General features: G+C 63.9%; 49 protein-coding genes and 1 tRNA gene (1 of these 50 running past the window's edge). 21 read left to right on the plus strand and 29 right to left on the minus strand.

Annotated features, from left to right (window positions below):
- Positions 1–34: 34 nt before the first annotated feature.
- The 6 genes from AC0IPL_RS19000 to paaZ all read right to left on the minus strand — a co-directional run bounded on the left by AC0IPL_RS19000 (position 35) and on the right by paaZ (position 7,168).
- A protein-coding gene (locus tag AC0IPL_RS19000) for an IS3 family transposase (protein WP_474275345.1) occupies positions 35–1,161 on the minus strand; the annotation gives its coding sequence in 2 pieces (ribosomal slippage) (positions 35–897 and positions 897–1,161; 1,128 coding nt in all).
- A gap of 51 nt (positions 1,162–1,212) precedes the next feature.
- Positions 1,213–1,983: an RNA polymerase sigma factor sigma-70 region 4 domain-containing protein gene (locus tag AC0IPL_RS19005; protein WP_474276633.1), complete on the minus strand. Its 771-nt coding sequence runs from the start codon at positions 1,981–1,983 to the stop codon at positions 1,213–1,215.
- Positions 1,984–2,049: 66 nt separating this feature from the next.
- A complete protein-coding gene (locus AC0IPL_RS19010; protein WP_474276636.1) occupies positions 2,050–3,945 on the minus strand; it encodes a site-specific integrase in 1,896 nt (631 codons plus the stop codon).
- A gap of 101 nt (positions 3,946–4,046) precedes the next feature.
- A tRNA-Met gene (locus tag AC0IPL_RS19015) sits at positions 4,047–4,123 on the minus strand.
- A gap of 158 nt (positions 4,124–4,281) precedes the next feature.
- Positions 4,282–5,082 (minus strand): PaaX family transcriptional regulator C-terminal domain-containing protein, encoded by an 801-nt coding sequence (locus tag AC0IPL_RS19020; RefSeq protein ID WP_474276638.1) that lies wholly within the window; start codon positions 5,080–5,082, stop codon positions 4,282–4,284.
- 55 nt (positions 5,083–5,137) lie between these two features.
- Positions 5,138–7,168, minus strand: a complete 2,031-nt coding sequence (gene paaZ, locus AC0IPL_RS19025) for a phenylacetic acid degradation bifunctional protein PaaZ (RefSeq protein WP_474276640.1) — start codon at positions 7,166–7,168, stop codon at positions 5,138–5,140.
- A 130-nt stretch (positions 7,169–7,298) separates the two neighbouring features.
- Between paaZ and paaG the strand changes: the two genes are divergently transcribed.
- From paaG to AC0IPL_RS19045, 4 genes are read left to right on the plus strand one after another with little or no spacing between them, the layout of a single operon-like run.
- Positions 7,299–8,084, plus strand: coding sequence for a 2-(1,2-epoxy-1,2-dihydrophenyl)acetyl-CoA isomerase PaaG (paaG, locus tag AC0IPL_RS19030; protein ID WP_474276642.1), 786 nt, complete (start codon positions 7,299–7,301; stop codon positions 8,082–8,084).
- Positions 8,085–8,086: 2 nt separating this feature from the next.
- Positions 8,087–8,512, plus strand: coding sequence for a hydroxyphenylacetyl-CoA thioesterase PaaI (gene paaI, locus AC0IPL_RS19035; RefSeq protein WP_474276644.1), 426 nt, complete (start codon positions 8,087–8,089; stop codon positions 8,510–8,512).
- A gap of 15 nt (positions 8,513–8,527) precedes the next feature.
- Positions 8,528–9,838 (plus strand): phenylacetate--CoA ligase PaaK, encoded by a 1,311-nt coding sequence (paaK, locus tag AC0IPL_RS19040; protein ID WP_474276646.1) that lies wholly within the window; start codon positions 8,528–8,530, stop codon positions 9,836–9,838.
- 18 nt (positions 9,839–9,856) lie between these two features.
- Complete coding sequence (locus AC0IPL_RS19045) at positions 9,857–10,453, plus strand: TetR/AcrR family transcriptional regulator (RefSeq protein WP_474276648.1); 597 nt, start codon at positions 9,857–9,859, stop codon at positions 10,451–10,453.
- A gap of 64 nt (positions 10,454–10,517) precedes the next feature.
- On the opposite strand, the gene AC0IPL_RS19050 is transcribed toward AC0IPL_RS19045, so the two are convergent.
- Both AC0IPL_RS19050 and trpS read right to left on the minus strand, forming a co-directional pair.
- Complete coding sequence (locus AC0IPL_RS19050) at positions 10,518–11,927, minus strand: methyl-accepting chemotaxis protein (protein WP_474276650.1); 1,410 nt, start codon at positions 11,925–11,927, stop codon at positions 10,518–10,520.
- Between the two features lie 291 nt (positions 11,928–12,218).
- Entirely contained in the window at positions 12,219–13,247 is a 1,029-nt protein-coding gene (trpS, locus tag AC0IPL_RS19055; RefSeq protein WP_474276653.1) for a tryptophan--tRNA ligase, read from the minus strand.
- A 92-nt stretch (positions 13,248–13,339) separates the two neighbouring features.
- Here trpS and AC0IPL_RS19060 point away from each other — a divergent pair, with 92 nt between their 5' ends.
- On the plus strand, positions 13,340–14,026 hold the full coding sequence (locus tag AC0IPL_RS19060) for a rhomboid family intramembrane serine protease (protein WP_474276655.1): 687 nt from the start codon (positions 13,340–13,342) through the stop codon (positions 14,024–14,026).
- 251 nt (positions 14,027–14,277) lie between these two features.
- Here AC0IPL_RS19060 and murJ read toward each other — a convergent pair whose 3' ends face one another.
- Genes murJ through AC0IPL_RS19075 form a run of 3 tightly spaced genes read right to left on the minus strand, consistent with a single transcriptional unit; the run spans position 14,278 to position 19,791 of the window.
- Entirely contained in the window at positions 14,278–15,828 is a 1,551-nt protein-coding gene (gene murJ / locus AC0IPL_RS19065; protein WP_474276657.1) for a murein biosynthesis integral membrane protein MurJ, read from the minus strand.
- On the minus strand, positions 15,825–18,665 hold the full coding sequence (locus tag AC0IPL_RS19070; RefSeq protein ID WP_474276659.1) for a [protein-PII] uridylyltransferase: 2,841 nt from the start codon (positions 18,663–18,665) through the stop codon (positions 15,825–15,827). The genes murJ and AC0IPL_RS19070 overlap by 4 nt, the downstream gene beginning before the upstream one ends.
- A complete protein-coding gene (locus tag AC0IPL_RS19075; protein ID WP_474276661.1) occupies positions 18,625–19,791 on the minus strand; it encodes a penicillin-binding protein activator in 1,167 nt (388 codons plus the stop codon). The genes AC0IPL_RS19070 and AC0IPL_RS19075 overlap by 41 nt, the downstream gene beginning before the upstream one ends.
- Before the next feature lie 87 nt (positions 19,792–19,878).
- Between AC0IPL_RS19075 and rsmI the strand changes: the two genes are divergently transcribed.
- The 4 genes from rsmI (at position 19,879) to AC0IPL_RS19095 (ending at position 23,024) form a co-directional block, all read left to right on the plus strand.
- Positions 19,879–20,736 carry a 16S rRNA (cytidine(1402)-2'-O)-methyltransferase gene (gene rsmI / locus AC0IPL_RS19080; RefSeq protein ID WP_474276663.1) on the plus strand — a complete coding sequence of 286 codons (858 nt, stop codon included), beginning with the start codon at positions 19,879–19,881 and terminating at the stop codon, positions 20,734–20,736.
- Between the two features lie 3 nt (positions 20,737–20,739).
- Positions 20,740–21,114, plus strand: coding sequence for a YraN family protein (locus AC0IPL_RS19085; protein ID WP_474276665.1), 375 nt, complete (start codon positions 20,740–20,742; stop codon positions 21,112–21,114).
- A gap of 72 nt (positions 21,115–21,186) precedes the next feature.
- Positions 21,187–22,122, plus strand: a complete 936-nt coding sequence (gshB, locus tag AC0IPL_RS19090) for a glutathione synthase (RefSeq protein WP_474276667.1) — start codon at positions 21,187–21,189, stop codon at positions 22,120–22,122.
- Positions 22,122–23,024, plus strand: coding sequence for an alpha/beta hydrolase fold domain-containing protein (locus AC0IPL_RS19095; protein WP_474276669.1), 903 nt, complete (start codon positions 22,122–22,124; stop codon positions 23,022–23,024). Before gshB ends, AC0IPL_RS19095 begins: the two co-directional genes overlap by 1 nt.
- Before the next feature lie 5 nt (positions 23,025–23,029).
- Here the strand turns inward: AC0IPL_RS19095 and AC0IPL_RS19100 are convergent, their stop codons facing one another.
- From AC0IPL_RS19100 to cobU, 4 genes are all read right to left on the minus strand, one after another.
- A complete protein-coding gene (locus AC0IPL_RS19100; protein ID WP_474276671.1) occupies positions 23,030–24,538 on the minus strand; it encodes a YifB family Mg chelatase-like AAA ATPase in 1,509 nt (502 codons plus the stop codon).
- A gap of 123 nt (positions 24,539–24,661) precedes the next feature.
- The gene (locus AC0IPL_RS19105; protein ID WP_474276673.1) at positions 24,662–25,345 is read right to left on the minus strand and encodes a glutathione S-transferase; all 684 of its coding nucleotides are present in this window, start codon (positions 25,343–25,345) and stop codon (positions 24,662–24,664) included.
- A 58-nt stretch (positions 25,346–25,403) separates the two neighbouring features.
- On the minus strand, positions 25,404–25,985 hold the full coding sequence (locus AC0IPL_RS19110; protein WP_474276675.1) for a histidine phosphatase family protein: 582 nt from the start codon (positions 25,983–25,985) through the stop codon (positions 25,404–25,406).
- Positions 25,982–26,500 carry a bifunctional adenosylcobinamide kinase/adenosylcobinamide-phosphate guanylyltransferase gene (cobU, locus tag AC0IPL_RS19115; protein WP_474276677.1) on the minus strand — a complete coding sequence of 173 codons (519 nt, stop codon included), beginning with the start codon at positions 26,498–26,500 and terminating at the stop codon, positions 25,982–25,984. The genes AC0IPL_RS19110 and cobU overlap by 4 nt, the downstream gene beginning before the upstream one ends.
- A gap of 281 nt (positions 26,501–26,781) precedes the next feature.
- On the opposite strand from cobU, the gene AC0IPL_RS19120 reads away from it, so the two are divergent.
- The 6 genes from AC0IPL_RS19120 (at position 26,782) to AC0IPL_RS19145 (ending at position 33,082) form a co-directional block, all read left to right on the plus strand.
- Positions 26,782–27,660, plus strand: coding sequence for an RNA polymerase factor sigma-32 (locus tag AC0IPL_RS19120; RefSeq protein ID WP_474276679.1), 879 nt, complete (start codon positions 26,782–26,784; stop codon positions 27,658–27,660).
- 235 nt (positions 27,661–27,895) lie between these two features.
- Positions 27,896–29,092, plus strand: coding sequence for a bifunctional phosphopantothenoylcysteine decarboxylase/phosphopantothenate--cysteine ligase CoaBC (gene coaBC, locus AC0IPL_RS19125; RefSeq protein ID WP_474276681.1), 1,197 nt, complete (start codon positions 27,896–27,898; stop codon positions 29,090–29,092).
- A gap of 37 nt (positions 29,093–29,129) precedes the next feature.
- Positions 29,130–29,585 (plus strand): dUTP diphosphatase, encoded by a 456-nt coding sequence (gene dut, locus AC0IPL_RS19130; protein ID WP_474276683.1) that lies wholly within the window; start codon positions 29,130–29,132, stop codon positions 29,583–29,585.
- Positions 29,585–30,628, plus strand: a complete 1,044-nt coding sequence (locus AC0IPL_RS19135; protein WP_474276685.1) for a HesA/MoeB/ThiF family protein — start codon at positions 29,585–29,587, stop codon at positions 30,626–30,628. The genes dut and AC0IPL_RS19135 overlap by 1 nt, the downstream gene beginning before the upstream one ends.
- 18 nt (positions 30,629–30,646) lie before the next feature.
- Positions 30,647–31,009 (plus strand): hypothetical protein, encoded by a 363-nt coding sequence (locus tag AC0IPL_RS19140; protein WP_474276687.1) that lies wholly within the window; start codon positions 30,647–30,649, stop codon positions 31,007–31,009.
- 57 nt (positions 31,010–31,066) lie between these two features.
- Positions 31,067–33,082 (plus strand): M3 family metallopeptidase, encoded by a 2,016-nt coding sequence (locus AC0IPL_RS19145; RefSeq protein WP_474276689.1) that lies wholly within the window; start codon positions 31,067–31,069, stop codon positions 33,080–33,082.
- 110 nt (positions 33,083–33,192) lie between these two features.
- On the opposite strand, the gene AC0IPL_RS19150 is transcribed toward AC0IPL_RS19145, so the two are convergent.
- The 7 genes from AC0IPL_RS19150 to AC0IPL_RS19180 form a co-directional block, all read right to left on the minus strand.
- Positions 33,193–34,125, minus strand: coding sequence for a 2-hydroxyacid dehydrogenase (locus tag AC0IPL_RS19150; RefSeq protein ID WP_474276691.1), 933 nt, complete (start codon positions 34,123–34,125; stop codon positions 33,193–33,195).
- A 15-nt stretch (positions 34,126–34,140) separates the two neighbouring features.
- Positions 34,141–35,292, minus strand: coding sequence for a rod shape-determining protein RodA (rodA, locus tag AC0IPL_RS19155; protein WP_474276693.1), 1,152 nt, complete (start codon positions 35,290–35,292; stop codon positions 34,141–34,143).
- Positions 35,289–37,235 carry a penicillin-binding protein 2 gene (gene mrdA / locus AC0IPL_RS19160; protein ID WP_474276695.1) on the minus strand — a complete coding sequence of 649 codons (1,947 nt, stop codon included), beginning with the start codon at positions 37,233–37,235 and terminating at the stop codon, positions 35,289–35,291. Before mrdA ends, rodA begins: the two co-directional genes overlap by 4 nt.
- Positions 37,232–37,771, minus strand: a complete 540-nt coding sequence (locus tag AC0IPL_RS19165; RefSeq protein ID WP_474276697.1) for a rod shape-determining protein MreD — start codon at positions 37,769–37,771, stop codon at positions 37,232–37,234. Before AC0IPL_RS19165 ends, mrdA begins: the two co-directional genes overlap by 4 nt.
- Positions 37,764–38,705, minus strand: a complete 942-nt coding sequence (mreC, locus tag AC0IPL_RS19170) for a rod shape-determining protein MreC (protein WP_474276699.1) — start codon at positions 38,703–38,705, stop codon at positions 37,764–37,766. The genes AC0IPL_RS19165 and mreC overlap by 8 nt, the downstream gene beginning before the upstream one ends.
- A 61-nt stretch (positions 38,706–38,766) precedes the next feature.
- Positions 38,767–39,813, minus strand: a complete 1,047-nt coding sequence (locus tag AC0IPL_RS19175; protein WP_027257685.1) for a rod shape-determining protein — start codon at positions 39,811–39,813, stop codon at positions 38,767–38,769.
- 241 nt (positions 39,814–40,054) lie between these two features.
- Complete coding sequence (locus tag AC0IPL_RS19180; RefSeq protein WP_474276701.1) at positions 40,055–40,885, minus strand: lysozyme family protein; 831 nt, start codon at positions 40,883–40,885, stop codon at positions 40,055–40,057.
- A 118-nt stretch (positions 40,886–41,003) separates the two neighbouring features.
- On the opposite strand from AC0IPL_RS19180, the gene AC0IPL_RS19185 reads away from it, so the two are divergent.
- Complete coding sequence (locus AC0IPL_RS19185) at positions 41,004–41,798, plus strand: 23S rRNA (adenine(2030)-N(6))-methyltransferase RlmJ (protein WP_474276703.1); 795 nt, start codon at positions 41,004–41,006, stop codon at positions 41,796–41,798.
- A gap of 174 nt (positions 41,799–41,972) precedes the next feature.
- Here the strand turns inward: AC0IPL_RS19185 and AC0IPL_RS19190 are convergent, their stop codons facing one another.
- Together AC0IPL_RS19190 and pdxR are read right to left on the minus strand one after the other, a co-directional pair.
- Positions 41,973–43,559 (minus strand): 2-isopropylmalate synthase, encoded by a 1,587-nt coding sequence (locus AC0IPL_RS19190; protein ID WP_474276705.1) that lies wholly within the window; start codon positions 43,557–43,559, stop codon positions 41,973–41,975.
- 259 nt (positions 43,560–43,818) lie between these two features.
- A complete protein-coding gene (gene pdxR / locus AC0IPL_RS19195) occupies positions 43,819–45,183 on the minus strand; it encodes a MocR-like pyridoxine biosynthesis transcription factor PdxR (protein ID WP_474276707.1) in 1,365 nt (454 codons plus the stop codon).
- Between the two features lie 105 nt (positions 45,184–45,288).
- Between pdxR and AC0IPL_RS19200 the strand changes: the two genes are divergently transcribed.
- Positions 45,289–45,954 carry a pyridoxamine 5'-phosphate oxidase family protein gene (locus tag AC0IPL_RS19200; protein WP_474276709.1) on the plus strand — a complete coding sequence of 222 codons (666 nt, stop codon included), beginning with the start codon at positions 45,289–45,291 and terminating at the stop codon, positions 45,952–45,954.
- Between the two features lie 100 nt (positions 45,955–46,054).
- Here AC0IPL_RS19200 and AC0IPL_RS19205 read toward each other — a convergent pair whose 3' ends face one another.
- Positions 46,055–47,455, minus strand: coding sequence for an MORN repeat-containing protein (locus AC0IPL_RS19205; RefSeq protein ID WP_474276711.1), 1,401 nt, complete (start codon positions 47,453–47,455; stop codon positions 46,055–46,057).
- Between the two features lie 181 nt (positions 47,456–47,636).
- On the opposite strand from AC0IPL_RS19205, the gene AC0IPL_RS19210 reads away from it, so the two are divergent.
- Entirely contained in the window at positions 47,637–49,295 is a 1,659-nt protein-coding gene (locus AC0IPL_RS19210) for an NAD+ synthase (protein ID WP_474276713.1), read from the plus strand.
- Positions 49,296–49,474: 179 nt separating this feature from the next.
- Positions 49,475–50,806: an NAD(P)/FAD-dependent oxidoreductase gene (locus AC0IPL_RS19215; protein ID WP_474276715.1), complete on the plus strand. Its 1,332-nt coding sequence runs from the start codon at positions 49,475–49,477 to the stop codon at positions 50,804–50,806.
- Here the strand turns inward: AC0IPL_RS19215 and AC0IPL_RS19220 are convergent.
- On the minus strand, positions 50,800–52,353 hold the full coding sequence (locus AC0IPL_RS19220) for a sensor domain-containing diguanylate cyclase (protein ID WP_474276717.1): 1,554 nt from the start codon (positions 52,351–52,353) through the stop codon (positions 50,800–50,802). The genes AC0IPL_RS19215 and AC0IPL_RS19220 overlap by 7 nt on opposite strands.
- 89 nt (positions 52,354–52,442) lie before the next feature.
- Positions 52,443–53,378, minus strand: a complete 936-nt coding sequence (locus AC0IPL_RS19225; RefSeq protein WP_474276719.1) for an MBL fold metallo-hydrolase — start codon at positions 53,376–53,378, stop codon at positions 52,443–52,445.
- Between the two features lie 107 nt (positions 53,379–53,485).
- On the opposite strand from AC0IPL_RS19225, the gene AC0IPL_RS19230 reads away from it, so the two are divergent.
- Together AC0IPL_RS19230 and gltX are read left to right on the plus strand one after the other, a co-directional pair.
- Positions 53,486–53,914: a DUF1801 domain-containing protein gene (locus AC0IPL_RS19230; protein ID WP_474276721.1), complete on the plus strand. Its 429-nt coding sequence runs from the start codon at positions 53,486–53,488 to the stop codon at positions 53,912–53,914.
- 177 nt (positions 53,915–54,091) lie between these two features.
- Positions 54,092–55,417, plus strand: coding sequence for a glutamate--tRNA ligase (gene gltX, locus AC0IPL_RS19235; RefSeq protein ID WP_474276723.1), 1,326 nt, complete (start codon positions 54,092–54,094; stop codon positions 55,415–55,417).
- Positions 55,418–55,744: 327 nt separating this feature from the next.
- On the opposite strand, the gene AC0IPL_RS19240 is transcribed toward gltX, so the two are convergent.
- Together AC0IPL_RS19240 and AC0IPL_RS19245 are read right to left on the minus strand one after the other, a co-directional pair.
- Positions 55,745–56,938, minus strand: a complete 1,194-nt coding sequence (locus AC0IPL_RS19240) for a DUF2254 domain-containing protein (RefSeq protein ID WP_474276725.1) — start codon at positions 56,936–56,938, stop codon at positions 55,745–55,747.
- A protein-coding gene (locus AC0IPL_RS19245) for a gamma-glutamylcyclotransferase family protein (protein WP_474276726.1) crosses the window boundary here: on the minus strand, positions 56,935–56,987 show its final stretch. It continues 520 nt past the right edge of the window; the window shows 53 of its 573 coding nt (coding positions 521–573); the start codon falls outside the window, past its right edge; the stop codon is at positions 56,935–56,937. Before AC0IPL_RS19245 ends, AC0IPL_RS19240 begins: the two co-directional genes overlap by 4 nt.

Genomic DNA, 56,987 nt, shown 5'->3' on the forward strand with positions numbered 1-56,987 from the left:
TGGTGTGCCCCCATCGGGTGGTCCAGTTTGAATGTTAGTGCATAGTCGGCCTTTGGTCTATCGGGACAATGCTCTTGGGCGCTGGCGGCCGGTATCCTAAGGCGCTGTGGGGCCTGACCGTATTGTAGTGACGCCGCCAGCGTTCGATCAGGATCTGGGCCTCGCGTAACGTGGTGAAGACCTCGCCGTTGAGCAGCTCATCCCGGAAACGGGCATTGAAGCTCTCGCAGTAGCCGTTCTCCCATGGTGAGCCGGGGGTGATGAATGCGGCTTTCGCACCGACGGCATCGATCCAGGCACGCACCTTCTTGGCAATAAATTCTGCACCATTATCCGACCTTATGTATTCCGGCGGGCCGCGTAGGATGAACAAATCCGTCAATGCGTCGACCACATCCGTTGAATTGAGCCTGCGTTTGACCCGGATCACCAGCGCCTCCTTCGTGAACTCATCGATGATATTCAGCGTGCGGAAGATCCGCCCGTCGTGGGTTCGGTCCTGAACAAAGTCATAGGACCAGACATGGTTCGGGCGCTCCGGCCGCAGCCGGACGCAGGAACCATCATTCAGCCAAAGTCGGCCTTTCTTGGGTTGCTTTTGCGGGACTTTAAGCCCCTCCTGCCGCCAGATCCGTTCAACGCGCTTGTGATTTACATGCCAGCCGCTGTTGTTCAGCAGCCCAGTGATCATGCGATATCCATAGCGGCCAAACTCTTCGGCCAACGCGGTGATGTCCTCGGTCAGCCGGGCTTCGTCCGGTAGACCACAGGGCACCTTGCGCTGCGTAGAGCGATGCTGACCTAATGTGCGGCAAACCCTGCGCTCCGATACGCTGAGGGTTTGCTGCACATGGTTGATGCACTGCCTGCGGCGGGAAGGGCTTAGAAGTTTCCCCGTGCGGCCTCGGCCAGGATCATCTTGTCCAGTGTCAGATCCGACACGGCTCGTCTGAGCCGGGTATTCTCAGCTTCCAGCTCTTTCAGCCGCTTGAGCTGATCGCGGCTCATGCCGCCATACTCCTTGCGCCATCGATAGTAGGTCTGAACCGTCACTCCGATCTGCCGCACGGCCTCCTGAACTGATTTGCCTTGCCCTTGCAGCACTTCAACTTGTCGCAGCTTCAGCACGATATCTTCGGGCTTCTCTCGCTTGCCGGCCATCTCGTCGTCCTCCTGAAAACGGGATAATTCTATCCCAAAAGGTGGACCACTTCAGTGGGGGCGTTCCACTTTTAGGTGCCGGAATGAAAGGCTGGCGAGAGTGACATTGGGAAAATGCTCGACCAGATCGTCAAATTCTTCGTCAGTCAGAGAACCTGCTTCATTCGCGATGGATGGTGACCGTAGGAGGTCAATTTTCCTTTCTAGCTCATCGAGTTCTGGGCGAACGGTGTTTTCGAAGTACTCGAAGCGCGAAGCCGAAGGCTGATCTTCGCAATAGTCCTCTTCCCACTCCAAGGAAGACTTCGGCCCAAGCCAGGGCCAACGCTCCTCCTGGATCACTACAGGGTAATGCCGCGCTTTCCTCTTCGAATTTTTTCTAGAGTGTTTGCGGGTCTTCCCATGTGTAACTTCATCAAAAGACCGCCCCGCCTTTATTCTGGCTCTGACGGTCGAAATCGGAATATTGTAACTCTCTGCTATCTCAGCAGCCGTATATTCCTTGCCTTCATGTTCTATTTTCACGGTGTTTGATCGGTTGCGGGTCTGTGTGGTTTTGCTGGCCCAACGCACTTTTCCGGGCGCATATTCTGGATCTTCATTATTGATCCGATCAAGCGATGCGCTGGGGTAGGGCTTCGATCCTACAGCGTATAGGAAGTCTGCAAACTTATCGAAGTCTGGGTGCACCGCGACACCCTGCTTCTTCAGCTTCTTCTTCATGTTCGCCCAAGCATTATACTCGGATAGGTATTTCACTTTTAGCTCAGTGGCGGTGAGATTTTCGCAGTCATGGACGAATTGGATTGTTGTGGCTTTCATTTTGTTCGCTTGGTTAGGTTATTTTGTTTAATAGGGAAGAGAGTATGCAGCTTCGAACAAAATTGATTACCTAGTGCTCTGAGCGTGCAAGTGGCTCAAATCCAGCCCTTCGTAGGTGGTTCGGCATAGCTCATCATGAAGTCGTGACACCAAGTGACCATGGCCATACTTGGTATCCACTTTCTTATGGTCCACCCAGCCCATAATTTGCTCGCGGTACTCTATGCCGACATCTGCCCGGCGGAGAGCATCGTTGAAGGCGTTGCGAAAGCTGTGGAAGACCTTGCGACGGGGGACGGAAATGCCAGTCGGCTTTAAGAACGTGCGGAACCTCTTGGAGAACTGATCGGACATCTTGGACGCTCCCATGCAGGGCATGTCTGGAAACAGCCACTCACGATCAGACGCGGCAACGAACTCAAGGAAGCCGATCTTGATCAGCTCGGGGTGGATGGGGACCTTGCGCAAAGAGTTTTGCGTTTTGAGGCGCTTTGCATACTCGCCGTCCTGATAGTCATTCCCGACAGTCTTATCGTTCACGCTGAAGAAGTGAATGCCATCGGCCTCCTGAATGTCTGCGCGCTCAAGCTGCAGGGCTTCCTGCATGCGCAAACCAGAGAATGCTGAGATGAGGGGAACCCAGAAGCGGCTTCTGCGTGGGTGATTGTCGCCGGGTGTGTTGATGCCGTTCCCGTCATCCTTGCAACCTATATAAAGGGGCTGGCGAAAGATCACCTGAAGCTCTTCGATAGAGAACGGCTCATAGCCTTCTTCATGTTCTGCGTAGCTTTTCACGCGAGCGGGTTTCACCACCTTGACGCGCTGGGCGGGGTTGCTGGCGAGCCACTCCTTGTCGATGGCGAGTTCGAATATTTCCCGGAGCACTGTTAGGTTCTTATCGGCTTCACTGTGGCGCTGCGCAGGTGCCCCTGTCTTGCGTGCATGTGCCTCAGCCGCCTTGCGCAGGCTGAGGTTTCGGTAGTGGCGTCTCGCATAGGGAGGGATCGTCACGAAGAGGTCGGCGATGCCTTGGCATTGCTCCCGTGTGATTTGGGAAATTGGGAATTTGCTGCCCACTTCTTCTTTGAGTGCGCGGCATGCGGTTAGCAACTGTTCATAGCGTGACTTGCCAACCTCCTGCTTTCGCCGCTCAAGGTAGCTGGTCACGAGCTGGTCAACCCGGATTTCCTTATGCGGTTTGATTGTTGCTCCGGGCGTGAGCGCAGGGGTGAAGGCTGGGTTATGTAGTGTGGGGTGTCGGCCTTCTTGGACGGCTTCCAATTTGCGGCGCGCCATTTCGAGATTGGCCTCCGCCAGCCTGTCGGACAACTTCTGAAAGCCAAGGCTGGCTTTGAGTTCCGCACTGACTTTTAAGCGCCGGTACTCTTTGGTGGTGGTGCCACGCTGCCGTTGGAAAGCTTCTTCATAGTCCTCTCGTTCGAGGAACTGGTACTTGATAAGCTGTTGGAGAGCCTCGTGGTGAAAGGCTGTTTCAATTGCGCGGTCGGGGTATCTGAAGTCTCTGCTTTGGTCGCCCACGTGTATGGCGTCAGCTTCTTCGTACTCCTCTGTGAGTTCGATCAGCACTTCGCGTCGGTTGTCGCTGGTCATGCCTTTGCGATAGCCGCCGCTGCTTTGCACGCCTTTCTCAAGCTCATGGAAGTATGCGATGGCGATCTGGTCGATCTCGTGATCGGTCAGCTCCAAAGTGAACCCGGGTTCATTTTGCTTTAAAGAGGCAGAACTGACGCGTGTGTGCGAAAGCTGGCCTTCGTAGCGTTTGATTTCCGCGTCTGTGCGGACGCCGAATGTCTTTGCTCGCTCACATGCTTCGCGATGGCTAACCCCGGCAAGGCGCTCGACCCATTGGGTCTTGCCAATCACGTCTCGTAGCTTCTCTGGGACCCTCCGGCGGAGCTTCCAGCCCTTGTTATCTTTGCTGAGATACTGCTGCTTAGGCATGTCTATCATGCCCAATGTGTACCACCGTTGTGTACCACTGCTCAATGAAAAGCCCTTTGATAGTAAGGCTTTCGAGCAATAACAACGCTTTAAGGGAAGGGTGGTAGCGGAGGAGGGACTTGAACCCCCGACACGCGGATTATGATTCCGCTGCTCTAACCAACTGAGCTACTCCGCCGCTCGCTGTGTGGAGGCGATGTACGGAAAGGCGGGGGGCGGGTCAAGCGGAAAAAGAGATAAAATCCAAAACCGGGTGGGTTTTTTTGCATCTGCAACAGAGAGGCGCGGAAAGCCTGCTGCGGCGGCGGGCGGGAGTGACGGGAGAGGCGTGCCAGCTCAGCCGACACCCGGATCCAGCGCCGTCAGCGCGGGGCGGGGAAGGTGATCCAGGAACCGGAACACAAGGTCGCGGCAGGGCTCGCCGGTCCAGTCCGATGGGTGAAAGCTCGGCGGCAGGTCGGGATGACGCAGAACTACACGGCGCCATCGGTGCACAATCAGCGTGCGAAGGGTGCCAAGCTGGTCCGGGCGTAGGCCGGCGGGCGGCACCGGTAGCTGCGACAGGTCGTCGTGCAGCGTCGCACAGGCGTCGCGAAGATGGTCGGGATAGAGACGCGCCTTCAGCCAGTGCGGCACCGCGATCGAATGGACCTCCGCCGCCATGACCCCGTCCAGATTGCGCGGCATCGGACCATGTCCCAGCGCTGTGCTGCGGTTGACCGGCACGTAGTTGGGCAACAGCAGCACCTCGTCCAGGATGTCCGGGCTGGCGCCGTCTTCGCAGATAAGCAGGTGCCAGTCCTGCGGCGCTGACACGGTGCGATCATAGATCCGGGGCGTGACTGCCGCGGACTGGTTGCGGCCATATTCGGTGAGGTAATGGATAGAGGCACGGCCCGCGCGGGCGCTTTCGATCCAACCGTCCTTGCGCAGCCGGTGCAAGGCAACGCGGATGGCTTCGGGCTTAATCCCCATCGGGGTAATGATGCGGGTTAGGGCGCTGCCGCTGATCTGTGCGCCCTTGTCTTGGGCCAGATCCCCGAACAGGGAAACGATCACCGACCAGACCCGCTGGTTCTGCGGGTCGTTCAGCTGCTGGACCGCGGTTTCGAACCAGATGTCATTGCTGTCGCTCATATGTTTCAACATAGATCGCCCGGACGGGTTAGACCAGTCCGGGCGGTTTGCGACCTCAGTAGGCGTTCATGGTCAGCAGCTCGTATTCGGCGGCGATCTCACCGTCCTGATTGGTCAGAGTCACATGCCAGCGCACCTCGCCGTAGGCATCATTGCGCGGCGTCTTTTTCTTGACGCTCAGGCGAACCTTGATGCTGTCGCCTGCCGAGATGGGTTTCATGAAACGCAGGTTGTCAAGGCCGGTGTTGGCCAGAACCGGGCCTTCGTCCGGCTGCACGAACATGCCCGCGGCAAAGGATAGCAGCAGATAGCCATGCGCGACACGGCCCGGGAAGAACGGGTTTCGCTTGGCGGCATCATCGTCCATGTGGGCGTAGAAGGTGTCGCCGGTGAAATGGGCAAAGGTCTCGATATCCTCCAGCGTCACGGTGCGGGGCGCGGTGTGCAGGGTCTCGCCAAGCGCCAGCTCGCCGAACTTGCGGGTAAAGGGGTGCGCCGAGCCTGTGATCTCGGTGCTGCCGGGCACCCATTTGTCGCCGATCGCCGACAGGACATCGGGCGACCCCTGGATCGCGGTGCGTTGCATATAGTGTTTCACACCGCGCACGCCGCCCATCTCCTCGCCGCCGCCGGCACGTCCGGGACCGCCATGCACCATATGCGGCAAGGGAGAGCCGTGGCCGGTCGATTCCTTCATCGAGTCGCGGTTGTTGAAATACAGCCGCCCGTGATAGGCGCCGGCACCAAGGGCGACGTCGCGTGCGACGGCGGGATCGTGCGTGATGACGGAGGCCACCAGCGAGCCCTGGCCCCGGTTGGCCAGATCAATGGCGTGGTCAAGGTCGCGGTAGCCCATGATGGTGGAGACAGGGCCAAACGCCTCGGTGTCATGCACGCGGCTGGCCTTGTCCGGCGCGGCACAGTGGAACAGCATTGGTGGCACGAAAGCCCCCTTGGCGGCGTCGGCCCCTTCGACGGTGAAGTTGTCCGGGTCGCCGAAAACGCGCTCTGCCTCCTGGCCGATGATCGCGGCCTTTTCCAGCACGTCCCGTTTCTGCCCGTTTGAGACCAGCGCGCCCATGCGGGCGCTGTCCAGGCGCGGATCGCCGATGGTGGTCTTGGCCAGTCGGGCCGACAGCGCCTCGATCACCGCGTCTACCTGTGCCTCAGGCGCGATGATGCGGCGGATGGCGGTGCACTTCTGGCCCGCCTTGGTGGTCATCTCGCGGCTGACCTCCTTGACGAACAGGTCGAATTCCGGCGTGCCCGGCTGTGCATCCGGGCCAAGGATCGAGGCGTTGAGGCTGTCCTGCTCGGCCACGAAGCGCACCGAGTTCTCCAAGATCACCGGGTTGGCGCGCAGCTTCAGCGCGGTCTGCGCCGAACCGGTGAAGCTGACCACGTCCTGCATGGTCATATGGTCCAGCATGTCGCCTAGTCCGCCGGAAACCAGCTGGAGCGCGCCTTCCGGGAGAAGGCCGCTGTCGAGCATCAGTCTCACCGCCAGCTCGGTTACGTAACAGCTGTTGGTGGCGGGTTTCACGATCGCGGGGACGCCTGCCAGCAGCGTTGGGGCCAGCTTTTCGAGCATGCCCCAGACCGGGAAGTTGAAGGCGTTGATGTGCACGGCCACACCGCGCAGCGGGGTGCAGATGTGCTGGCCCAGGAAGGTGCCGTTGCGGCTCAGCTGCTCGACGTCGCCATCCAGATAGACATGCGCGTCCGGCATTTCACGCCGCCCCTTTGAGGCAAAGACGAACATCGTGCCGATGCCGCCGTCGATGTCGATCAGGTGGTCGGACTGTGTGGCGCCGGTGTCAAACGACAGATCATACAGCGCCTGCTTGTGCTGGTTCAGATGGCCGGCCAGCGCCTTCAGCATCCGGGCGCGGTCGTGGAAGGTCATCTTGCGCAGGTTGGCACCGCCGATGGTGCGGGCATAGTCAAGCATCGCCTGCACATCGAGCGCGTCATTGCCGGCACTGGCGATGACCTCACCGGTGATGGCGCTGGCGATGTTGCGGGCACCGGCACCCGGTGCAACCCATTGCCCGGCGGCAAAACTGGAAATCTCTTGAAGGCTCATGAAAGGCTGTCCTCATGCTCAGGGCCGGCGCCGCCGGCGGGCTGGAAACTGATGCGAGAATATATTGACCGTCCGGTCGGTTTATGCAAGGAATTTGTCAAACGGGCCTTTGCAGCAGGGTAAAGAAGCGATGCGCGATACAATTCTGGTTGAGGATCACGGCACCTGGGTGGAGATCACCCTGAACCGCCCGGATCGATTGAACAGTTTCAATGAGGAGATGCACACCGCCCTGCGCGCCGCATTGGAAGCGGCCCGAGACGGGGGGGCTCGTGCGGTGCTGTTGACAGGGGCCGGGCGCGGTTTTTGTGCCGGGCAGGATCTGGGCGACCGTGATCCCTCCAAGATGGACGGCCCGCCGGATCTGAGCCAGACCGTGCGCAGGTTCTATGCCCCGCTGGTGCGGCTGATCCGCGAGCTGGAGTTTCCTGTGATCTGTGCGGTGAACGGCGTGGCGGCCGGGGCCGGGGCCAATCTGGCGCTGGCCTGTGATGTGGTTCTGGCCGCGAACAGCGCCAAGTTCATTCAGTCGTTTTCCAAGGTTGGCCTGATCCCCGACACCGGCGGCAGCTGGCATCTGCCCCGCCTGCTGGGCGAGGCGCGGGCCAAGGGGTTGGCGCTGACGGCGGAGCCGCTGCCGGCCAAGAAGGCCGAAGACTGGGGCTTAATCTGGAAGGCGCTGGCGGATGAGCAACTGATGCCCGAGGCCCGCGCCATGGCCGAAAAATTCGCCAACGGTCCGACGCTGGGCCTGGGCCTGACCAAACAGTGCATCCAGGCGGCGGCGGTCAACACCCTGTCCGACCAGCTGGAGATCGAGGCCGACGCGATGAAAACCTGCGGTGAAAGCGCGGACCATGCGGAAGGCGTCGCCAGCTTTCTTGAGAAGCGGGCACCTCGGTTCAGGGGCGAATGACCATGACACCGACAGAGCGCGCCGAGAAATCCGCTGCTGCCATGTGGGCCGATGACCATGCCTCGAAATGGGCGGGGATGGAGATCACCCACGTCGACGAGGGCGAGGCGACGCTGGCGCTGACGGTGGCGCAGCATCACTGCAACGGGCACGGCATCTGCCACGGCGGAATAACATTCATGCTGGCCGACAGCGCCTTTGCCTTTGCCTGCAACAGCCGCAATCAGGCCACCGTGGCCCAGCACAACGTGATCAGCTATACCGCGCCGGGGCGCCTGGGCGACCGGCTGACCGCGCAGGCGCGCGAAGTGTCCCTGACCGGGCGCAGCGGCATTTATGATGTGACAGTGACCAATCAGGACGGCCGGAAGATCGCCGAATTTCGGGGCTTTTCCCGCGCGATCAACGGCCAGCTGTTCGAAGAATAAGGTGTGGAGGACGCCATGGAAGATCTGAGCCCCAAAAAGGGTGAACTGGACCCGATCGAGATCGCCTCGATTGATAAGATCCGCAGTTTGCAGCTGACGCGACTGAGATGGTCACTGCGCCATGCCTATGACAACGTGCCGATGTACAAGCAGCGGTTTGACGATGCGGGCGTTCACCCCGACGATCTGCAAGAGCTGGCGGATCTCGCCAAGTTTCCGTTCACCTACAAGAACGACCTGCGCGACAACTATCCCTTTGGCCTGTTTGCCGTCCCGCGCGAGCAAATCATACGGTTGCACGCGTCCTCGGGTACCACGGGGAAGCCGACGGTGGTGGGCTATACCGCAAATGACATCTCGAACTGGGCGGATCTGGTGGCGCGCTCCCTGCGGGCCGCGGGTCTGCGCAAGGGCGATATGGTGCACAATGCCTATGGCTACGGGCTGTTCACCGGCGGCCTGGGCGCGCATTACGGCATCGAACGGCTGGGCGCGACCGTGGTGCCGATGTCGGGTGGTCAGACCGAAAAGCAGGTCGGGCTAATCACAGATTTTCAGCCCGATGGCATCATGGTGACGCCCTCCTACATGCTGAACATCCTGGAGCAGTTCCACAAGGTCGGCCTGGACCCGCGCGCCAGTTCGCTGAAGGTCGGGATCTTCGGAGCAGAGCCCTGGACCGATGCGATGCGCCGCGAGGTCGAGGAGGCCTTCGATATGCACGCGGTCGACATCTATGGCCTGTCAGAGATCATGGGGCCGGGCGTGGCGAACGAATGCGTCGAAACCAAAGACGGCCCGGTGATCTGGGAAGACCACTTCCTGCCGGAGATCATCGATCCGGAGAGCGGCGAGGTGTTGCCGGACGGTGAGCTGGGCGAGCTGGTGTTCACCACGCTGACCAAGGAAGGTCTGCCGATGGTGCGCTACCGCACCCGCGACCTGACACGCCTGCTGCCGGGTACGGCGCGCAGCATGCGGCGGATGGAAAAGATCACCGGCCGCAGCGACGACATGATCATCCTGCGCGGCGTCAACGTGTTCCCCAGCCAGATCGAGGAGCAGTTGCTGGCCACCGGCGGACTTGCGCCCTATTACCAGATCGAATTGTTCAAATCGGGCCGCATGGACGCGATGCGGGTGTTCGTCGAAGCCAACCCTGACGCCGCCGATGAGCTGAGCCGCACCGCCGCAGCGCGGATGCTGACCAAGCGCATCAAGGATATGGTTGGCGTTTCCTGCGAGGTCGCCGTCGGCGATCCCGGGTCGGTGGAGCGCAGCCAGGGCAAGGCCAAGCGCGTGATCGACAATCGCACCTCGTCCTGAAGCACAGAAAGCAGATCCTTGGCCCGCACAATCGCAAAAGACCATGACCACAAACGCGCCCAGATCCTGAAATCCGCCGCCAAGGTGTTCGCGGTGTCAGGCTATGACCGCGCGTCTATGACCCAGCTGGCGCGAGAGTGCGGGATTTCCAAGGCGAATATCTACCACTACTACGACAGCAAGGACGCGGTGCTGTTTGCGGTTCTGGAGACCTATTTGCGCAATCTGCGCGACAGGGTCTGCACGGCTGACCTGGACGGCTATACGCCAGAGGAGCGCCTGCGGGGCATCATCCACGAAATCATGCGGGCCTATCAGGGCGCCGATCACGAGCATCAGGTGCAGATCGGTGCCATGGGGGCGCTGGCCGAGGAGCAGCAAAATTTGTTGCGTGGCTATCAGCGTGAGCTGGTGCAGTTTGTCAGCGAGGCGATCGCGGCGGTCGCCCCCGATGTATTTGACGGTGATGCGGCGCGGCTGCGCGGCACGACGATGTCGGTCTTTGGCATGTTGAACTGGTATTACATGTGGAATTCCGGTGCCGGACCAGCGGCCAGATCAGACTACGCCAATCTGGCCGCAGACCTGATCCTGAAGGGCATCCGAGGTCTCTGACCCGAAGGGCCAGGGGCCGCAGCGGTGATCGGCGGCTGCGGCCCGGACATCCCCGGCGCTGTTGTTAGAAATCCTGCCAACCTCCGGTACCGGTCATCAGGGGCTTTGGCGGTTCCGTAACCGTGGCAGCAGGCGGGGTGTGCGCCTGTGGTGCCACCGCGCCATCGGTGGTGGTCTGGAAGCTGGCGACCTGTTGCGCCAGGGCGCGGGCGTCGCTGGCCAGCCGCTGACTGGCCGCAGTGGATTCCTCGACCATGGCTGCGTTGTGCTGGGTGACGCCATCCAACTCGCCCACGCCGCCGTTGATTTCATCCAGCGTGACAGACTGTTCGTTTGCCCCGCGGGCAATGTCGACGATGTGGTCGGAAATGGTTGAAACGCTTTCGACGATCGCCTTCAGCTCATTGCCGGTGCGGCCAACCAGTTTGACGCCATCCGCCACCTGCGCGGAGCTTTCAGTAATCAGCTGCTTGATCTCGCCTGCCGCGTCCGAAGACCGCTGCGCCAGTGCGCGCACCTCCGAAGCCACAACCGCGAAACCCCGGCCCGCCTCGCCCGCGCGGGCCGCTTCGACCCCGGCGTTCAGCGCCAGCAGGTTGGTCTGAAACGCGATGTCGTCGATCACCGAGATAATGGTCGAAATCTTGTCCGAGGAGCTCTCGATCTGGTCCATGGCCCGGATCGCGTCCGAGACGACCTCGCTGCTGTCCTGGGCGGTCTTGCGCGCGGATGTCACGATGGCCTCGACCTGTCTGGCCCCCTCTGCGGCGGCTTTGACAGTTGAGGTCAGCTCCTCGATCGCGGCGGCGGTTTCTTCCAATGTCGCGGCCTGGGTTTCGGTGCGGCGGGAAAACTCTACCGAGGATTGGTTCAGCTCATCCGAGGTGCTGGCCACGGTTGCCGCCACCGCCTTGACGGTGCCCACCGTGTCGTTCAGCTGCCGCAGCGCGGAGTTGAATGCCAGGCCCAGCTCGCTCAGCTCGTCAACCTCGGAGACAGGCACCTGGCAGCCAAGATTTCCGGCGCTCAGCTGGCGCAGGCCATCAGTAATATCTTCGACCACCTGTTTGCGTTCTGCGGCGTCGGTGACGTCGGTGGCATATTTAACCACCTTGCGGACGCTGCCGTCATGGCCCAGCACGGGGGCGTAGGTGGCCTGGATCCAGACCGTGCTGTGATCCTTGGCCAGCCGTTGAAACATGCCGGTAAAATGTTCGCCTCTGGCCAGGCTTGACCAGAATTGACTGTATTCGGCGGAGGCCGCGTAGGCCTTTTCGACAAACATGGAATGGTGCCTGCCGACAATTTCTTGCAAGTCATACCCCAAAGTGCTGAGGAAATTTGAATTGGCCTGCAAAATGGTGCCGTCCGGTTCAAATTCAATGACAGCCTGGGTGCGGTCAAGGGCGTCCAGTACCGCCTTGGCTTCATTCAGCTTCTGGGTTGTGCTTCGTGTCTTTCGTCTAAAGAACATTGCCGTGCTCCGCATGAGAAATGGGTCACAAGATACAGTACCAACGGCGGCCATGTGATCGGCCGGGTCGGATAAAGCATGCGCGTCAACGGTTTCCAGGTTGTTAAAATTTCGCCATTTTAACAACCTGTGCGTGCGGCGTCGTTTGAGAGGTCGCGGAGATCATCTTTCTGTTCAGAAATGCGGCAAGCCTTGTTTGAAATCTCTATTCAGTTCAAGGGCCTGAGTGAAATACCCGCGCCTTTGCAGGGCGCGGGTATTGAAAAATGCAGCAAGAATGCGGACGTGTTTTTAAACCTTGGCGGGTGGAACCATGCCGACAATATCGTAAGTCTTGCGCAAAATCGGTGCGGTGATCGCGCGGGCGCGCTCCGCACCGCGGGTCAGGATACGGTCAATTTCGTCCTGTTCGTTCATCAGCCGTGCCATTTCGGTCGAAATCGGTGCCAGTTTCGCCACGGCCAGTTCCGCCAGCATCGGCTTGAATTCCGAGAACTGCTTTCCGCCCACCTCTGCCAGCACCTGGTCGACGCTTTGATCGCTCAGCGCGGCATAGATGTTGACCAGGTTGCGCGCCTCGGGGCGGTCCTCCAGCCCCTTGGCCTCGGAGGGCAGGGCATCGGGGTCGGTCTTGGCCTTGCGGATCTTCTTGGCCAGGGTGTCGGCATCATCGGTCATGTTGATGCGGCTGGCGTCGGAGGGATCCGATTTCGACATTTTTTTGGACCCGTCGCGCAGGCTCATGACGCGGGTGGCGGCGCCTTCGATCACCGGTTCGGTGATCGGGAAGAAATCGACGCCATAGTCATGGTTGAACTTGGTGGCGATGTCGCGGGTCAGCTCCAGGTGCTGCTTCTGGTCCTCGCCGACCGGCACATGGGTGGCGTGGTAAACCAGGATATCGGCGGCCATCAGCGACGGATAGGCCAGCAGTCCCAGGGAGGCGTTCTGGGCGTTCTTACCGGCCTTGTCCTTGAACTGGGTCATGCGCTGCATCCAGCCCATGCGGGCAACGCAGTTGAAAACCCACGCCAGCTGCGCATGCTCGGGCACCTGGCTTTGATTGATCAGTATCGATTTTTCGGGATCAAGGCCCGCGGCGATGAAGCCGGCGCAAAGCTCGCGGGTGGAGCGGCGCAGATCCGCGGGATCCTGCCAGACGGTGATCGCGTGCAGGTCGACCATGCAATAGACGGTTTCCACGTCATTGGCCTGCCAGTCAACGAAACGTTTCAGCGCCCCCAGGTAATTGCCGAGGTGAAGGTTGCCCGAGGGTTGAATCCCCGAGAACACGCGCGGGGTGAAAGTGGTTTCGCTCATATGGGCGTAACTCCCGTCTGGAAATAGCAGCCCCGGTGGCTTACCCATGGGGCCAAGATACGTCAACAGGCGCGTCACGCGCAGGAGCACAGATGAGCAGTCCGAAAAATACCGCCCCGATCAATCCGCTGCCCGCTGCCGTGGTGGCGCTGGTGCTTGTCATCATGGGTATAGAGGCGGTGTTCTCGCTGGGCGCGCGGGGCATCCTGGGCGGGCCGGAGGCAATCGGCTGGCGGCTGGAGGCACTGAACTCCTATGCCTTTGCGCCCGAGATTTTCTGGTGGATGCAGGACAGCGGACGCTGGCTGCCGGAGCATCTGCTGCGCTTTGTGTCCTATGGCTTTGTGCATGGTGCCTTTACCCAGGCGCTGTTTGTCTGCGTCTTTGTTCTGGCGATGGGCAAGATGGTGGGTGAGGTCATGGGCGACCTCGCGATGGTGGTGATCTTTTTGCTGTCGGGGGCGGGCGGTGCGTTGGGCTATGCGCTGCTGATCCCGGCCGGAACACCGCTGATCGGCGGGTTTCCCGCGGTCTACGGGCTGATCGGGGCGTTCACCTTCCTGCTGTGGCGCTCGCTGGCGTCGGTCGGGGCACAGCAGAGCCGGGCGTTTACGCTGATTGCCTTTCTGATGGGGATCCAGCTGTTGTTCGGGCTGCTGTTCGGCGGGCAGAAGGACTGGGTGGCGGATCTTGCGGGCTTTGCCACCGGCTTTGGCCTGTCGTTTTTCCTGGCACCGGGCGGCTGGGCGCGCATTCGTAACCGGGTGCGCCGCGACTGAGATGAGGTCTGGGCGGCGCGGCGGCTCTCCCGCCCGCTGGCAAAGCCCCTTGCGGGGCACTTCCAGCCGTTGGGCCGGGCCGCGCTGGCGCGCGGCAGGGGGGAAATGCTGAGAGGCGCTTCAGGGGCAGGTCTGCCCTGAAGGCGCGGTGTCCAGTGTCTGCCCGCCAAACCGCGCCTCAAGGGTGACCCGCGCTTGCAGCGCGGCCGCTGGCGCGGCCCTTGACTCGCGGTTTGGCGGGGGAGGCGGTGCTAGGCCTGTTTGCGGCGGCTGAGAGCGGTGCGGAATTCCGACAGGCGGAAGGCGCCGATCAGCTGGCCTGACGCAAAATAAAGCCCGCCACCCAGTAGAACCAGGCCCAGCAGCGCGAGATAGCGCCAGTAGTCCAGTTGAAACAGCCAGCTGCCCCAGCTGGCGGCGGCGTAAAGCCCGCCGCCCATCACGGTCGAGGCGGCGAGGATACGCCAGGCACGGCGGCGGAAACGGTGGTCGAGCTGTGCCTCCGGACCCATGCGACGGGCGCCAAGCGCAAGCAGCGCAACCATCGCCCAGCCCGCGGCAGATGCAGCGACGGCGGGGGCGATCCAGCCCAGCATGGGCTTCAGACCAAAGGCCAGCCCCGCGTTCACAACCATCGCCACGAGCGCGTAATGGAAAGGCGTGCGGGTGTCCTCGCGGGCGAAATACAACGGTTGCAGGACCTTTTGCAGCATAAAGGCCGGCAGTCCTGCGCCATAGACGGCAACCGCCAGCGCGATGGCGGCCACGTCCTCAGGGCCGGTGGCGCCGCGCTCATACAGCACGGAAACCAGCGGCAGCGGCACCGTCAGGAAGGCCACGGCGGAGGGCACCGCCAGAAGCAGCGAGAATTCCGCCGCGCGCGACAGCGCCTCTTGCGAGCCTGCGCTGTCGCCTGCGCGCAGCCGACGCGACAGCGCAGGCAGCAGCACGATGCCAACCGCAATGCCCACCACCCCCAGCGGCAGCTGGTACAACCGGTCGGCAATGAACAACCAGCTGGCCGCCTTTTCGATATCGGAGGCCACGTATTGCCCGACCACCAGGTTGATCTGCGTAACCCCCATGGCCAGCGCTGCGGGCAAGGCCACTGCGGTAAGGCGGCGCATTTGTAGGGACCAGCGTGGCAGGCCGGGGCGCAGGGTGATGCCCGCGTGTGCAGCTGCCGCCCAGACCAGCGCCAGCTGCGCGACACCCGCCACCGGGATGGTCCAGACCAGCCAGGTGATGACCTCGCCGCCCAGCAGGGCCGCCACGGCCATGGCTGCGCAGGTGAAAATGTTCAGCAACACCGGCGCGGCGGCGGCGGCGGCGAAACGGCCGGTGGCGTTCAACACGCCGGAAAACAGCGCCGCCAGCGACATGAACAGAATGTAGGGAAAGACAATATGCCCAAACCCCACGGCCATGTCGAATCGCGCATCGCCCACGAACCCCCCGGCAGTCAGCCAGACCAGGCCCGGCATGAACACCATGCCCAACCCCACCAGCGTCAGCACCGCCGCCGCCAGCAGATTGAACGCCTCCTGCGCAAAGGCGCGGGCATCCTCGCCCGCCTCGTAGCGTTTTGCAAAAGCGGGCACAAAGGCCGCGTTGAAGGCACCCTCAGCAAAGAAGCGGCGGAACAGGTTTGGCAGGCGGAAGGCGACGATGAAGGCATCGAGCACCGGACCCGGTCCGATGAAGGCGGCGATCAGGATCTCGCGCGCAAAGCCCAGCACACGGCTGGCCAGCGTCCAGAACCCGACGGTCAGGAAGCCCGAAAGCAGTTTGATCGGTTTCATGTGTCTGCCCGTCTGGCCCCTTCAGAGATCGCCGCGCGCAGCTTTTTCTCCAGCATCCGCTGCTTGGCCTCCGTGTGGTACTTCAGGCCGAACATATCCTTGACATAGAAGGCATCCACCACCTGTTCGCCATAGGTCGCGATCACCGCGTTGGCGATATAGACATTGGCCGAGGCCAGCGCGCGGGCCAGATCATAGAGCAGGCCGGGCCGGTCGCGGGTGTCGACCTCGATGATCGTGTAGATCTCCGAGCCTTCATTGTCGAAGGTGATATGGGTCGGCACCTTGAAGGCGCGCTCGCGTTTCTTGATCTTGTCGCGCGATTTCAGTGCCTCTCCGGCGATGACCTCTCCGCGCAGCGTCTTTTCGATCATCTGTTTCAGCCGGTGCAGGCGGCTGGGATCAAAGGGGTGGCCCTCGGCGTCTTGGATCCAGAAGGCATCGGTCACGTAGCCGTCCTTGGTGGTGTAGGAGCGCGCGTCGACCACATTGGCCCCGACCAACGCCAGCGCACCGGCGATGCGGGCAAAGATGCCGGGGTGATCCTCCATCACAAAGGTGGCGCGGGTGGCGTCGCGGTCCTCGTCCGGATGAAGGCGGATCATCACCTCGTCCGGGCTGCCGCGGCGGACAAAGTCGCGCAGCATCTCGGCAAAATCCACATGTGCGGTGACGTGCAGCCCGTGCCAATAGGGCGGGTAGTGTCGGGCGGTTTCCTTCTTGAGGTCCGCCTTGGACCAATCCGTCAGTGCGGCGCGCAGCGCCCTCTTTGCGGCGGCGCCACGGTGCTCGCGGTTCAGCGCCTCCATGCCGCCTTCTAGCGCAGCCCGGGTCTGGCCGTAAAGCGCGCGCAACAGCGCCGCCTTCCAGTTGTTCCAGGTGTCCGGGCCGACGCCGCGAATGTCACACACGGTGAGCAGCAACAGCAGGTCCAGCCGCTTGACCGTCTGCACCGCCTTGGCAAAATCGCGCACCGTGCGCGGGTCGGCGATGTCGCGTTTCTGCGCCATGTCCGACATCAGCAGATGATAGCGCACCAGCCACTCCACGGTCTCGCATTCCGATGGCTTCAACCCCAGCCGCGGCGCCACCTTGCGGGCAATTTGTGCGCCAAGGATCGAATGGTCCTGGACCCGGCCCTTGCCGATGTCATGCAACAGCATTGCCACCATCAGGACCTTGCGGTTCAGCCCCTTGCGCAGCACCTCGGAGGACAGCGGTAGCTCCTCCTCCAGCTCGCCGCGCTCAATGGCGGCGAAATTGGCGATCACCTGGATGGTGTGTTCGTCCACCGTGTAGGAGTGATACATATTGAACTGCATCATCGCCACGATCGGCTCGAACTCGGGCAGAAAGGCCGACAGCACCCCCAATTCGTTCATCCGCCGCAGGGCGCGTTCGGGGTTGCCGTGTTTCAGCAGCAAATCCAGAAAGATCCGCCGTGCTTCCTTGTTGTTGCGCATGTCGTCGTCAATCAGATGCAGATTGGCGGTCACCAGCCGCATTGCATCCGGGTGGATCAGCATGCCGGTGCGCAGGGCTTCCTCAAACAGGCGCAAGAGGTTCACCTTGTCGGCCAGGAACTCCTCCGGGTTTTCCACGTCCAGGCGGTTGCGCACGACCTTGTAGCCGGGCTTGACCCGGCGCCGACGGCGAAAGATCCGCTCCAGCAGTGGTTCGCTTTTTTGGTGGCTTTCCTCCAGCTTGGACAGGAAAATCCGGGTCAGATCACCCACCCGCGTGGCGTGGCGGAAGTAATCCTGCATGAAGATTTCCACACCGCGCCGCCCCGCCTTGTCGCGGTAGCCCATGCGCGCGGCGACCTCCACCTGCATGTCAAAGGTCAGCTGTTCGGTGGCCCGGCCGGTGGCCAGATGCAGATGTGCCCGCACCGCCCAGAGAAAATTGGCGGCCTTGGCAAACAGCTCCATTTCCTCGGGATGAAACAGGCCCAGAGGCACCAGATCCTCGGCGTCCTGCACCTGGTAGAGGTATTTTGCGATCCAGAACAGGGACTGCAAATCGCGCAGGCCGCCCTTGCCCTCCTTGACGTTGGGCTCCACCATGTAACGCTGGCCCTGCTTCAGATGGCGCGCGTCACGTTCCGCCAGTTTTGCTTCGACGAATTCGCGGGTGTCGCGGGAAAACAGTTCCGTCTTCAGCCGCGCATCCAGTTCCTCAGCCAAAGGTGCATGACCGGCCAGAAAGCGGTTCTCCAGCATCGCTGTGCGGATGGTGTAGTCCTCGCTGCCCAGCCGCAGGCAGTCCTTGATGGTGCGGCTGGAATGCCCCACCTTCAACCGCAGATCCCACAGGATATAGAGCATCGACTCGATCACGCTCTCGGCCCAGGCGGTGATCTTGTAGGGTGTCAGAAACAGCAGGTCGACATCCGAGGCCGGCGCCATTTCCCCGCGGCCATAGCCGCCGACGGCGATTACGGCGATCCGTTCTCCGCGGGTCGGGTTCGCCAGCGGGTGCAGCAGGCTGCTGGCCACAAACATCGCGGTGGTCACCAGCCCGTCGGTCAGAAACGTGTAAGAGCGTGTGAGGTCGCGGGCCGCAAATGGGTCGGCGGCAAAGGCCTCTGCAATCGCGGCCCGGCCGGATTTGTTGGCCGCGCGCAGAATCTGCACGGTGGCCATCCGCAGGTCTGCCGCAGGGGTGTCGGCCGCCAGTGCGCGGATTTCATCGCGCACCGAGATGGCGTCAAAGATCGCCGCGGGGTCGCAGATCAGCGACCCCCGCGGAGCGGGAAAGCCGCTTTCACTCTGCACCAGGGGGACGGGGACCGGATCAGAATCCGGCACCGGCAAAGCTGCTTGGGGCTGGGTCAACGATGACGACCTTCTGTTCTTGGATGCTGGCAACCGCCAGGCCGCGCTCATTGGTGCCGTCGGGCCGCAGACGGAAGATGCCGCCGGCGCCCTGGAAGCCGGCACCCTGCGTCAGGGCGGCGGTGGTCAGCGCGTCGGATTTGCCTGCGGCGACCAGCGCACCGATGGCGGCGATGCCGTCATAGGCGAGGCTGCCGATGGGGTGCGGTGCGCCACCATATGCTGCCTGATAACGGGCGCTGAATTGCTGAACCTTGCCCTGGTCCGGCAGTGCGAACCAGCCGCCCTGCACGCCCGGCAGCGTCAGCGTCTGGGCCGGGATGTCCCAGCGGGTCAGACCGATGTATTGAGTATTGGCAGGATCGACACCTGCCTCCGGCATCAGCTGCGCCAGCAGCGGCAGGGCCCCTGCGGTGGTGGATGTCAGGAACACCGCATCGGCCCTTGCGGCCTCGTTGCGGATGGTGGGGATGGCGTCGATGACCCCCTTCTGCGACAGCTCGTAGCCGACGCTGCCGACGACGGTTGCACCATTGCTTGCCGCAGCTTGCTGGATCGCCGTGCGCCCAGCCACGCCCGCCGCGTCGTTGCCGCCAACGATCAGGATATTGCGCTTGCCGTTGCGCGCGGCAAATCTGGTCAGACGGCGCGCGGTGTTGTCGAAGGTTGGCCCCAGGATAAAGACGTTGCCGCCGGCAATCGCCGTGTTGTTGGAGAAGGCCAGCACGTTCACGCCGCGCTGCCGCGCCGCGATCCCCGCGGCATTTGCCGCCTCTGCATAGACCGGGCCGAGAATGATGCGGGCACCGTCCTGCAACGCTTGCTGTGCCGCGCCGGAGGCCACTCCGGGGTTGCCGGCCGTGTCATAGACGCGCAGGTCAATTTCGACACCGTCCAGATCGGCAATCGCCATGCGCGCGGCGTTCTCCAGGCTTTTCGCCAATACGCTGTCGCCCTGCTGGGCCGACCCGCGCGGTACCAGCAGCGCCACTGGAACCGGTTTGGAGGTGTTGATCGTCGGGCCACTGCCAACAGCAATCGGATCGCAGGCGGTCAGGGCCAGGGCGGACAGGGCTGCGGCGGCAGCAAGTGTTGCCTTGCGGGCCCGTTTGAAAACAGCAAACATAATGGCTTGAAACTCCGTTCTCCCGGCGCCGGGGCGCCGTGTGGATTTAAGGACGGATCATAAACGACCAAAAAGGCGGGTCCAGCGTTGAATCATCTGAATGTCAAATTGGCTCCCGGGCTGTACTTTGTTGCCACGCCAATCGGCACGGCCCGCGACATCACGCTGCGGGCGCTGGACGTGCTGGCCTCTGCGGATGTGCTGGCGGCGGAGGATACCCGCTCCCTGCGCAAGCTGATGGAGATCCACGGCGTTCCGTTGGCGGGGCGGCGGATCATTGCCTATCACGACCACAGCGGCAGCGGCGCGCGCGCCCGATTGCTGGAGGAGGTCGCCGCTGGAAAGTCGGTTGCCTATGCGTCAGAGGCGGGGATGCCGCTCATCGCCGACCCCGGATTCGAGCTGAGCCGGGCTGCGGCCGAAGCGGGCCATACGGTCACCTGCGCGCCCGGCGCCTCTGCCGCCGCCACCGCGCTGACGCTTGCTGGCCTGCCGACGGATGCGTTCTTCTTTGCCGGGTTCCTGCCCAATGCCACGGCCGCGCGCAAGCGGCGGCTAGAGGCGCTGCGCGAGATCCCCGGCACGCTGATCTTCTATGAATCGCCAAAACGGGTGGCCGCGTCGCTGGCGGACATGGCAGTGGTACTGGGCAACCGCCCGGCGGCGCTGTGCCGCGAGCTGACCAAAAAATTCGAGGAGGTCCGCCGCGCTCCACTGACGGAGCTGGCCGCAGATCTGGCTGATCGCCCGGTCAAGGGCGAGATCGTGCTGCTGGTCGACCGTGCCCAGGAGGCAGAAGTCAGCGAGCGCGACCTGCACAGTGATCTCTTGGCCGCGCTGCAGGACAATTCGGTCAAGGACGCCGCCGCAATCGTGGCGGAGCTGCACGGTCTGCCGCGGCGCAAAGTCTACCAGCTGGCCTTGCAGCAAGCCAAGGAAGGCTGAGCCATGGCGGGTGCCCGACACCACCGCGGCGCCCGCGCCCACCATGCGGGCGGAGCGGCCGAGGACATCGTGGCGCGCCGCTATGAAACCCGCGGCTATCGCGTGGCAGAGCGCCGCTGGCGCGGGGCAGGCGGCGAGATCGACCTGATCCTGCAGGGGCCGGACGGGCTGGTTTTCGTCGAGGTGAAGCACAGTCGCACCAGCGCTGCCGCCGCCCTGCGGATCACGCCGCGCCAGGTCGAACGGATCTATGCCAGCGCCGGGCAGTATCTGGAGACCCAGCCGCAGGGCCAGCTGACGCCGGTCCGTTTCGATGCAGCACTTGTGAACGCAACCGGCGCGGTTGAGGTGATCGAAAACGCCTTTGGGCTGGGATGACGCCCAGCTGCCCCATTGAATATGCGGCCCCGCTGGGCCATGTATCTGGCCAGTTTACAAGGGATACTGCCAATGAAAATCGCCTTTCAGATGGACCCGGTCATGGGCGTGGACATCAACGCCGACAGCAGCTTTCGCCTGGCCGAGGAAGCCCAGGCGCGCGGCCATGAGCTGTTTTACTACGCCCCCGACCAGCTGGCCTATCAGGAGGGGCGTATCACCGCTCGCGGCCACGACATGACCGTGCAGCGGGTGGCGGACGCGCCGGCCGTGCTGGGCGCGGAACGTGAGGTGGATCTGGCAGAGTTCGACGTGGTCTGGCTGCGCCAGGATCCGCCGTTCGACATGCATTACATCACCTCCACCCATCTGCTGGATATGCTGAAGGGGCAGGCGCTGGTGGTGAATGATCCGTTCTGGGTGCGCAATTACCCGGAAAAGCTGCTGGTGTTGAACTTCCCCGATCTGACTCCGCCGACGACCATTGCCCGCGATCTGCAGACCATCAAGGCGTTCAAGGAACAGCACGGTGACGTCATCCTGAAACCGCTTTATGGCAATGGTGGCGCCGGCGTGTTCCGGCTGGATGCAAATGACCGCAACCTTACCTCACTGCACGAGCTGTTCACTGGCTTCAGCCGCGAGCCCCTGATCGTTCAGAAATTCCTGCCCGACGTCAGCAATGGCGACAAGCGGGTGATCCTGGTCGACGGCGACCCTGTCGGCGCGATCAATCGGGTGCCTGCGGCGGGAGAGACCCGCTCCAACATGCACGTCGGTGGCCGGCCCGAGAAGATCGGGCTGAGCGAGCGCGATCTGGAAATCTGCGCCGCCATTGGCCCCCTGCTGCGCGAAAAGGGCCAGGTGTTTGTCGGCATCGACGTGATTGGCCATTACCTGACAGAGATCAACGTGACCTCGCCCACCGGCATTCAGGAGCTGGAGCGATTTGACGGGGTGAACATCGCCGAGAAGGTCTGGCAGGCAATCGAAGCCAAGCTCAGCTGATGAGCTGGCAGCGCCGGGCCATCAACGCATGGATGCGCCACGGCATGAAGCTGGCGCTGCGGCGGACCAGCAGCCCGGAGCTGGCCCGGCAGCTGTTCGAGCATGCCGCGCCACGCTTGTATCCGGCGCTGCCCTTGACGCGGATGCTGCCGCGTCCGGCGCCGGTGCCGCTGACGCTGATCAGCCATGGCAGGCCGCGTCGGGGCCAGATTATGCTGTTCCTGCATGGCGGCGCCTATCTGGCAGGCAGTGCCCGGGCCTATCAGGGGCTGTTGTCCCATCTGGCCCATGCCGCCAGCCTGGAGATAGCCGCGCCGGACTACCGGCTGTTGCAACAGGCCCCGTTCCCGGCTGCCTATGACGATGCACTGGCGGCGTGGCGCTACCTGCGCCGGACCGGTTATGCACCCGGCCAGATCATGCTGGCGGGTGACAGTGCGGGCGGCGGCTTGGCGCTGGCGCTGCTGTCCGGTCTGCTTGCGCATGGCGAACGCCCTGCCGGGCTGGTTGCCTTCTCGCCCTGGTGTGACATGACGCTGTCCGGCGAAAGCCTGCACCGCAATCGTCGCCGCGATGTCATCATCCCCGCAGACAGGATGCCGGAGGCCGTGGAGAAGTACCTGGCCGGGGCCGACCCCGCCGATCCGCGCGCCTCTCCGCTGTTTGCCGAATTCCCCAACCCTCCGCCGGTGATGATCCAGGTGTCCGACACAGAGGTGCTGTTGTCAGATGCACAGCGTATGGCCGCCCGGTTGCAGGCGGCGGGAGGCGTGGTGAGGCTGAGCCAGTGGAAAGATCTGCCGCATGTCTGGCAGTTTATGGCCGGTCACCTGCCCGAAGCGCAGGCCGCGCTCGCGGAGGTCGCCCCCTTCGCCACATCGGCTCTTGATGGTGACTTATAAGGTGTTCAGCGGGGCGACGGCAGCCGAAAGCTCAGCGCCTCGGCGAAGTGGTGGCGCTGCACGCGCGCTTCGCAGGCCAGGTCCGCGATGGTGCGCGCCACCCGCAGCACCCGGTGATATCCCCGCGCGCTGAGGCCAAAACGCTCCGCGGCGCGGGTCAGCAGCTGGCGGCTGTCGGCGTCAGGGGCGGCGGCGTCTTCCAGCAACTGACCCTCGGCATCGGCATTCTGCTGCACGCCTGGATGATCGCTGTACCGCGCCTGCTGGATTTCACGTGCACAGGCCACGCGCTGCGCCACCTCGGCAGAGCCTTCGGCGCTGGGCGGCAGCTCCAGATCGGCCAAGTCCACCGGCGGCACGTCCAGATGCAGATCAAAGCGGTCCAGGAGCGGGCCGGAGATCCGCCCCAGGTAATCTGCGCCGCACATCGGCGCACGGGAACAGGCCCGCCCCGGATCGGCCAGATAGCCGCATTTGCAGGGGTTGGCGGCCGCCACCAGCATGAAGCGACTGGGATATTTCACGTGTGCATTGGCGCGGGCCACCATCACCTCGCCGCTTTCCAGCGGCTGGCGCAGGGTCTCCAGCACAGGGCGGGTGAACTCCGGCAGCTCGTCCAGGAACAAGACGCCATTATGCGCCAGGCTGATCTCGCCGGGCTGGGCGCGCCGCCCACCGCCAACGATGGCCGCCATGGAGGCGGTGTGATGCGGTTCGCGAAAGGGCCGCGTGCGGCTGATGCCGCCGTCTTCGATCAGCCCGGCGAGCGACTGGATCATCGAGGTCTCCAGCGCTTCCATTGGGGTGAGCGGGGGCAGCAGGGATGGCAACCGTGCGGCCAGCATTGATTTGCCGGAGCCCGGCGGCCCGATCATCAGCAAATGATGACGTCCGGCCGCAGCGATCTCCAGCGCTCTTTTTGCCTGTTCCTGCCCTTTCACATCGCGCAGGTCGCGTGCTGTCGGCGCGCTTGTGGCTTCTCCCGGTGTGGCCGGTTCGATCAGGCGTTGGCCGGTGAAATGCTGGACCGCCTCGGTCAATGTGGCGGCGCCGATCACCTGGGCCGCATCCACCCAGGCCGCCTCCGCGCCAGAGGGTTTGGGACACAGCAACAGGCGCCGTTGCTCGGCGGCTGTCACCGCGGCGGGCAGGGCACCCACCACCGGCATCAGCTGCCCGTCCAGCGACAGCTCGCCCAAGGCAATGGTTTCTTCCGCCTTCTCGGCCGGGATGATGCCGATCGCGGCCAGCAGCGCCAGCGCAATCGGCAGATCAAAGTGGCTGCCTTCCTTGGGCAGGTCAGCGGGCGACAGGTTTACCGTGATCCGACGCGAGGGCAGGGCGATCGACATGGCGGCGAAGGCTGCCCGCACCCGCTCGCGTGCTTCGCTGACGGCCTTGTCGGGCAATCCGACCACCGAAAAGGCCGGCAGGCCCGGCGCAACGGCGCATTGCACCTCGACGAGCCGGGCCTCGACCCCCTGGAAGGCAACCGTGTAGGATCGTGTCGTCATCTGTCCCCGCCCCGTGTTGAATGGAGAAAGATGCTTGGCAGTCGTGGTTTCCAAAAGGTTAACATGCAGCAGCCGGAGCGGCGAATTCACGCAGAATTTGTGGCTCCCGAAGGCGCGCGCGCTTCAGTCCAGCGACCAGGGGTGGCGCGGCAGGTCGCGCGCATAAGGTTCCGGATCATAGGTGATTTCATGCGCCTGCTGCTGCCATCGCTGCACGGCAGGATCCGACAACAGCAGCCGACAATAGGCGCGGGTTTCGGCGCTGACGGGCAGGCCGTAGCCGACAATTCGCGCGGCCACCGGGGTGTAAAAGACATCCGCCAGAGAATACGCGCCGAACAAATTGCCGCTGCCGAGGCCTGAGACTGCGCGAGCGTGGGCAAACAGCGTTTCGACCCGTTCCAGATCCGCCACTACGGCCTCGGAAACTTCAAACCCTTCGTAAATATGGGCCAGCTGCATCGGGCACGCGTTGCGCAGCGCGCCAAAGCCCGCGGCCATTTCCGCGCAGAGCCAGCGCGCCACGGCGCGCTGTGCCGGATCCGCGGGCCACAGGCTTGCCTCCGGGTGTCGCTCGGCCAACGTCTCGGCGATGGCCAGGCTTTCGCCCACCACCGTACCTTCGGGCGTACGTAAGGCAGGCACCAGCCGCGCGGGCGCCAGATGCGCCATGTCATCCGCCATGGTTCCAGAATACAGCCCCACCATATGTATCGTATGGGGCAGGGAGAATTTTTCGAGCATGAGCCAGCCGCGCAAGGACCAGCTGGAAAACATGCGGTCGCCAATATAAAGTTCATATGTCATGCGGCGACGGTAGCCGAGCAATCTTCATTCCGAAATGGAATGTTTGTGATCGCATAAATCACAGAATCTTATTTATATCACCGCGCTCCCAGCCGCTGGGGCCGAAGGTCAGGTGGCTAACCGACAAGTTGTCGATCTTATGCGCGAACGCTTCGACCGCTGTAATCCTGGCCGCCCTCTGGATCTGGGTCAGAATCTGGCCGAAATGGCCCACCACGATCAAATCGCGACCCTGATGCGTGGCAATCAGATCGTCGATGGCGGCATCGACCCGCGCGCAGACCTGATTCCAGCTTTCGCCCCCCGGCGGGGTAACATCGCCCGGTGTCTCCCAGTAGGCGCGGATGCGGTCGGGATCTTCTGCATCCACCTCCGCCCAGCTGCGCAGCTCCCAGGCGCCAAAGTGGATTTCCCGCAAGGCCGACAAGTGTGGCAGCCGCTGGCGACCGCCCTGAATGGCATCGGCGGTGTCCACCGCGCGCCCCAGGTCCGAGGATACCACTAGCGCATCTTGGGGTAGATGCGCCGACAGCCGGGCCAAGGCCGCCCGATCGGACAGGTCGGCGGGCAGGTCGGACCAGCCGACCATGGATTTTGCGTGGGTCGGCCCGTGTCGGACCAGGAACAGCCGCGTGATCACAGCGCGCCCTTCAGCACCAACGGCAGCCCGGCGGTGACCTGAACCACCCGGTCCGCCCGCGCTGCCAGCGCAATATTGAGCCGCCCCTGGGCCTCTCGAAAGCGCCGCGCAAGCGCGTTTTCCGGCACGATTCCCAGTCCGGTTTCGTTGGAGACGATCACCAGATCCGCGCGGCAGGCGTCAATGGCGGTCAGCAACTCTGATTCGGCTTCAGTCAGATCGTGATCCGCCAGCAGATGGTTGGTCAGCCACATCGTGGCGCAGTCCATCAGGCAGATTTGGGCGCTGCTCAGGTCCGACAAGACGCGGCTGGCTGTTTCCGGCTCTTCAACAGTGGTCCAGTCAGAGCCTCTCTGTGTCAGGTGCCGAGTCACTTTTTCGCGCATTTCCGTGTCGAAAATCTGTGCAGTGGCCCAGTAAACCCTGTCTTTTGTGCTGTTTACGCACAACTGCTCGGCAAAGGCGGACTTTCCCGAGGCCGCGCCCCCAAGAATAAACGTTACATTTGCAGACATTTTTTGCTAACCTATAGGTCCGAAGCCGTTCCTGTGGGTAACTGCAGGGCCCGGTCAAGACAAGAGACCGCAGCAGCCCGAGGTTCCACTGTTTCCAATCCGGGTCAGACTGCGCAGGGGCCAGATTACAATTTAACTTTTCCAGTTTGGCCCCGTGGATGCGGCTAAAGCCATATCCGATGCGCCGTTGCTTTTGGTCCGCGGGCGATCCGGGCCCCGTTGTGTTCCATGCGCCTTCCCCAGGGCGGTTGTTTGTTAATTAGTTTCCGGGGGGAAATCTTATGGCACTAGATCATACACATGAAAACCCATTGCCAAAACAGGCGATGCGGGCGGAGTTGCTGGATGCAGAGACCGAGCGCCGCCTGGCCTATGCTTGGCGCGACGACCGCGACGTGCAGTCGCTGCACCGCCTTATCAATGCCTATATGCGGCTGGCGATCTCCATGGCGGCGAAATTCAAACGCTACGGGGCGCCGATGAACGACCTGATCCAGGAAGCGGGCCTGGGGCTGATGAAGGCGGCAGATAAATTCGACCCCGATCGCGGAGTGCGTTTCTCGACCTATGCCGTCTGGTGGATCAAGGCCTCGATCCAGGATTACGTGATGCGCAATTGGTCGATGGTGCGTACGGGCTCAACCTCCTCGCAAAAGTCGCTGTTCTTCAACATGCGCCGTGTTCAGGCCCAGCTGGAGCGAGAGGCGCGGGCGCAGGGCGCACGACTGGACCAGCACCAGCTGCATCAGAAGATCGCCACCGAGATCGGCGTGCCGCTGCGCGATGTGCAGATGATGGATGGCCGCCTGTCGGGTGCCGATTTCTCTCTCAACGCGGTGCAATCCACCGAGGACGAGGGCCGCGAATGGATCGACGCACTGGAGGATGACACCACCCAGGCCGAGGAATTGGTGCAGCAGCGCCATGATCGACGCCAACTGCGTAAATGGCTGGTCGGTGCCTTGCAGGCGCTGAATGACCGTGAGCGTTTCATCATCACGGAGCGCAAACTGCGCGATCGGCCACGCACGTTGGAAAGCCTGGGCACGGAACTGGGCCTGTCCAAGGAGCGGGTGCGCCAGCTGGAGGCCGGGGCGTTCCAGAAAATGCGCAAATGCCTTGAAAGCAAATCGCGTGAGGTTCACAAGTTGCTGTCGTGAGTTCGTAATGCCCGTATCTTTAAACACCGCAAAGCGCCGCCTACCGGGGGCGCTTTGTCGATTTGGGCGCGCGCGCGCGGCTCTGTGCGCCGCCCGGCACGCGACGTGCAATGCTGACGGCTGACAACCGGGTCGACCGTGCAAGGGGAGAGGCGATTTTAGCCATCCGGAAAAGCGTTTCACACTTTTGTCGCAGCGCAGTACAGTCGCCGCAACGGTGGCTGAAGGTGCGCAAATGCTGGCTGGCAAACATATCCTTTTGATAATCGGCGGCGGAATCGCGGCCTATAAATCGCTCGAACTTATCCGCCGCCTGCAGGATCAGGGCGCGCGGGTGACGCCGGTGCTGACCAAATCCGGCGCCGAATTTGTCACTCCGCTGTCGGTCTCGGCGCTGGCTGGCACGGCCGTACACCAGGAGCTGTTTGACCTGACGACAGAGGCCGAGATGGGCCATATCCAGCTGTCTCGCAGCGCGGATCTCTTGGTCGTGGCCCCCGCGACGGCCGATCTGATGGCCAAGATGGCGCAGGGCCATGCCAACGACCTTGCCTCGACCCTTCTGCTGGCCACCGACACGCCGGTTCTGCTGGCCCCGGCTATGAATGTGCGCATGTGGGAGCACCCGGCAACCCGGCGCAACTTCACCACGCTGCAAGGCGATGGTGCCACGCTGGTTGGCCCCAATGACGGCAGCATGGCTTGCGGCGAATTCGGCCCCGGCCGCATGGCCGAACCCGACGAGATCGTGACCGCCATCGCCGCCAAGTTGCGGGCGGGGCCGCTGACGGGTAAGCGGATCGTGGTGACCTCCGGCCCCACGCATGAGCCGATCGACCCGGTGCGCTACATCGCCAACCGCTCGTCCGGGGCGCAGGGTACGGCGCTGGCACGGGCCTTGCGCGACCGCGGCGCGGAAGTGGTGTTCATCACCGGACCCGCCCAGGTGCCGCCGCCCGAGGGCGTGCAGGTGGTGCCGGTGGAAAGCGCGCGCGACATGGCCGCGGCGGTGGAGGCCGCCTTGCCCGCCGATGTCGGCGTCTTTGCCGCGGCTGTGGCGGACTGGCGGGTGGCCAGCGCCTCGGACCGCAAGCTGAAGAAATCCAAGGACGGTCTGCCGGTTCTGGAGTTTGCAGAAAACCCGGATATCCTGAAGGGCGTGGCGCAGATGACGGCGGGGCGTCCGGCGCTGGTGGTCGGCTTTGCTGCCGAGACCAATGACGTGGTCGACAACGCCACCGCCAAGCGCGAGCGCAAGGGCTGCGACTGGATCGTCGCCAATGATGTCTCGCCCGCAACCGGCATTATGGGCGGCAGCGAAAACGCGGTGACGCTGATTTCCGATGACGGCGCGGAGGCTTGGCCGCGCATGGGCAAAGACGCGGTCGCGGCCCGGCTGGCCGACCGGATCGCCGCCGCGTTGGCCGGGTGAAATTGAGTATATTCGGAAAGATGAAGGGGGCACAGGCATGGTAACGATCCGTGTGATCCATGAGGACGGCGCGGACCGGAACGTGCCGCTGCCTTCGTATGAAACGGCGGGTGCTGCGGGGGCCGACATCCGCGCCAACCTGCCCGACCGCGGCCGCCTGGAGCTGGCGCCCGGCGCACGGGCGCTGGTGCCGACCGGGCTGCGCATCGAAATCCCTGCGGGCTACGAGGTGCAGCTGCGGCCGCGCTCGGGTCTGGCGCTGAAACACGGCATCACCCTGCCCAATTCACCCGGCACCATCGACAGTGATTACCGGGGGCCATTGGGGGTGATCCTGTTGAATGCCGGGCAGGAACGGTTCGAGATTGCCCATGGCGACCGCATCGCCCAGATGGTGGTGGCACCGGTTTTACAGGCCCGGTTTGAGCTGGCCGAAGCCCTCAGCGACTCCACACGGGGCGCGGGGGGCTTTGGCTCCACCGGGAGGGGCTGATGCTGCGAATCCTGTTCCTGGCGGCGCTGATCTGGTGGGGCGGGCGGTTCATGGGCCTGCCGCGCAACCTGCGGATTGCAGTGCTGGCTGTGCTGTTTGCCGCGGTGCTGACGGTGCAGCTGACCCTGCCCGCAGCCCATCCCTTGCGTGAGGGTACCGGCGGCTCTGTCGCGGCGTGGTTGCTGCTGGGCGGCCTTGCCATCATCGCCGGGTTTTATGCCCGTATCGTCTCTGCCCTGAAGTCCCGCGCCCAGCCGCAGGACGCGCCCGCACCGCAGCCCTCCGGCAGTTTTTCTGATAGCGAGCTGGACCGCTACGCCCGCCACATCGTGTTGCGCGAGGTCGGCGGTGTGGGACAGAAAAAGCTGAAACAGGCCAGGGTGCTGGTGATCGGTGCCGGCGGTCTGGGCGCGCCTGCGCTGCAATATCTGGCCGCCGCTGGTGTCGGCACGATCGGGGTGATCGACGATGACGTGGTCGACAACGCCAATTTGCAGCGCCAGGTGATCCACCGGGACGAGGACATCGGCATGCCCAAGGTGTTCTCGGCCGAAAGCGCGATGCGCGCTCAGAATCCTTATGTGGAGGTACGCCCCTACAATCGCCGCCTGACCGATGACATCGCGGCCGAGCTGTTTGCCGATTATGACCTGATCCTGGATGGCACCGACAATTTTGACACCCGCTACCTGGCTAACCGCCACGCGGTGGCGCAGGGCAAGCCGTTGATTTCCGGCGCGCTGTCGCAGTGGGAGGGTCAGATCAGCCTGTTCCACCCTTCCGAGGGTGGCCCCTGCTACCAGTGCATCTTCCCCGAAGCCACCGCCGCGGGTCTTGCGCCCAGCTGCGCCGAGGCGGGGGTGATTGGGCCTCTGCCGGGGGTGATCGGGGCGATGATGGCGCAGGAGGCGGTGAAGCAGATCACCGGTGCGGGAACGGTGCTGCGGGGCGAAATGCTGATCTACGACGGGCTTTATGGCGAGACTCGCAAGATCCGGCTTGCTGCGCGCTCCGATTGCCCGGTGTGCAGCACCAGGCGCTGAGAAATCGGACCCCCAGATTTGAACGAGGCTTTCTTTATCTCGGCGCTTTGCGGCGCGCTGTTCGGCGGCAGCGCGGAAACCGTGCATGAATTCTCCTATCCCGGTGGCGCGGCCTCGATCCGCACCGATTGCGAGAATGCCGTGCGGGTGGTGGAATTCGGTCTCGACAAGCGCAGCAGCCTCGACAGTATCCAGCAGGCGCTGTTTGCCGCCGAGATCACCGGCAAGGAGGCGGTGGTGGTGCTGATCGACACGGACGGAGATTTCGGCCGCTATGAGTGGCGCATCGCGCGGGCCGCCAATATCGCCGGGGTGCCGATCCGGATTATCCCCGCGACGCTGGTTGTCGGTGTCGGCGGGGTATCCGGGGCAGGCGGCTAGGGCCGATTGCAGCCGCCCGGCTTTGCCGCTAGCGTCGCGATCAAAGGAGACCCGCCCATGTCCAACCCGCTTTTGTCCAACTGGGACACACCGTTCGAAATTGCCCCCTTTGCCGAAATCTCGGACGAGGATTTTACCCCTGCGCTGGATCAGGCCCTGGCAGATCACGCCGCGCAGATTGAGGCCATCGCCAGCAATACCGCGCCGCCCAGCTTTGCCAATGTGATCGAGGCGCTGGAAACCCCCTGTCGCGCGCTGGAACAGGTCCTGGGCGTGTTCTTTACCGTTGCGGGCGCCGACAGCAACCCACGGCGCGAGGAACTGCAACGGGAATTTTCACCAAAGCTGGCGGCGCATTTTTCGGCCATCACCGCCAACAAGGCGCTCTATGCGCGGGTGAAGGCGGTTTGGGACCAGCGCGATACGCTGGACCTGACTGCCGAGCAGCAGCGCGTGCTGATGCTGACCCACCGCGGCTTTGTGCGCGGTGGTGCGGCGTTGGAAGGTGCGGCGGATCTGCGCATGCAGGAGATCAAAGGGCGGCTTGCGACGCTGGGCACCCAGTTTACTCAGAACCTGCTGGCGGATGAACGCAGCTGGTTCATGGAGCTGTCCGAGGCGGAGCTGGAGGGGCTTCCCGCCTTTGCGGTGGATGCAGCCCGCGCGGCCGGTGCGGAGAAGGGCTGCGATGGCCCGGTGGTCACGCTGTCGCGTTCGCTGATTACGCCGTTCCTGCAGTTCTCGCCCCGCCGCGAGCTGCGCGAGAAGGCTTTCAGGGCCTGGGCCGCGCGCGGCGCCAATGGCGGCGACACCGACAACCTGGCGATTGCTGCCGAGATCCTGGCGCTGCGCCAGGAACGCGCGCGGCTGCTGGGCTATGACAGCTTTGCCGCCTACAAGCTGGAAACCGAGATGGCGGGCACGCCCGAGGCGGTTCGCAAGCTGCTGATGGACGTCTGGGGGCCGGCCAAGGCGCAGGCAGATGCCGATGCCGAGGTGCTGACGCAGATGATGCGGGCCGACGGCATCAACGGTGATCTGCAGCCTTGGGACTGGCGCTACTACGCCGCCAAGCGCCGCCACGCGGAGCACGACCTGGATGAGGCCGCGCTGAAGCCCTATTTGCAGCTGGACCGGATGATCGAGGCGTCATTCGATTGCGCCAACCGCCTGTTCGGACTGGAGTTTGCGCCGCTGGACGTGCCGCTCTATCACCCCGACTGCCGCGCCTGGGAAGTGACCCGGAACGGCGCGCATTTGGCGGTCTTCATCGGCGACTATTTCGCGCGCGGCTCGAAACGCTCTGGCGCCTGGTGTTCGGCCATGCGCCAGCAGGCCAAGTTCCCGGAAAAACAGACGCCTGTGGTGATCAACGTCTGCAACTTTGCCAAGGGCGATCCGGCGCTGCTGTCCTGGGACGACGCCCGCACCCTGTTCCACGAATTTGGCCACGCGCTGCACCAGATGCTGTCGGATGTGACCTACGAGAGCATCTCCGGCACCTCCGTTGCGCGCGACTTTGTCGAGCTGCCAAGCCAGCTCTACGAACACTGGCTGGAAGTGCCCGAAGTGCTGCAGGAATTTGCCACCCATGCCGAAACCGGCGAGCCGATGCCGCAGGAGATGCTGGACAAGGTGCTGGGAGCGGCCAATTTTGACATGGGCTTCCAGACGGTGGAATATGTTGCCTCGGCGCTGGTGGATCTCGCCTTCCACGATGGAGCCGCCCCGGCAGATCCGATCGTGAAACAGGCCGAGGTTCTGGCAGAGATCGGCATGCCGGATGCCATCACCATGCGCCACGCCACGCCGCATTTCGCGCATGTCTTTGCGGGCGACGGCTATTCCTCGGGCTATTACAGCTACATGTGGTCAGAGGTGATGGATGCGGACGCCTTTGCCGCTTTTGAGGAAGCTGGCGGCGCCTTCGATGCCGAACGCGCCAGGGCGCTGGAGGAGCACATCCTGTCCACCGGCGGCTCTGTCGATCCGGCGCAGTTGTACACCGCCTTCCGTGGGCGTTTGCCGGGGGTGGAGGCGCTGCTGAAAGGGCGCGGGCTGGCCGCAGAATAGGGCCGGTCTCGGCCGCTGCGGCGGCGCGATTGAGTATTCAAGACCAGAAAGACGCGGCGAGTTCCCCGTTTCTTTCTGGTTGAAAATACTTAAACTGACGAGGGTTCGGCCTAGTAGCCGAGGCTGCGGTCGACGAGGTGCAGCAGCGGCGCGCCTGACTCGTTGCGGCGGATGTTTTCGGCGATCACCTCGGCCGCCGTGCTTTCGCGGGTTTCCGACGCGATATGCGGCGTCACCGTGACATTGGGATGTTTCCAATAGGGGTGCTCGGGCGGCAGCGGTTCGACCCGAAACACATCCAGCGTCGCATGTCCGACATGACCGCTGTCCAGCGCGGCCAACAGCGCGTCATCGTCAATCAGCGGCCCGCGGCCCGGATTGATGATCCGGGCACCGCGCGGCAGCAGTGCCAGCGTCTGCGCATTCAGGATGTTGTGCGTGGCGGGGGTGTCAGGCAGCAGCAGGACCACGATCTCTGCCTTTTCCAGCGCCCGGCGCAAACCGGCGTCGCCCGCGTGGCAGGTGATGCCGTCCAGCTGCTTCTGGGTGCGGCTCCACCCGGAGACGCAAAACCCCAATGTCGCCAAAGTCTGCGCAGCAGCGCGGCCGAGGGCGCCGAGGCCCAGAACCGTGACATTGCGATCGCGCGCCAGCGGCGGCACCTGCGGATTCCACTGACCGTCCTGGCCAAGGATCTGGGCGTCCATCCCAAGATGATAGCGCAGTGTATGTCCGGCCACCCATTCGCGCATTCCCAGCTCCAGCCCGGCATCCACCATGCGGGTCAGCGGCGCGGTCAGGGTGGTGTTGGGCACGATCTTCTCGACCCCGGCCCAGAGGCTGAGGACCGCTTTCAGCCGGGTGTAGGGGGTGAAATCGCTGACCGGCCCGTTTGGGGCATAGACGATGTAATCCACATCCTGCGGGGCAAAATCGCACCGCAGATCCACGCTGAGACCATGTGCGTCAAAGGCGCGCTGCAGCTGCGGTTCATAGGCGGGCCAGGCGGCCGGGCGGCCGGCAAACAGGACGTTCACAGTCATGGTATCTCCGAAAATTCAGCGGGTTGAATGGCGCGGCCGGTGGATATGGGCGCTTTGCACGATGCCAAAGGCGCCCAGCAGCACCAGCATGGCAGACCCACCGTAGGACACCATCGGCAAGGGCACGCCCACCACTGGCGCCAGCCCCATCACCATCGACATGTTCACCGCAAAGAACAAAAAGAAATTGAGGCCGATGCCCATGATGACCAGCGACGAGAACCGGTCCTTGGTGGCGACCGCCGAAGCGATGCAGAACAGGATGATCAGCATGTAGATGAACAGCAGGGTCACCCCGCCGATGAAGCCAAACTCCTCCGCCAGCGTGGTAAAGATGAAGTCGGTGTGCTTCTCCGGCAGGAAGTTGAGCCGCGACTGCGTGCCCTGCATGAAGCCGCGCCCGGACCAGCCGCCGGATCCCAGCGCGATTTTCGACTGAGTAATGTGATAGCCCGCGCCCAAGGGATCCTGCGAGGGGTCGAGGAAGGTGTCGATGCGGCGAAACTGGTAATCCTTCAGCAGTTGCCAGTCGGTGCCGCGACTTTGGAACACCGCGCTGACCAGCCCCACGCCTGAGGCGATGACGGCGACGAAATAGGCCCAGTGCACCCCCGCCAGAAACATCACCCCGCCGCCTGCCGCCATCAGCAGGATCGAGGTGCCGAGGTCCGGCTGTTTCAGCACCAGCGCCACCGGCAGCAGGATCAGCGCCACGGGCAGCATAACCCACAGGGGTCGCGAGGTTTTCTCCGGCGGCAGCCAGTCGTAATAGGCCGCCAGCAGCATCACCAGGGCGATCTTCGTCACCTCCGACGGTTGCAGCCGCATGAAGCCGAGGTCGATCCAGCGCTGTGCTCCCATGCCGACAGAGCCGAACAACTCCACCCCCACCAGCAGCGCGAGCGATCCGAGATAGGCCAGCACCGACACATTGCGCCAGAACCAGATCGGGATCATCGCAACCACGAACAGCAGCACCAGCCCCATAACAAACCGTTTCACCTGCGGCTCTACCCACGGGGTGAAGGAGCCGCCCGCAACGGAATACAGCATCAGGAAGCCGACACAGGCCACCGTCACCAGCAGCAGCAGCAGTCCCCAGTTAAGGTAGAGGATCTTGCGAAACCCCGAGGGCGTCGATTTGGCGTGGTACTCAAGATAGCTCATGCCTTGCTGCTCCGGCTGCCCAGCGGGCGCTTGACACGTTCGCGCTCCAGCCGTTCCTGCTGTGCCTTGATGCGGCTGCGGTCCCCCTTGGGATAGGCCTCCAGTGGCGGGGTGCCGTCATACAGCGCCTGCAGGATCACGTCGCGGGCAATCGGTGCGGCCGCCTTGGAGCCGCCGCCGCCATGTTCGACCACCACGGCAACCGCGTACTTCGGGTTGTCATAGGGGGCGTAGCAGACATAGAGCGCATGGTCGCGGCGCTCCCAGGGCAGATCCTCGTTGCGGATCACCCCGGCAGCGCGTTCGGCGGCGGTGATGTTGCGCACTTGGCTGGTGCCGCTCTTGCCGGCCATCCGCATGCCGTCGCCGATGATCCGCGAGCGGTAGCCGGTGCCGCGGCGATCGTTGCTGACGGAATACATGCCCTTGCGCACCATGCGCAGGTTGTTTTCGCTCAGCTCCAGTGGCGTGCCCGCACCGCTGGGCTGTTCCACCCCGTCGATGGATTTCAGCAGCCGCGGGGTGACGTTGCGCCCGGTCGCAATCCGCGCCGTCATCACCGCCAGTTGCAAGGGGGATGCCAGCATGAAGCCTTGCCCGATCGAGGCGTTGGCGGTGTCGCCGATCCGCCAGTCCTTGCCGTAGGAGCGTTCTTTCCAGTCCTTGGTCGGGGTGATCCCCTGCGCCACCGCTGACATCGGCAGGTCGTGCTTGACGCCCAGGCCGAACATGTTGGCCATGGCGGAAATCTTGTCGATGCCGGTCTTGATTGCGATGTCGTAGTAATAGACATCGCAGGACCGTTTCAGCGAGGTGTTCAGGTCCACATGCCCATGGCCTGCCCGCTTCCAGCAGTGAAACCGGCGGCCCGCCACGGTCAGGTGGCCGGGGCACCAGACGGTATCTTCCGGACCAACAACGCCGTTCTCAAGAGCTGCCAGCGCCGTAATCATCTTGAAGGTGGAGCCGGGCGGGTAGGTGCCCTGTACCGTCTTGTTGGACAGCGGGCGATAGTTGTCCTCTGTCAGCATCCGGTAATCGGCCACCGAAATGCCCCGCACGAACAGGTTGGGGTCAAAGCTGGGCGAGGAACAGATCGCACGGATGTCGCCCGCCTCGCAGTCGATCACAACGGCGGCGGCGCTTTCGCGGCCCAGCCGCGCCTGCACGTAGTTCTGCAAGGCGGCGTCCACGGTCAGCTGCATGTCCGCGCCGGAGATGCCTTCGCGGCGGTCCAGCTCGCGCATGACCCGCCCGGTGGCATTGACCTCGACCCGCTTGGCGCCCGCCTTGCCGCGCAGGACATCTTCGCGTTTGGCTTCGAAACCGACCTTGCCGATCTGGAACCGCGGGATCATCAGCACCGGCTCGGGGTCTTCCATCTTGCTCAGGTCATAATCCGAGACCGGGCCGACATAGCCCACCACATGGGCAAAATCCTCGCTCTGTGGGTAGATCCGGGTCAGGCCGACCTCGGGCGTCACGCCGGGCAGGGCCGGGGCATTGACCGCCACCTTGGAGATGTCCTCCCAACCGATGCGATCAGCCAGGGTGATCGGCAGAAACGGCGGCGAGCGGCGCATCTCGGCGCGGGCTCGGTCCAGGTCCTCGGGGTCCAAGGGCAGCAGTTTTGACAGTTTGGCAATCACCGCTTCGGAATCGCCCGCGTCCTCCGGCACCAGGGTTATGCGATAAGACGGGGAATTCTGCGCGATGATCTGGCCGTGGCGGTCGAAGATCTCGCCGCGCGCAGGGGGCAGCAGGCGAATGTTGATGCGGTTTTCTTCGGCCAGCAGGCGGAACTCATCGGCCTGATCGATTTGCAGAAACCGCATCCGCGCCGCCAGCCCGCCGGCAAAGGCCAGTTGCAGCCCGCCCAGAAACAGCGCGCGGCGGGTCAGCTTGCCATGGGTGGCGTCCAGATCCTTGGGGTTACGTTTCATCGGCGGTGTACCAGCGTTTCGGCTTCGGCCGGGGACAATTTGCGCACGCCCAGAATAACCTGGCTGAGCCAGACCGCCAGCGGATAGGCAAGGATCGTCATCACCACCTGTATGACGGTCAGCCCCAGCGGTGCCTGATCCACCGCGAACAGCGCCAGCGTCAGCCGGTTGAGCGCCGCAATGGTGGTCACCACGGCTGCCACCGCCAGCCAGTCGCTGGCAAAGGTGCTTTCGCGGTGCGGCGCCGCGCGTGCCTTCAGAACACCGCAGCCCAAGACCGCTAGCAGGGCCATCAAACCCGGCGGGCGCAGCAGCAGCAGATCCTCCAGCAGGATCACAAGGGCGATCGAAACCGGCGGCACGAAATCGGGGCGCCGCATCGACCAGGTCAAGGCAATCAGCAGCAACAGGTCCGGCGGTGCCCAGAACCGCGGCTCGGTGTCCAGCGGCAGCAGGTGGAAGAACATGATCAGCACCGCCAGCGCGGGGTAGGCCGCGCGCATGGTCCAGATCCGGGCAGAGGAGGTGCTAGCCATTCTCAGCCCCGGCTGCCTGGCCAGCGTTGTTCCCGCCCAGATCCTGCGGGCGGGGTTGCGGCATCGGATCGCCGGGCTGTGCGCCGACTAGGGCGCCCGGCGTGTCGAGCACTTCGGTGCCGTGATGACGCAGCACCCGCAGGAATTCCAACCGGCTGTAATCGGCTGACAACCGCACCCGCATCCGTCCCGAACGGTCCTTGGCCACCTGGCCGATCAGCAGCCCGGCGGGAAACACCGCGCCGTCGCCGGAGGAGATCACCCGGTCGCCGGGGCGTACCAGGTCGGGGTTCTCCAGAAAGCTCAGCACCGGGGCGGCGCTGTTGTCGCCGGTCACCAGCGCCGTCTGGCCCGACGGCTGGATGATGGCGGGCACCGCGCTGGCGGCATCGGTCAGCAGAATCACCCGCGCCGTATTGCGGCCCGTGCCGGAAATCCGCCCCACCAGGCCAATGCCGTCCATCGCTGCCCAGCCGTCATGCACCCCGTCGCGGCTGCCGACGTTCAACAGGACGGATTGCCGGAAGGGGGAGCCGCTGTCCGCCATCACGACACCGGTGATATAGGTCAGCTGCGGATCCAGTCGCACATTGTTCAGATCCAGGAGGCGGGCGTTTTCCTGTTCCAGCTGCAAGGCGGCCTCTTTCCAGGCACGCATCTGCCGCAGTTCGCTGCGCAGTTCGCGATTCTGTTCCGCCAGCCGCTGATAACTCTGGAAGTCGCGCAGCAGGTTGATCGTGGCCGTCACCGGCACCATGGCCCAGTCCATGCTGGGCACCACCCGGTCCACCACCTGCGCGCGGAACCGTTCCACCCGCGGGCTGTCAATGCGCCAGACGATAAAGATCGCAGCCAGGCACAGGCACAGCACCACGGTCAGCAGGCGCCGCAGCGGGGTGGCGTAATCGTCGCGCTGTGACTTGTCCTTTGCCACGTCTCTCCTTCCAGCCGGTCAGGCTGCCGCCGGTTCGCAGGCAGAGCCGCCCGGCGGGGTCTCAGCTGTCGTAGTCGATGGCGTGGGCCAGCTGCTTTTCGTACTCCAGCGCCTTGCCGGTGCCGAGCGCCACGCAGTTGAGGCTTTCATCCGCGATAGACACCGCCAAGCCGGTCTGTTCGCGCAGCGCCAGGTCCAGATCGCCCAGCAGCGCGCCGCCACCAGTCAGCATCACGCCGCGGTCAACAATGTCGGCGGCCAGATCCGGCGGAGTGGTTTCCAGCGCGGTCATCACCGCCTCGCAGATCTGCTGCACCGGCTCGGCCAGCGCCTCGGCCACTTGCGCCTGCGAGATCTCGATCTCCTTCGGTACACCGTTCAGCAGGTCGCGACCGCGGATCTGCATCGACTGGCCGCGCCCGTCGTCGGGCATGCGCGCGGTGCCAATGGAGGTCTTGATACGCTCGGCCGTGGCTTCGCCGACCAGGAGGTTCTGCTGCCGCCGCAGGTAGGAGATGATCGCCTCGTCCATGCGGTCGCCGCCAACCCGGACAGAGCGGGCGTAAACGATGTCGCCCAGCGACAGGACGGCGACCTCGGTGGTGCCGCCGCCGATGTCGACGACCATGTTGCCGGTCGGGTCGGTGATCGGCATGCCCGCGCCGATCGCAGCCGCAATCGGCTCGGCGATCAGGCCGGCGCGGCGGGCGCCCGCGGACAGCACAGACTGGCGGATCGCGCGTTTCTCAACCGGGGTGGCGCCGTGCGGCACGCAGACGATGATCTTGGGCTTGGAGAAGGTCGAGCGTTTGTGCACCTTGCGGATGAAGTGCTTGATCATCTCTTCGGCGGTGTCGAAGTCGGCGATCACGCCTTCGCGCATCGGCCGGATCGCCTCGATCGAGCCGGGGGTGCGGCCCAGCATCAGCTTGGCGTCCTCGCCCACGGCCAGCACCTTCTTGACGCCGTCCTTGACGTGGTAGGCGACCACGGAAGGCTCGGACAGGATCACACCGCGGCCCTTGACATAGACCAGCGTGTTGGCTGTGCCGAGGTCGATGGCCATGTCCGAAGAGAACAGACCGCCCAAGTTTCCGAAAAGCGCCATGTAAAAGGGATCCTGTGAGTGCTGCCGATATGCTCTGGACGACTCCGCGCGAAGCCACCTGTCCACACCTTATAAGCGGCACGGGTTGGCCGCGAAAGGGCGTATTATGGTGAAACAGCGCCTTTCCGCCAAGTCTGGGACAGCTGCGCTGTTTTGCGAGGCAGTGGCGTGGAGGGAAGGGGCGGGACAGACCGGGCCCCCGCCGCCGCGCGTTGCGCCGCCGAATGCGGCAGCTTGTTGATCAGCCGGGGAAAATCCGCGCCATTTCTGATTTGAAGTGGGCGTAGGTCAGGCTTGCGCTGTTGCCGGCGTAGCCCTCGTAATAGGACTTTCCAGTGGATATCGGCAGCCCGGCCCAGATCTTGGCGAGGTTCAGCATGAAGCGTTTGCGCGGTATTTCGGCCGCAAGGAAGGCACTATAGCCTGCTTCCTCGATCAGCTGATGGGCCAACTGGTCCTGAAGCGCGGGGGAGAAACGCGCCTGCGGTTTTACCCCCTGGTTCTTGACCAGCCGCCGGAAGGTGGCCGGGATCAGCTGGTAGCGGCCAATGGCATGCGGCTGGCCCGGCGTGGCGTCGATCCAGGCATTGATTTCCGCGATGGTCATCTGGGTGGGCTTTTTGGGCGGTTTGCGGGTGGCGCCATACTGCACCGCATCATATTGCGCCTTGCCGGCCTCGGCGCTGGCGATCAGGTCCAGCAGGCGTTTCAGGTCCGACGGGGCCGACAGGACCGCCGCAAACAGTCCGCCGCTGCTGCGATCTCGAAACAGGCTGGCGGCACGCGGATCAAGCGCGACCGCGCCGCGACCAGTTGTCGTCTCCGGATCGTCGCCGCGCGCGGCTGCGGTATCGGGAAACAGGCTGCGCGCCGCCTGCGGTGCCCGACCGGGGGCTGGCGCCGCGCCGGGCTGCGACACAGAGGCCTGCTGGAGGAAGAACTGGCTGCCGACCAGCGAATACCCTTGCGCCGTTGCACCGATTGCGGACAGCAGCCAGAGCGACAGGCAGGCCAGGGCAGGCCCGGCAGGGGCCGAAAACGATAGGACTGGGGCGCATGTTCTGACGGGCATCTGGACCTGCATTCTGCAAGGAAGGTTGCCACCAGTGTGCCTCCGCGGGGTTGAGATTTCGTTTACCGGCCAACCGCGCCCCCTTCCGCCCTTGGCCATTTGCAGCTAGACGAGATAGATGCTTTCGTATCAGCACATATACCATGCCGGAAACCTGGCCGACGTACAGAAACACGCGCTGCTGGCCTGGATGCTGGGCTACCTCACCCGCAAGGACAAGCCGCTCAGCTATATCGAGACCCACGCGGGGCGGGGGCTGTACCAGCTGGACGCGCCCGAGGCGGTGAGGACCGGCGAGGCGGAACAGGGCATCACCCGCGTCCTGGCCGGGCAGGCGCTGGCGATGGACCACCCGCTGCACCGCGCCATCGCCGAGACCCGAAAACAGCACGGTGCGGCTGCCTATCCCGGCTCGCCCCTGGTCGCGGCCTCGCTGTTGCGGCCCGGCGACTCGATGCATTTTGCGGAATTGCACCCGCAGGAAAACGCCGCCTTGCGCCGCGCGCTGAGGCCCTGGCGCGCCAATGTGCATCAGCAAGACGGGTTCGAGCTGGCCCAGTCGCTGGCACCGCCCAGCCCGCGGCGCGGGCTGTTGTTGATCGACCCCAGCTATGAAATCAAGACCGACTACGCGCGCATCCCCGGCATCCTTGCCAAGCTGCACCGGAAGTGGAATGTCGGCACCATCGCCCTTTGGTACCCGATCCTGAAGGACGCCCCCCACAAAACGATGCTGACCGCGCTGGAGGCGCAGGGGCTGCCAGGCGCGCTGCGCCATGAGGTCAGCTTTCCGCCGGTGCGCGATGGCCACCGGATGGTGGGCAGCGGCATGTTTATCGTCAATGCCCCCTACGGCACGGCGGATGAGGCCGCACGGCTGTCGGCCCTGTTCAAGACCACCGTGCGCAGATAACCCGGCCGGATTGGCGTGGATCTGGTTTGGGCCGAACCACTGGTGCGGCGGGTCCATCGCATGCCCACAGTGTTGGCATCGCGGTGTCTGAGAGACGGTCCAAGGGCTGTGATGAAACATAAAAAAAGGGCACCACTGCCGGTGCCCTTTGTCGTCATCGGACCGCTGTGCGGCTTACGCCAGATCCTTATAGGAAATCTCGCGCGTATCGGCGCCCTCGCCGACCCGGCCGCGGCGCACGATCAAGCGGTTCAGCGCGTTCACATAAGCCTTGGCCGAAGCCAGGATGGTGTCGGTATCCGCGCTTTCGCCGGTGGCGATGATGCCGTCTTCCTCCAGCCGCACGGACACGGTAGCCTGGGCGTCGGTGCCTTCGGTCACCGCATGCACTTGGTAAAGCTGCAGGCGGGCTGCGTTCGGATAGATCTTGCGGATCGCCTTGAAGGTGGCATCCACCGGCCCGTCGCCTTCTGCGGTTTCGGTCACGTCCTTGCCGTCGATCTCCATCTCGACAGTCGATTCGGCGGGCCCGCCGGTGCCGCAGACCACCTTCATCGACACCAGTTGCAGATAATCGTTCTCCGCATCGCTGCCGGTGCGCATCAGCGCAATCAGGTCGTCGTCGAACACCTCTTTCTTGCGGTCGGCCAGCTCCTTGAAGCGGACGAACACGTCCTTCAGCTGGTTGTCGCCGACCTCATAGCCCAGATGCTCCAGCTTGTCGCGCAGCGCTGCGCGGCCGGAATGCTTGCCCAGCGGCAGCGAGGTGCCGGAAAGCCCCACGTCCTCGGGCCGCATGATCTCGAAGTTCTCGCGGTTCTTCAGCATGCCGTCCTGGTGGATGCCGGATTCATGGGCAAAAGCGTTCTTGCCGACGATGGCCTTATTCGGCTGCACCACAAAGCCCGACACGGTGGAGACCCGGCGCGAGATATGCATGATCTTGGTGGTGTCGATATTCGTGTGCCAGGGCATGATGTCGTTGCGCGTCTTCAGCGCCATCACCACCTCTTCCAGCGCGGTGTTGCCCGCCCGTTCGCCAAGGCCGTTGATGGTGCATTCGATCTGGCGCGCACCGCCTGCCACGGCCGCCAGCGCGTTGGCTGTCGCCATGCCGAGGTCGTTGTGGCAATGGGTGGCAAAAATCACCTCATCGGCGCCGGGCACCGTTTCGATCAGGCGTTTGATCAGGTCCGCGGATTCCATCGGCGCGGTATAGCCAACGGTATCGGGGATGTTGATGGTGGTGGCGCCCGCCTTGATCGCGATCTCGATCACCCGGCACAGGTAATCCCACTCGGTCCGGGTCGCATCCATCGGCGACCACTGCACGTTGTCCACCAGGTTGCGGGCGTGGGTGACCGTTTCATGGATCTTGTCGGCCATCTCATCCATGGTCAGGTTCGGGATGGCGCGGTGCAGCGGCGAGGTACCGATAAAGGTGTGGATGCGCGGCTGCGCGGCCTTGCGCACGGCCTCGGCGCAGCGGTCGATGTCTTTGAAATTGGCGCGTGCCAGGCCGCAGATCATCGAATTCTTCGACCGTTCGGCAATCTCGCTCACGGCGGCGAAATCCCCTTCGGAGGCAATCGGGAAGCCGGCCTCGATGATGTCCACGCCCATGTCATCCAGAAGCGACGCGATTTCAAGCTTCTCGTTATGGGTCATGGTGGCACCGGGGCTTTGCTCGCCGTCGCGCAGGGTGGTGTCGAAGATCAGCACACGGGATTTGTCGCCGGAAACTGCGGAAGGATGGGTCATGTTGGTATCTCTTGTCTCTGTCCTAGGCCCGTCTGTCGGGCGGATTAGCCTTCTTTGGCGCGCATGCGGCAATCCTCTGAGCGGGCGCGCCGGAAGGGCACGCTCAGAGGCGGGCTAGGATCAGTAGGGCGCGCAGCGATGCACCGCAAAAAGCGGCACCGGCAAAGGGGGTATCTGCGCAAATGGTCATGGCGAAGATTTATACAGAGGCAATTGTAAATGAAAAGCCCATAGGCCGAGAAAATCATCGGCGTTGAAATCAGCCTGCCGCAATGACTTGCCGCAGGTGGCTGATCTGCTGCGGCAGATCCGCAGGCGGGCTCTGGCAAAAGCCGATCAGCAGGCCTTGCGCTTGTCCTTTGGGGTCAAGTGGCGACAGCGGGCGCACCGCAAGCCCCTCTGCCGCGGCCCGTTTGCAGATGTCCGTGTCCGGCTCGGGTGTGGCAAGGTGAAAGGCAATCTGCATCCCGGCGTTGTGGCGGCAAAAGGTCCCCAACTCGGCAGGCCACCCGGACAGGGCATCGGCCGCCGCCGCATAGCGTTCGCCGTACAGGCGGCGGGCGCGACGGATGTGGCGGTCGTACTGACCAGAGGCCATGAACTCGGCCAGTGGGCGCTGCGCGGTAATCGCAGCCCCGGCGCTGGGGTGTTGGAACAGCGCGCGAAACGGCTGTACCAGCGCGGGCGGCAGGATCGCATAGCCCAGCCGCAACGCATGTGAGAACGTCTTGGAAAACGTGCCCACGTAGATACAGCGCCCTTCGCCATCCAGCGCCGCCAGTGCCGGAACCGGCTGGCCCGCATAGCGGAACTCGCTGTCGAAATCGTCCTCGATGATCCAGCCGTCGCGGGCCTTGGCTGCTTGGAGAAACGCCTGGCGCTGTGGCACCGGCAAGGTGCCGCCCAGCGGAAACTGATGCGAGGGTGTCAGCAGGGTAACTTTGGCCATGTGCCGCGGCACATAGGCGCCCCGCTCCCTCACGTGCAGCCAGCGCACGCGCCAGCCCCGAGCGGTGGCAAAACGCTGTGTCGGGGTGAAGCCGGGCGCCTCCAGCGCGATGTCCTCGCCCTGGACCAGGAAATCCATCGCCAGCTCCAGCGCCTCGCGGGCGCCGCTGGTCACCAGAACCTGTTCGCCGCGACAGGTGATGCCACGCCAGCGGGCGACATAGGCGGCAATCTCGTGACGCAGCTGCGGGTCGCCGAAAGGGTCGTCCTGATGGCTGAGACTGCCAGGGTCCATCCTTGCCACACGTGAAACACACCGTGCCCAGGGCCGCGCCGGAAACACCGCGGGATCGGGCGCGCCGGGCAGCAGCGCGCCGGGTGCAGGTGGCACCTGCGGCTGCGGCGTCGCGGGCGCCACTTGCGGCACGCGGATCGGTGCCACGTCGCAGACAAACAGACCGGCACCGCGCCGCGCCTCGGCATAGCCCTCGGCGACCAGCTGGTCATAAGCGCTGACCACCGTGGAGCGGGACACGCCCAGATCCTGCGCCAAGGCCCGGCTGGAGGGCAGACGGCTGCCGATCTCCAGCGCACCGTCGCTGATTTGCTGGCGCAGCGCGGTGACGATCTGGCGGTAGCGCGGCTCCTGCCCTTGGCTGGCGATCAGCTTGGCCATATTGGTATGCATCTTTTCTGTGAAACTGGACGTTTATTGCAGGCCAGTTTGCGCATAGCCATCACCGGGAGACAATGAAAAACACCCGGAACAAGAGGTCAGCCAATGAGCCAGCTTGATGAGGCCACCGAACTGAAAACCAACCGTAGCCGCCTGCGTCGTACCCACGAGCGCGGGCTGTATGACCGGGAAACGGTCTATCGCGTGCTGGATGCGATGCCGCTGGGCCATATCGGCTATCAGCTCGACGGCGCGCCGTCGGTGCTGCCGACTTTGCAATGGCGCGAGGGCGATCACGTCTATTGGCATGGCTCCGCCGCCAGCCGCGCCTTGCGTGCAATGGAGGGGGCGGCGGTCTGCCTGACGGTCACCTGCATGGATGGCTATGTGCTGGCGCGTTCGGCGTTTCATCACTCGGTCAACTTTCGCTCGGCGATGCTGTTTGGCACGGCAGAGCGGGTCACGGATGAGCACGCCAAGGCGGCGAGCCTGCGCGCGATGGTCGACCATGTCTTCCCCGGACGTTGGGAGACACTGCGCCCGATGACGGAGCAGGAGATGAAAGCCACCGCGCTGATGCGGATGCCGATCATCGAAGGCGCCGCCAAGATCCGCACCGGCCCGCCAAAAGACGACGAGGAGGACTACACCCTGCCGATCTGGGCCGGGGTGGTGCCGATGTCGATGCAGTTGCACGCGCCGGAAGCTGACCCTGCCAACCTGGACGGGGTGGCCATGCCAGATCACCTGAGCCGCATCCGCATCGGTTGACCACGTCGGGCGGCGAAACGGACCAAGGGGCGCGCCCGGCGGGCGTGCCCTTCTGTCGTGTCGGATCGGGACCGCGTGCTGGCGGGTGGCGCGGCTGCGATTACTCCGAACCGCTGACCAGCGCGCCGTTTTCCCAGGTGCCTTCGGCCTGTTCGCCGCTGGCGTATTTCATCGTGCCCGGCCCCTGGCGCTTGCCATTGACGAATTCGCCCTCATAGATGTCGCCGTTTGCGTAGGTGGCCACGCCTGTGCCGAAGATCTTGCCTTCTTGCCAGCCACCCTCATAGATGAACCCGTCGGGCATCACGATCTTGCCCTGGCCGTGGCGCTGGCTGTTGGCAAATTCACCGGTGTAAATGGAACCGTCCGCATAGGTCACGGTTGCTTGGCCGTGGCGCTGCCCGTCCTGCCAGCCGCCCTCATAGCGGTAGCCGTCGGCGTAGGTCATCACTCCTTGGCCATGGTTCTTGGCGTTCTTGAAGCCGCCAGTATAGGTGATGCCGCTGGGATAGGTGGCGGTGCCTTCGCCCTCGATCACGCCCGCGACCCAGTCGCCCTCATAGGTGGAGCCATCGGGGTAGGTGATCTTGCCCTTGCCCTCCGGCAGGTCGTCGCGAAAGGCGCCCTCGTAGACAGAGCCGTCGGGATAGGTCATCTTGCCCATGCCTTCGATCTGGCCCTGGGCCCAGTCGCCGGTGTAGCTGTAGCCATCCTTTTCGGTGATGGTGCCGGTGCCGTGGCGCTGGTCGTCCACAAAGGTCCCGATGTAGATGTCGCCATTGGCATAGGTCATCTTGCCATGACCGTGGCGGCGGGTCTCTTTCAACTCGCCCTCGTAAATATCGCCGTTGGGATGAACCTGCCGACCAGTGCCGTTCATCTGGCTGTTGGACCATTCGCCCTCGTAGATCAGCCCGTCCGGGGTCTCCAGCCGACCCTGCCCTTGCAGCTGACCATCCACCACTGCGCCTTCATAGACCGTGCCTTCGGCATAGGTGATCTTGGCCTGGCCTTCCTGGCGCCCCGCGACCCAATCGCCATCGTAGCTGTAGCCATCAGGGGAGGTCATCACGCCGCGGCCATGGCGCTTGCCATCGGCAAAACTGCCCTGGTAGCGTACGCCGCTGGCATAGGCCGAGACGCCATCGCCGTGGATCTGCCCCTCTTGCCAGCCGCCTTCATAGGTGCTGCCGTCGGCACGCGTCAGCTTGCCCAGGCCATGCGGCTTGCCTTGCGCGAACTCGCCCTCATAGACAGAGCCGTCAGGGAAGCGTGCGACGCCCTGGCCGCGCACCTCGCCATCGACCCATTCGCCCGTGTATTCATAGCCGTTGGGCAGTTTGTAGGTGCCGGTGCCATGCTGCAGCCCGTTGCGGAAGGTGCCCTCATAGACGCCCCCGATCTCGTCCTGCGTGGTGATGACCTCGTCCTCCTGCGCCAGCGCGGGTGCGGCCAGTGCCAGAAGGGTGGAAAACGCGAGTGCGGTGCCGAAACGGGTCATTCAAAACCTCTGCCTGCCCAGGGAAAACGGTGCTGCTGCCATTTTGGGTTGCTCGCTGGGAAACTAAGCTACCGCAGGCGGGGCCGCAATGTCTTTTCCCCGGCGGCGGCGCTGCCTCTTTTCCTTGGCCGGTAATCTGGATACATGGCTTGGGAAGAAATTTGCAGAAGGCGCAAGCAGCATGGCAGACCGTTTCCGCGTGACACTGGCGCAGCTGAATCCCACTGTGGGCGATCTGGCGGGCAACGCGGCCAAGGCCCGCGCCGCCTGGGAGGAGGGCCGCAAGGCCGGTGCCGATCTGGTGGCGCTGCCGGAGATGTTCATCACCGGCTACAATGCGCAGGATCTGGTGATGAAACCCGCCTTTCACACCGCCGCCATTGCCGAGGTGGAAAAGCTGGCAGCGGACTGCGCCGACGGCCCCGCATTGGCAATCGGCTGCCCATGGGTAGAGGGCACGGAGCTGTTCAACGCCTATCTGATCCTCAAGAATGGCAAGATCGCCGCGCGCAACCTGAAACATCATCTGCCGAATGAGACCGTGTTTGACGAGGTGCGGATCTTCGATGCCGGACCTCTGGGCGGGCCGTATGCAATTGGCGACATCCGCATCGGATCGCCAATCTGTGAAGATGGCTGGCACGAAGATGTCGCGGAGACCATGGCGGAAACCGGTGCAGAGTTCCTTTTGATCCCCAACGGGTCGCCTTATTACCGTGGCAAGTTGGAGGTGCGTTTCAACCACATGGTGGCGCGTTCGGTGGATACCCATCTGCCGGTGATCTACCTCAATATGGTGGGTGGTCAGGACGATCAGGTGTTCGACGGTGGTTCCTTCGTGCTCAACCCCGGCGGCGCGCTGGCGTTGCAGATGCCGGTCTTCGACGAGGCCTACGCGCATGTGGATCTGGAGCGCACAGAGGACGGCTGGCGCGCAATCGAAGGCGAGAAGGCGCACCTGCCGGACGCGTGGGAGCAGGACTACCGCGTGATGGTCGAATCCTTGCGCGATTATCTGCGCAAAAGTGGCTTCTCCAAGGTGCTGCTCGGCCTCTCCGGCGGTGTGGACTCGGCCATCGTCGCGGCAATTGCCGTGGATGCAATCGGTGCGGACAACGTCCGCTGCGTGATGCTGCCGTCTGAGTACACTAGCCAGGAGTCGCTGGACGATGCCGAGGCGGTCGCCAAGGCGCTGGGCGTGCATTACGATTACGTGCCGATCTCCGAAGGGCGCGCCGCGATCACCAACACCCTGGCGCCGCTGTTTGCCGGCCGCGACGCCGACGTGACCGAGGAAAACATCCAGTCCCGCCTGCGTGGGCTGCTGCTCATGGCGATGTCGAACAAATTCGGCGAGATGCTGCTGACCACCGGCAACAAATCCGAGGTCGCAGTCGGCTATGCGACGATTTATGGCGACATGAACGGCGGTTACAATCCGATCAAGGATCTCTACAAGACACGCGTGTTTGAGACCTGCCGCTGGCGCAACGCCAACCATCGTCCCTGGATGAAGGGGCCGGAGGGGGAGGTGATCCGGCCCAATGTCATCGACAAACCGCCGAGCGCGGAGCTGCGCGAAGATCAGAAGGACAGCGACAGCCTACCGGACTACCCGGAACTGGATGCAATCCTGGAAATCCTGGTCGATCGGGATGGTTCAATCTCAGATTGTGTTGCGGCGGGTTTCGACAGGGCGGTGGCAAAGCGGATCGAGCATTTGCTGTATATCAGCGAATACAAACGCTTCCAGTCGGCGCCGGGGGCGCGGCTGACCCCGCGGGCGTTTTGGCTGGACCGGCGCTATCCGATTGTGAACCGCTGGCGCGATCCGTCCTGAGCTCTGCTATAACCCGTTGGTCAGGCGTTGTTTTTCACCGCTTCCGGAGCCGATGTTTTGCGGTGTTGTTGGCGGTAACGCTCTGATATGCGGCGGAAAAAACACAATGGTCCTGCGACCGCCCGGCGGCGCGCGCCCGGCGCTGGACCCTCCCCGGCTGAGCGGGCATAGATGCTTTCATGCCTGGACCCAGACTGCCTCACTTTCAATCCGATCTGGCGCTGCCCAAATCCGTGGACGTCGTCGTGATCGGCGGCGGGATCATCGGCGCGTCCACCGCGCTGGAACTGGCAGAGCGTGGCCATTCGGTGCTTCTGTGCGAGAAAGGCCAGATCGCCGGGGAACAAAGTTCACGCAACTGGGGGTGGGTGCGGATCTCCTGTCGCGACCCGCGGGAAATTCCGTTGATGGCGCAGGCACTGACCCTCTGGGAGCGGCTGAACGAACGCACCGGGCGCGACACGGGCTATACCCGGAGCGGCATCCTGTTCACCGCCGAAACCAGCAAGCGAGAGGCGCAGCTGGAACGCTGGCTGCGCAATCTAGATGGCTGGGGGCAGGACGCGCATCTGCTGCGGGGCGCCCAGTTAGAGGCACTGATTCCGGGGCATCAGACCCGCGCGTGCGCGGGCCTGTACACGCCGCTGGATGGGCGGGCAGAGCCGCAGTTGGCCACCCATGCCATCGCCGCTGCCGCCCAGGCAGCTGGCGCCAGGGTCATGACAGAATGCGCGGTGCGCAGCGTCGAAACCACGGCCGGGCGCATCAGCGGCGTGATGACGGAACGGGGCCGGGTCGCCTGTTCCGCCACAGTGGTTGCGGGCGGCGCCTGGTCGCGGCTGTTTCTGGGCAATGCCGGGATTGATCTGCCGCAGCTGAAGGTGCTGAGCTCGGTCCTGCGCACCTCCGCCATTCAGGGCGGGCCGGAGGTGGCCGTCTATACGGACAGCCTGGGGTTGCGCAAACGGGCGGATGGTGGATACACCATTGCTGACGGCTATGAGAATGTCGTCGACCTGGTTCCCGACAGTTTTCGCCTCGGCTGGAAGTTCCTGCCGAGTTACCGGCAGGAATGGCGCAGTCTGCGGTTCCGCCTGTCGCACCGTTGGCGTGAGGAAGCGTCGCAGCCCCGCCGGTGGCAGCCGCAACACTCCACCCCGTTCGAACAATGCCGGGTGCTGGACCCGGCGCCGTCGCAAAAGGCGCTGAAACGCGGTTTGGCGTCCGCGCAGGCGGCCTTTCCGGCGCTGCGCCCGGCGGATGTGGTGCAGAGCTGGGCCGGAATGATCGACGTCACCCCGGACGCGATCCCGGTGATTTCACCAGCGGATGAGCTGCCGGGGCTGTTTGTTGCCACTGGCTTTTCCGGCCATGGGTTTGGTATCGGCCCGGCAGCGGGCCAGCTGACGGCGGATCTGGTCAGCGGCGATGCGCCGGTTGTGAATCCGCATCCCTTCCGGTTGTCCCGTTTCTCTGACGGCAGCCGCTACGGGCCGCAGCCCGGTTACTGACCCCCACAATCGGCGGCGTCGCGCACGCAGTTGCGACCGCCGTCCTTGGCGGCGTAAACGGCGCGGTCGGCAGCGTTCAGCAGATCCTGCGGGGTGTTGCCGTCCTCGGGGAAACAGGCAACACCAACAGAGACCGTGACCCGCGGCAAGGTGCCCGCGCCGTAGCGCAGTTTGAGGGTCTCGATCGCCGTGCGCAACGCTTCGGCCGCGTGCAGCGCCTGTTCCTTGTCGGTGTCGGGCAGGTAGACGGCAAATTCTTCTCCGCCAAAGCGGCTGCAAATCTCGCCATGAGTAAACAACCCGTGAAGCACATCACCGATCGCCCGCAGCACCGTGTCGCCGGCATCGTGGCCGTGGTTGTCATTGAACAGTTTAAATCGGTCGGCATCGAAGCTCAGCAAGGCAGCCTGCCCCATCTGGCGTTCGGCCATTGTCAGCCCGCCGCGCAGTGCGTTCAGCAGGTGTCGCCGATTGTACAACCCGGTCAACGGGTCGCGGGTGGACTGGTCGTGCAGCTCGTCGCGCAGCTTCACATTGGCCACCGCCAGCGAGATGTGCTCGCTGCATTGCAGCGCCAGCCGGTGGCTGGCATTGCGCCGCTCGGTGCTGTCATCGGCGGCGAACTTCACATGCATCAGCCCCACCGTGTTGCCATGCGCCACGATGGGGACGCAGCCGTATTCCTCGGCCGGGGTTGGCAGTTTCTGGTCCTGTACGTGGGCACAGGCAAAGGAGATCTGTTCCTTGGTGAAACGGTACTGACGGCCACGACGCAAGGACCAGCAGCTGTCCGGCAGGATGTGGTCCCGCAACGGGGTCTTGCCCCAGCTGCACACCCCGTCGAGCACATCGCGGGAATTGGCATAGATGTAAATCTCGCCGGCAGACCCGGGCAAAATCTGCGCCATGAAAGCGGCCGTGATGTTATACAGTTCTTCCAGTGATTTGCAGCTTTGCAGCCATTCATCCAGCTCCGACAGCAGCCGCGCCTCCTTGCGCCAGGCCTGCTCGGCCGCCAGCGCCCGCAGCGCTGTCAACTCGGCCTCTTCGGCCTTCTGCTTGGCCTCGGTCAGCTCTGCGGCATCGCGGCGGTATTGGGTGACGTCGGTATAGCTGGTGACGTGTCCGCCGTCCGGCAGGCGGCGGGTCTCGATCGACAGGATGCGACCAGAGGCCATGTGGCGGTCGGCGCAAAAGCGGTCCTTGCCGGAGCTGAAGTCGATCCGCGCCTGCGCGGCACTGGCACCGGTGACATCGCCGCGGGCCACGGCCGCGGTAAAGAAGTCCTCGCGCGACAGCCCGATGCGAAGATCGTCCTGGCGCAGTTCCAGCACCTCCAGCACCCTCTGGTTGAACAGCTCGCAACGACCTTCGGCGGACCAAACCACGATCCCTAGGGACAACCGATCAACGATGTCGCGGAACCGTTCCAGCGACGGCTCCATCGGGTCGGCACCGGGAGCGGACGGTTCAGGTCCGGGGCGCGGCACTTGCCATTGGCTGGAGGGCGATTGTTCGTTCACTGGCAAACCTAAGATCACGGGCATTCAATCGCCTTACGCTAACATCCGCGGGTGACTCCTTTCTGAACGCCCCTGCGCCAACTGCGTGTAATTTTAGGCAAGCCGCGTGGGTTTCACCCCATCAGCTGATAGCTGACCGGCACATAGCGAAACCCCGTGTCGCGCGTTTCCACAAAGCCGGCTGCGGGGAACGGCATGTGATAGCCGATCATCGGCAGCCGGTCGGCGGCCAGCATGCGCAACACCTGCCGCCGAGACTGGCTGGCGGCGGCCTTGTCCATGTCAAAGCTCACGGCCCAGTCCGGATGGGCAAAGCTCCAGACATAGTGGTTGGCCAGATCCGCCGTCAGCATCAGCTGTCGGTCGCCACTGTCGAGCACGAAGCCCATGTGCCCTGGTGTGTGGCCGAAGCTCGCGACGGCCGTAATGCCGGAGGCCACCCGCGCGCCGTCGTCGATGAAGGTGGTCCGTTCAGTCAGCGGCGTGACATTCCGTGCCACCAGGTCGCCCACGCGATGGCCGGGGTCCATGGCGGACCAGAAATCATACTCGGTCGCCCCCATCACATAGCGCGCGTTGGCAAAGACCGGGGTGCCATCGGCCATCAGCCCGCCGATGTGGTCCGGATGCATATGGGTGATCACGACCACGTCGATGTCATCCGGTGCGACCCCGGCGGCAGCCAGGGCGCGTTGCAGCCCGCCTTGGCCCAGCCCGGTATCAAACAGCACCAGCTCGCCGCCGGTCTCCACCAGCGTCGGCGTAAAATAGAACCGCGCTTCCTGCGCCGAGATGAAGTTTTCTTGCGACACTTGCTCGAACTTCTCGTCGCTGACATTGCCGCCAAAGATGTCCTTGGGGCCCTCGCGCATGGCGGTGGCGTCCAGCAGCGTGGTGACTGGCATCTCTCCCAGCATGAAGGACCGCGCGAGCGGTGCTTCGGCGCCGCCGCCACCATGGGTGGCCGCCTGCAAGGGGGGCGTGGCTGCGGCCAGGGGCAGGGCGGCAGCACCGGTCAGAGCCGCGCGCCGGGTCACAGAGACAGTCATCGCAGTACCTCAAGCTTTGTTGAATCTGGCCTCATCCTAGGCCAACTTTGGCGTGTTCCCCTAAACATTCGCGTGAAGACCGCTATTATTGGCGCAGGAGCATGCAGATGAGCCAAAACAAGACAGTTCCGACCGGCGCGAGCGTGGCGTGCTACCTGCAAACGGTGACGCCCGCGCGCCGCGCGGCAGAGGCGCAGACGCTGGACCAGCTGTTTCGGGAGGCGACAGGGTATCAGCCGCAGATGTGGGGTGAATCGATCGTTGGCTACGGGCGATATTCCTACCGCTATGCCTCCGGTCGCGAAGGCGAGTTTCTGGCCACCGGATTTGCCCCGCGCAAGGCGCGCCACTCGGTCTATATCATGCCGGGCTATCAAAACTACGGTTCAATTCTCGCGCGACTGGGCAAGCATAAACGGGGCAAAAGCTGCCTCTATGTGAACAAGCTTGCCGATATTGATCTCGATGTTCTGGCCGAACTGATCCAGGCCGGGCTCAGGGATCTGGATGTGATCTGGCCGGTGCAACCCGGCTGATGCGCGGTGCTGCCGGTCCGAAGCACGCCCGCTGCAGCTGCCCCCCCCGGCCAACCGCCCCTTCCCGCGGGTCGTGGCCGCAGGACCGCTGTGGAGGGGGGCTTGCCGCAGGACATCCCCGTGAAACTGGACAATCCGCCGCCCATGTGACAAGCCAGCGCCAACAGGAGACATGTGATGACCACCACCCGTTTTGCCCCGTCGCCGACCGGCTATATCCACGTTGGCAACCTGCGCACCGCGCTGATGAACTACCTGATCGCCCGCAAGGCTGGCGGCACCTTCATCCTGCGGATCGACGACACCGACCCGGAGCGGTCGAAGGAAGAATACGTTGATGCCATCAAGCAGGACCTGGAATGGCTGGGCCTGACCTGGGATAAGGTCGAACGCCAGTCCGAGCGTCTGGACCGTTACGTGGCCGCCGCCGACCAACTGCGGGAGATCGGCCGCTTTTACGAGGCGTTCGAGACCCCGACCGAACTGGATCTGAAGCGGAAAAAACAGCTGAACATGGGCAAGCCCCCGGTCTACGACCGTGCCGCGCTGACCCTGTCGGATGACGAAAAGGCCGCCCTGCGCGCCGAGCGCGGTGACGGCGTGTGGCGCTTCAAGCTGGACCATGAACGGATTGAGTGGGCCGACGGCATTCTCGGTGACATCTCCATCGACGCCGCTTCGGTCTCCGACCCGGTGCTGATCCGCGGTGACGGGCAGTTCCTGTACACGCTGGCCTCCGTGGTGGACGACACGGAAATGGGCGTGACCAACGTGGTGCGCGGCTCTGACCACGTGACCAACACAGCGACCCAGATCCAGATCATCAAGGCGCTGGGCGGCACCGTTCCGTCGTTTGCGCACCACTCGCTGCTGACCGGCCCCCAGGGCGAGGCACTGTCCAAGCGCCTCGGCACCCTGGCGCTGCGCGACCTGCGCGAGGCGGGTGTGCAGCCGATGGCGCTGTTGTCGCTGATGGCGCGCCTCGGCTCTTCCGACCCGGTCGAGCTGCGCGCGGACATGGCCGAGTTGATCGAGGGCTTCGACATCACCCGCTTCGGCGCCGCGCCGACCAAGTTCGACGTCGAGGACCTCTATCCGCTGACCGCCCGCTACCTGCAGTCGCTGCCGCTCGAGGCGGTGCAGTCCCATGTGGACGCGCTGGGCGTTCCGGCAGAAAAACAGGCGGCCTTCTGGGACATGGCGAAGGAAAACATCACCACGCTTAAGGATCTGGCTGGCTGGTGGGAGCTGTGCCGCGACGGCGCCGAGCCGCTGGTGGCCGATGAGGACAAGGAGTTCATCGCCGAGGCCATGGCGATGCTGCCCGAAGGCCCCTATGACGCCGACAGCTGGGGCAAGTGGACGGCTGAGGTCAAGGCCGCGACCGGCCGCAAGGGCAAGGGTCTGTTCATGCCGCTGCGCAAGGCTGTAACCGGCATGGAGCGCGGCCCCGACATGTCCGCGCTGCTGGCGCTGATGGAGAAGGTCCGCGCCCGCGGCTGAGCCTTGGGCAAACGGGGCAAATCATTTCAGGGCGGTGCCGACAGGCGCCGCCCTTTGTCGTTGCGCACTATGTGGCTGCGCCCGATACCGTTGCAACCTGTGCTGGTCCGGCAGGCGCTCCCGCCCGCCGCCACGGCATCCTGAATGCCGCCGCTGCGGTTGGGCCGGGCGCCGCGCATCCGCGCGGTGCGGCACCGCATCCCGACGGGATGCGGTGCCCTGCCCAACTGTGACGGTGCATGGCACATGCGCCCGAACGGGCGGGAGCGCCTGCCTCCTACGGCCCTGCCGCCCGTGCAGACTGATCAGCGCCGCGGCGCGGGACTCTCAGCTCCAGTAACCGTCGTGCAGCTTCTGGCACATCTGGGCTGCGGCTTTGGCCATATCCGGGTTGGGGTGACGCGACAGCGCCTCCAGCGATTTTTCCATCCAGCGCATCACCGAAGGCGAGTCGCTGCCGCACCGGGCAATCGGCGGGAAGGCGCAGTCCAGCAAGCGACTGGCGGTGACCGGTGGAATGCTGACATGCGGGTGGGTGGCCTTGCGGGTGTCGCTGGTCTCATCGGCGGGCGTGTTCTCCCACAGGAGCCGTTCCAGCCGCCCCATGACCTCTACCGCGGTGCCCGGATCATTGACGCCGGGCGACAACGCCCGCTGCGCCGTCTCAGCCAGCAATGACAGCCCGAAGGAGGGGTCCTGATCAAAACTGCGCACATCGCCGATGTCGATCGCCCGCGAGGCCGCCTTGCATAATTCGTTGTCGCCGCCGGTCGCCCAGGCCACCGGCTGACCGCGCAGGATGTATTCCCCCGGAGACCGGGTCACGGTGATTTGCACCTCTGCGTCCCGCGCCAGGTCATTCAGCTTGGCCAGCCCGACAAACCGGACAAAGCCGCTTTTGGCGGCGGGAATGTTCAGCGCGCCCTCCGGCTTGTCCTCGTCGGTGGCGCACATGCCGCCCAGGCAGGGCGTCTCCATCCGGTCGCGCAGGCAGGCGCGGGTGCGGTTTTCGATCAGTCGCAGGGTATGGTCCATGCTGCCGAGGCTCGACAGATGGTCGATCCACCGCAAGATGGCGGCCACGATCAGCACCACGACGATCACGGTCAGGCCAAACACCACCAGCGTGCCTTCCGGCGTGAAATAGCGGGCGCGGAACAGGATGACCGCGCTGAGCGAATAGATGAAGCCGCCGACAAAAGTCGCGAGAACCTGATGGGTTATGGTGTCTTCCAGCAACAGCCGGTACACGCGCGGCGTCGCCATCGAGGCTGCGGTTCGGTAGGCGCTGACCATGACGTTCAGCGAAAAGGTGGTGACCGCCAGCATCCCCGACGCCAGGATCGTCAGCACCGGCAACACCGCCTCTCGCCCGAAGTCCTCGCTGACGCTGCCTGACAGCAACGGCTTGGCCAGCGGCGCCAGCAGCAGCGCCAGCAGTGAGGCGAACGAAATCAGCACAACCCTGAACCAGAGTTGCCGCGCAATCCGGCCCAAGTGCATAAGCGCCTTTTCGATCATACCTGCAACGGTATCCGGCAGGTGCCGATCCTGTCGACCAATTTATCGA

This window comes from Leisingera sp. SA32, assembly GCF_056033425.1.

Coding starts and splice junctions, on each gene's coding strand:
- AC0IPL_RS19005 (WP_474276633.1), bottom strand. CDS start 1,983: ATGAAAGCCACAACAATCCAATTCGTCCATGACTGCGAAAATCTCACC.
- AC0IPL_RS19010 (WP_474276636.1), bottom strand. CDS start 3,945: ATGCCTAAGCAGCAGTATCTCAGCAAAGATAACAAGGGCTGGAAGCTC.
- AC0IPL_RS19020 (WP_474276638.1), bottom strand. CDS start 5,082: ATGAGCGACAGCAATGACATCTGGTTCGAAACCGCGGTCCAGCAGCTG.
- paaZ (WP_474276640.1), bottom strand. CDS start 7,168: ATGAGCCTTCAAGAGATTTCCAGTTTTGCCGCCGGGCAATGGGTTGCA.
- paaG (WP_474276642.1), top strand. CDS start 7,299: ATGCGCGATACAATTCTGGTTGAGGATCACGGCACCTGGGTGGAGATC.
- paaI (WP_474276644.1), top strand. CDS start 8,087: ATGACACCGACAGAGCGCGCCGAGAAATCCGCTGCTGCCATGTGGGCC.
- paaK (WP_474276646.1), top strand. CDS start 8,528: ATGGAAGATCTGAGCCCCAAAAAGGGTGAACTGGACCCGATCGAGATC.
- AC0IPL_RS19050 (WP_474276650.1), bottom strand. CDS start 11,927: ATGTTCTTTAGACGAAAGACACGAAGCACAACCCAGAAGCTGAATGAA.
- trpS (WP_474276653.1), bottom strand. CDS start 13,247: ATGAGCGAAACCACTTTCACCCCGCGCGTGTTCTCGGGGATTCAACCC.
- AC0IPL_RS19060 (WP_474276655.1), top strand. CDS start 13,340: ATGAGCAGTCCGAAAAATACCGCCCCGATCAATCCGCTGCCCGCTGCC.
- murJ (WP_474276657.1), bottom strand. CDS start 15,828: ATGAAACCGATCAAACTGCTTTCGGGCTTCCTGACCGTCGGGTTCTGG.
- AC0IPL_RS19075 (WP_474276661.1), bottom strand. CDS start 19,791: ATGTTTGCTGTTTTCAAACGGGCCCGCAAGGCAACACTTGCTGCCGCC.
- AC0IPL_RS19085 (WP_474276665.1), top strand. CDS start 20,740: ATGGCGGGTGCCCGACACCACCGCGGCGCCCGCGCCCACCATGCGGGC.
- gshB (WP_474276667.1), top strand. CDS start 21,187: ATGAAAATCGCCTTTCAGATGGACCCGGTCATGGGCGTGGACATCAAC.
- AC0IPL_RS19095 (WP_474276669.1), top strand. CDS start 22,122: ATGAGCTGGCAGCGCCGGGCCATCAACGCATGGATGCGCCACGGCATG.
- AC0IPL_RS19100 (WP_474276671.1), bottom strand. CDS start 24,538: ATGACGACACGATCCTACACGGTTGCCTTCCAGGGGGTCGAGGCCCGG.
- AC0IPL_RS19105 (WP_474276673.1), bottom strand. CDS start 25,345: ATGACATATGAACTTTATATTGGCGACCGCATGTTTTCCAGCTGGTCC.
- cobU (WP_474276677.1), bottom strand. CDS start 26,500: ATGTCTGCAAATGTAACGTTTATTCTTGGGGGCGCGGCCTCGGGAAAG.
- AC0IPL_RS19120 (WP_474276679.1), top strand. CDS start 26,782: ATGGCACTAGATCATACACATGAAAACCCATTGCCAAAACAGGCGATG.
- coaBC (WP_474276681.1), top strand. CDS start 27,896: ATGCTGGCTGGCAAACATATCCTTTTGATAATCGGCGGCGGAATCGCG.
- dut (WP_474276683.1), top strand. CDS start 29,130: ATGGTAACGATCCGTGTGATCCATGAGGACGGCGCGGACCGGAACGTG.
- AC0IPL_RS19135 (WP_474276685.1), top strand. CDS start 29,585: ATGCTGCGAATCCTGTTCCTGGCGGCGCTGATCTGGTGGGGCGGGCGG.
- AC0IPL_RS19145 (WP_474276689.1), top strand. CDS start 31,067: ATGTCCAACCCGCTTTTGTCCAACTGGGACACACCGTTCGAAATTGCC.
- AC0IPL_RS19150 (WP_474276691.1), bottom strand. CDS start 34,125: ATGACTGTGAACGTCCTGTTTGCCGGCCGCCCGGCCGCCTGGCCCGCC.
- rodA (WP_474276693.1), bottom strand. CDS start 35,292: ATGAGCTATCTTGAGTACCACGCCAAATCGACGCCCTCGGGGTTTCGC.
- mrdA (WP_474276695.1), bottom strand. CDS start 37,235: ATGAAACGTAACCCCAAGGATCTGGACGCCACCCATGGCAAGCTGACC.
- AC0IPL_RS19165 (WP_474276697.1), bottom strand. CDS start 37,771: ATGGCTAGCACCTCCTCTGCCCGGATCTGGACCATGCGCGCGGCCTAC.
- AC0IPL_RS19175 (WP_027257685.1), bottom strand. CDS start 39,813: ATGGCGCTTTTCGGAAACTTGGGCGGTCTGTTCTCTTCGGACATGGCC.
- AC0IPL_RS19180 (WP_474276701.1), bottom strand. CDS start 40,885: ATGCCCGTCAGAACATGCGCCCCAGTCCTATCGTTTTCGGCCCCTGCC.
- AC0IPL_RS19185 (WP_474276703.1), top strand. CDS start 41,004: ATGCTTTCGTATCAGCACATATACCATGCCGGAAACCTGGCCGACGTA.
- AC0IPL_RS19190 (WP_474276705.1), bottom strand. CDS start 43,559: ATGACCCATCCTTCCGCAGTTTCCGGCGACAAATCCCGTGTGCTGATC.
- pdxR (WP_474276707.1), bottom strand. CDS start 45,183: ATGGCCAAGCTGATCGCCAGCCAAGGGCAGGAGCCGCGCTACCGCCAG.
- AC0IPL_RS19200 (WP_474276709.1), top strand. CDS start 45,289: ATGAGCCAGCTTGATGAGGCCACCGAACTGAAAACCAACCGTAGCCGC.
- AC0IPL_RS19205 (WP_474276711.1), bottom strand. CDS start 47,455: ATGACCCGTTTCGGCACCGCACTCGCGTTTTCCACCCTTCTGGCACTG.
- AC0IPL_RS19210 (WP_474276713.1), top strand. CDS start 47,637: ATGGCAGACCGTTTCCGCGTGACACTGGCGCAGCTGAATCCCACTGTG.
- AC0IPL_RS19215 (WP_474276715.1), top strand. CDS start 49,475: ATGCCTGGACCCAGACTGCCTCACTTTCAATCCGATCTGGCGCTGCCC.
- AC0IPL_RS19220 (WP_474276717.1), bottom strand. CDS start 52,353: ATGCCCGTGATCTTAGGTTTGCCAGTGAACGAACAATCGCCCTCCAGC.
- AC0IPL_RS19225 (WP_474276719.1), bottom strand. CDS start 53,378: ATGACTGTCTCTGTGACCCGGCGCGCGGCTCTGACCGGTGCTGCCGCC.
- AC0IPL_RS19230 (WP_474276721.1), top strand. CDS start 53,486: ATGAGCCAAAACAAGACAGTTCCGACCGGCGCGAGCGTGGCGTGCTAC.
- gltX (WP_474276723.1), top strand. CDS start 54,092: ATGACCACCACCCGTTTTGCCCCGTCGCCGACCGGCTATATCCACGTT.
- AC0IPL_RS19240 (WP_474276725.1), bottom strand. CDS start 56,938: ATGATCGAAAAGGCGCTTATGCACTTGGGCCGGATTGCGCGGCAACTC.